Here is a 56,123-nt window from a genome sequence, read left to right on the forward strand (position 1 = left end):
GCCCTCGGCACACGCCTGAAGCAGGCCGTCAACTCCGGCCAGATCGAACTGATCCGCTCGTTCACCATCACCCGCCTCACCACCCCCACCACCGGCAGAGTGCAGATCACCGGCACCACCCCCCAAGGCGAACAGACCATCACCGCCGACACCATCGTCGCCGCCACCGGATTCCGACCCGACCTGAACATGCTCCGCGAAGTCCGCACCGATCTCGACCCCGCCACCGAAGCCCCGATCAAGCTCGCCCCACTCATCGACCCGAACTTCCACTCCTGCGGCACCGTGCCCCCACACGGCGAACGCGACCTCGCCCACCCCGAAACCGGCCTCTACATCACCGGAATGAAAAGCTACGGCCGCGCCCCCACCTTCCTCATGGCCACCGGCTACGAGCAGGTCCGCTCCATCACCGCCGCCCTCGCCGGCGACCGCACCGCCGCCGACACCGTCCAACTCGACCTGCCCGAAACCGGCGTCTGCTCCACCGACCTCGCCGCCGAAGGCGCGGCGGCAGCAGAGGAAGGCGGCTCGGCCTGCTGCGGGTCCGGGGCGCCGCAACCGGTCAGGAGGGGCTGACGGAGAGGGCGTGGTGGAACACGCCGCGCGGGTCCCAGCGGCGTTTGACCTGCTGCAACCGGGCGTAGCCGTCCTTGTAGTAGAGGGTGTGCCATGGGACGCCCGAGGCGTTCCACGCCGGGTCGGCCAGGTCGCGGTCGGGGTAGTTGATGAACGCGCCGCCGGCCGGGACGCCGCCGCTGTCGGCGTAGACGTCGCGGTAGAGCTCGCGGAGCCACGCCAGGTGCCGGGCCTCCTCGGCCGGGTCCTCCCAGCCGGCGGTGAAGCCGACCTTGAAGATCGAGTCGCGGTGGGCGGTGGCGGTCGCGCCGGGCCGTACGGCGTTGACCTGGCCGCCGTAGGTGTTCACGAACACGGTCCCGCCGGGATGGGTGTAGTCGGTCCTGGTCAGATGCCGGTGGATGGCGGCGGCCTGCCGATCGGTGAAGCGCCGCCGCAGGTAGCCCGATTTGATCTTGACGCTGTAGAAGGGGCCCGGCGCGTCGTCGAGGCCGTGGACCGCCGCGGTCAGCCAGGGAAGTGTGGAGGTCCGGCGCGCCGGGCGTACCTCGACGCCGCCGCCGAGCGCGGTGGTCAGGTCGTCCAGCAGCCGCGCGGCGCCGCTGCCGGCGGCGACCTGGCCGATCAGCGTGAGGTTCCCGGCGGTTCTGGTGTTCAGCAGGAACTCGCCGTACAGCGCGCACGCGGGCGACCCGGGGGCCGAGTTGCGCTCGCCCCACTCCCCGTAATTGCGCATGAGCCGGACGAACGCCTCCCGGTCGAGCCGCTCCCACGGCCATGACAGGGTGAAGTCCAGGACCGTGGCCGGAGGAGCCGGCAGCGGCCGGCCGCCCGGCGACCGGAACCAGTAGCGGGTGACGATCCCGAAGTTCCCGCCGCCGCCTCCGGTGTGGGCCCACCACAGGTCCCGGTTGGGGTCCGACGGCTCCCGGGTGGCCACCACGATCCTGGCCTTGCCCGACCGTCCGACGACGACGGCCTCCACCGCGTACAGGTGATCGACCGACAGGCCGTGCAGGCGGCACAGGGCGCCGTAGCCGCCGCCGGCGACATGGCCGCCGACCCCCACTGCGCCGGCGGTTCCGGCCGGGACGGTCACGCCCCACCCGACGTACAGCCTCCGGTACATCTCGCCCAGCGTGGCGCCCGCCTCCACCTCGAAGGCGCCGCGGCGCCAGTCGTAGCGGACGGCCGCCATCTCGGAGAGGTCGATGACCACCCGGACGTCCTGGTCGTCCACGAAGTTCTCGAAGCAGTGGCCTCCGCTGCGCACGGCGAGCCTCCGGCCGGTACGCACCGCATCGTCCACCGCGCGCACGACGTCTTCGGCGGAGCGCGCCACATGGATCTCCTCCGGGCGCCCCTCGAACCGCCGGTTGTAGCCCCGGCGCACCATCGAGGCATAGCGCGGATCCCCCGGCCTCACGCCGATAGGCCCCTGGACGGACGCCTTCCCGGGAGGCGCGGCCACCTGCGCCAGGGGCACCGATGCGGCGGCCACCGCGCCGCCCCGCAGGATCGTCCTTCTCGTGTGTCCGGCCACAGGGGCCTCCTTGATGGGGGGAGTGTTCAATCGCACGCTAGGAACGGGCGAGCCGAACGGTCGCCACGCTGCGGAGCCAATCGGGATCTACCCCGCGGGTCTCACGAGCCGCCGGTGCGCGCCGCGTCACCGGTGGCGCGGGTCGCCGGACTCGCGGGCGTTCCGCTCGGCGGCCTTGCGGAGCTGGTACCTGGCCTGCTGGACGACCCGGATCGGCAGCTCGGGCAGGTGCCGCGACGCGCCGCGGTGCCGCCGCCAGCGCTGCCGGGCCCGGGTGCGGTGCTCGACGCGCAGGTGCTCGATGAGCCGGTCGATGTCCATGGAGACCTCGCCGTACAGCGGCCACAGGTCGCCGGCGGCGGCCCGCTCGTGCAGGCTCTGGGCGAGGCGGGCGCGGCGGGCGCGGGCCACGTCGACGTGCACCTCCAGGTCCTGCTCGGCGAGGAACGGGGTGGCGTCGCGGGCCAGGTCGGAGCGGGCCAGCCGGCCGTACGCGGCGATGCTCGCGGCGATCTCGGCGAGCGCGTCGCCGAGGTTGCGCCGCAGCGCGGGGTCGGTGAGCAGCCGGCCGCGCGGCCCCAGCCGCTCGTCGTCGGCGAGGGACCGGGTCAGGCCGCGCAGCGACAGCGTGAAGTGCTCCATCGTCTCCATCGCGTTGCGCAGCGCGACCCCGGCGTCGATGAGCCGCCGCGCCCGGGTCCGGGGGTTGAGGCGCACGCTCTCCTCGGCGGCGCCGAGGTCCCGGTCGGTGCGGCCGATCTCGCGGGCGAGGTGCTCGGCCTTGTCCTGCCAGCCGGCCGCCTCGTGCTGGGCGGGCTCGCCGCGCAGCCCGTCGGCGATCTCCGCGATCAGGGCCCGCAGCCGCTCGGCGATGTCCTGGACGGCCTCCTCCGCCGGCCGTACCCGCACGGACGGCGCCAGCAGCGTCGCCGCCAGCCCGGTCGCGGCGCCGATCAGCGTCTCCAGCACGCGGTCGATCGCGCCGCTCTCGCTGGCCGCGCCCAGCGCGAAGATCAGCATCGCGGAGATCGGCGCCTCCAGCACGTGCTCGCCCAGCCGCAGCACGTGCCCGATGACCAGGGCGGTGAGGATGGTCAGGCCGAGCGTCCACCAGGAGAACCCGATCGTGCTCGCGGCCAGCACCGCGACCAGCACGCCCGAGGTGACGGAGGCGACCCGCAGGATGCCCGCCCTGATCGTCCCGTAGACGGAGAACTGCACGACGAGCAGCGCGGTCAGCGGCGCCAGCAGCGGCTGCGGCCCGCCCTCCGGCAGCACCGCCAGGGCGAGCACGAACGACAGCGTGGCGGTGATCGTCAGGCGGGCGATGCGGAAGACCGTGGACCGCGCCTCCGTCGTCACGCGGAGCGGCGATCGGCCGGCGCGGCCCTCCGGGTCGGAACGGCGGCGAAGGAACACGTGTGGCATGTGAGCGGCATGGGTCGTGAGCGGCGGGCGCTCTCGGGCGGCGTACGGATCTCGTGTGCCCGCGTCGTCCCACTCCATTCACGGCCGGCCCGGGCGCACCACGGACCGGCCGTGTCCTCGTTCATGACTTTGCGTCCGCTTTGCGGTGCCGGTCACATGTCCCGGCGGCGCAGCAGGACGCCCGCCGCGAGCCCGAACGCGAGCAGGTAGCCCGCGATGACCAGGCCCGCGTGGACGGGCCCGGTGAGTTCGGCGACGGCCGGGGTGTCCTCCCGCGCGCCGAGGGAGGCGACGAGGGAGCCGGCGGCGCCGCCGGGAAGCCACGCCTGGAGCGCGTCCACCCAGCCCAGCAGCGGCGCGGCCAGCCCGCTGATCAGGTTCTGCACGGCGAGCATCCACACCAGCCCGATCCCGACGGGCAGCGCGACGGCGCGCAGGGCGACGGCCAGGAACATGCCGAGCGCGGCCCACATGGACGCGATGAGCCACGCGCCCCCCAGGCCCGCGGCGGCGCCCGGCGTGTCCGGCCAGGTGACGGCGGCGCCCTCGGCGAGGGTGACGGCCAGCCCGGCCGCCGCGCTCACCGCGAGCAGCGCGACCACCAGCAGCAGGCAGCCCAGCACCACCGTGGCGCCCTTCGCGAGCAGGACGCGGGTCCGCGACGGCTGCACGACGAGGATCGTCTTCCACACGTCCCACGCGTAGTCGCTCCCCGCGACGAGGACGCCGAAGATGAGCGCCAGCGCCCCGGTGAACGCCGGCAGCCCGCCGATGGCCGAGCCCGCGAACTCCGCCGTCAGCAGCGGCGCGAGCCGCTCGCCCTCATCGGCGCTCCGGTATCCGGCGTACGGGATGAGGTAGGCGAAGGTCAGCGTCAGCGCCATGGCGGTGGCGAGGAGCAGCCAGTTGGCCGTACGGCGGCTCTGGACCCCGATCTCCGCCCGGGTGTCAGACCACATCACGGCTCCCCTCGGTGAGCTCGAAGAAGACCTCTTCGAGGTCGGGCACGTGCCAGCGCAGCTCGCTGACCTCGACGCCGCCGGTGACGAGCGCGCGGTTGACGGCCGCGGCCATGCCGGCGTCCACAGCCAGGTGCAGGTCCTCGCCCGCCCGCAGCACGGCGTCCGGGCCGAGCATGCGGCGCAGCACGGCGGCGGCCTCGTCCGGCCGATCGGCGCGCACGCTCAGCCGGCCGGCGCCGCCGAGCTCGCCGATGGGCCGCTGCGACACCAGCCGGCCGCGGTGGATGATCCCCACCCGGTCGCAGATCTGCCGGACCTCGCCCAGCAGGTGGCTGCTCAGCAGGACCGTGCAACCGCCCTCGGCGAGCCCGCGGATCGTGCGGCGCATGTCGGCCATGCCGACCGGGTCGAGCCCGTTCGTCGGCTCGTCGAGGACGAGCAGATCGGGGTCCTTGAGCAGGGCGGCGGCCAGGCCGAGCCGCTGCTTCATCCCCAGCGAGTACGCGGCGTACCGGTCCCCGGCCCGCCCGGCGAGCCCGACGAGGTCCAGGACCTCGGCCACCCGGCCGTCCGGGACCCGGGCCCGCCGCGCCAGCGCCCGCAGGTTCTCCCGGCCGGACAGGAACGGGTAGAACGCCGGGCCCTCGATGAGCGCCCCGACCCGGCCGAGCGCCGGGGAGGGCCAGCTCCCGCCGGTGTCGCCGAGGACGCTGACCGAGCCCGCGGTCGGGCGCACCAGCCCGAGCAGCATCCGCAGCGTCGTCGTCTTGCCGGCGCCGTTGGGGCCGAGGAACCCGTAGACCTCCCCGGCCCGCACGTCCAGGTCCAGGCCGTCCACCGCGAGGACGGGGCCGTACCGCTTGGTCAGCCCGGTCGTCCGCACCGCCGCCGTCATCGGGAGGCACCTCCCCGGCGGCCGCCGCGGATCCGGCCCCACGGCTTGGCCACGGCGAGCACGGTCGCGAACGTCAGCGTCGTCAGCGACACGGCGGGCGGGTAGAAGAGGCTCGAGACGTCCTCCGGCTCCGGGACGCCGGCGCCGAGCGTCCGGCCGTACTCGCCGACCTCGGCCATCCCCGGCTGGAGCGCGACGATGATCAGGACGCACAGGAGCACGTTCAGGACGAGCTTGACGGCGACCCACCAGTACCGCAGCAGGCCCCACCGGGTGCCCAGGCCCAGGATGACCCCGGTGACCAGGCAGACCAGGGCCGACACCAGCATCGGCCACACCACGAACGCGGCCAGCGCCTGGTAGGCCAGCCCGCGCATCTCGTCCGTCGAGCCGAACCGCCCGGTGAGGACCAGGACCGCCACGATCACGTCGATGCCGATCCAGGCGCCGGCGGAGACCACGTGCGCGGCGAGGATCGCCTTGCGCCACCTCCTGCCGATGCGGACCATCGGCTCGGCCCGCCGGGCCGCCGGGGCGGCGCGGGAGCCGGTGCTCCGCGCGAGGCCCTTGTCGTAGATCGCCATCTCGTCACGTCCTCTCAGGTCAGGCCGGTAGCCCCTCACGTGACGACGGTCCCAATTCGCTCCCCGGATTCCGTCCCCTGCCGGACGGCTTCTCCAATACGCCGTCCGGGGCGAACTCCCGCCCGTCCGGTACGCCCCACGGCGTACCGCCCGAGCACCCACCGCCGCACGGCCCCCGGCGCAGGGCGGCCGCCTACACCACCGGGAGTAGGCGGGGCCCCGTCACGGCAGCGGCCGGGCGCACAGGTAGGCCCGCGACAGCCCCAAGGCGAGAACGGTCAGGCCCGCGCGCCGCCGAAACCGGCGCGGTCATGGGCGATGAACGGCAGCAGCCGGGCGCTCGCGGCGTGCGGGTGCGGCGCTCAAGGTAGTGGGGCGGGTCCGCGGCCCGCCGCGTCCGCGTCTCGGGAGTCAGGGCTTGCGGGCCACGCCCGCGATGCCGATGCTGGGCACGGAGTCGTGCTCGGCCTGGACCGGGGAGTCGGGCCGCCAGCGGTGCGGCGGGACGAGCCCGGGCGCGACCGGCTCCAGCCCGTCGAAGAACGCCTTGAGCTGCTCGACGCTGCGCAGGTGATGCGCCACGGCGCCGGTCTCGGCGTACTGCCGCAGCGCCTCCACCGCCCGCTCGTCGCCGTCGTCGCCGTCGGCGTGCACCAGGTAGCTGCCGGACGGCAGGGCGTCCAGGACGGTGGCCACGATCTCGCGGGCCCGCTCGTACGGGTCGAGGTGCCCGGTGATCCCCATCAGCATGAGCGCGATCGGCCGGTCGAAGTCCATCAGTTCCCTGGCGCGGTCGATGATGGGGCCGGGGTCGTTGAGGTCGGCGTCCAGGTAGTGGCACTCCCCCTCGTCGCTGCTGCTCAGCAGGGCCCGCGCGTGGGCCAGCACCATCGGGTCGTTGTCGACGTAGACGATGCGGCTCTCGGGCGCGACGGCCTGGGCCGCCATGTGCGTGTTCTCGACGGTGGGCAGGCCGCTGCCGATGTCCAGGAACTGCCGGACGCCCGCCTCGCCCGCCAGGAACGCACGGCCCGCCGCTGGAAGTCCCGCGAGACGCGCGCCACCATCGGCTGGAACGGGAAGATCTCGGCGACCCGCGCGCCGACCATCCGGTCGATCTCGTAGTTGTCCTTGCCGCCGAGCCAGTAGTTCCAGATCCGCGCCGAGTGCGGCACGCTGATGTCGATCTCCTGTGACAGGCCGCCGCCCTGCGGGCCCATGCTCATTCGCCGTCCACCTCACCGACCGGGGAGTCCAACGCCGGTCCTCAGTGTGCGGTCCGGTCCCGTACCACGGGCCACTGTGGCCACACCCGGCCGTGCGGCCGGCCGCGGGAGATCGGCCCGCGCCGGCGGGACGGGGCGGGCGGCGTACTCCTCGGGCGCCGGCGGCATGTCGCCGCCCGGGCCGGGCCCGCCCAGACGGCGGCCGGCGGCGCCCGCCAGCAGGCCCGCCGCGACGAGGAGCGCGGCGCGCGCGGCGTCCGCGCCGCCGGTCAGGACGAGGTCGCCGGACCCGGCGACGTCGAAGCCGGTCACGAAGGCCCAGGCGATGCCGCCGAGCGCGGCGCCCATGAGGGGCGTCCCGAGCAGGGACCAGAGGACGGCGCACGCCGTCACCGCCGTGAACCCGGCCTGCCACGGCGCCTCTTTCAGGACCACGGCCAGCAGGAAGGAGCAGGCCGTGCCGGCGGCCAGGGGGAAGGCGACGGTTTCCAGGTGCCGCATCGCTGAGCCTCCTTCGCGCGCCTCACCGCGCGCCGCGCCCCGGCATCCGCTACCGGGGGGACGCATGCCAGTGAACCCACCGTCGCGGGGCGCGGAGCAGGCGTTATCGCGGTCTTGACGCCTTCCATGCGAAACCCTGATGCCGCCGGGCGGGAAAGTTCCGGGATCCACCCGCAGATCTTGGCCGGGTGCGGCCAAGATCGCGGGTTGACGCGGCACTGGATCGATCCATTTCGAAGCCGACGTGGAACGCGCGCAGGCTTGCCAAAGGTGGTCCGGCGATTGGTCACTTTTGTCCCCTTGTTGGGGTACCGGCCCTTCTTCACGATGCACGTGACTCAGGGCGCGTCATCCGGACCGGCCCTGACTCACTGGAGGCACAGTGAGGATGAGACCCATCCGCCCCGCCACTGTCGTGTGCATGGCGGCCGCCACCACGGCGGCCATGCTGACCGCAGTACCCGCCGCGCAGGCCGCGGCGGCCCCCGCCACCACGCCCGACCCGGGCCGGCTGGCCACCGAACTGGCCCAGCGGCTCGGAACCCGCACCGCCGGCTCCTACCTGGACGGCGGCCGGCTGGTCGTGACCGTGGCGGACGCGAGCGCGGCCCGCGAGGTCCGCGAGGCGGGCGCCGTACCCAGGAACGTCGCCCGCAGCGGCGCGGTGCTCGGGAAGGTCACCGAGGCCATCGGCCGTTCGGTCACCGCGACCGGCACCGCCTGGGCCGTGGACGCCGCCACCAACCAGGTCGTGCTCTCCTACGACGACACCGTGACCGGCGCGAAGCTCGCCCGTACCCGGGCGGCCGCGGCGGCCCACGGCTCGGCCGTACGGCTGGAGCACATCCCCGGCAAGTTCACCACCACCATCTCCGGCGGCCAGGCCATCTACACCGGAGGCTCCCGCTGCTCCCTCGGCTTCAACGTCCGCAACAGCGCCGGCCAGCAGTTCTTCCTGACCGCCGGGCACTGCACCAACATCGGCGCGACCTGGTACGCCAACTCCAGCGGCAGCACCGTGCTCGGCACCCGGGCGGGCTCCAGCTTCCCGGGCAACGACTACGGCATCGTGCGCTACACCAACACGACGATCTCCAAGCCGGGGGACGTGTACCTCTACTCCGGCTCCCAGGACATCGCGAGCGCCCGCAACGCGGTCGTCGGTGAGACCGCCCGCCGCAGCGGCAGCACCACCGGGGTGCGCAGCGGCCAAGTCACCGCGCTCAACCAGACCGTCCGCTACCCGCAGGGCACCGTGTCGGGCCTGATCCGCACGACGATCTGCGCGCAGGGCGGCGACAGCGGCGGCTCGCTGTTCGCCGGCTCCGCGGCCCTCGGGCTCACGTCCGGAGGCAGCGGCAACTGCACCACCGGCGGGACCACGTTCTTCCAGCCGGTCACCGAAGCGCTCAGCGCGTACGGCGTGAGCGTCTACTAAAAGGAGCCGGGGATCCCCGGGGCGCCGCGAACGGCCCCGGGGATCCCCCGTGAACAGGACGCGAGCACGGCTCCACCGGGGTTAGCGCCGCCGCGATCCGGGCAGCATGATCACGCTCTGCCGATCACGAGGGGCGAGGGAGCGCATGGTCTGGGTGATCCTCATCGTGGCCGGGCTGCTGGAGACGGTGTGGGCGGCGGCGCTGGAGGCGTCCGCCCGGTTCACCAGGCTCTGGCCGACGGTCCTGTTCGTCGTGGCGCTGGCGCTGAGCATGTGGGGGCTCGGGCACGCGCTGCACTCGCTGCCGCTCGGCACCGCCTACGCCGTGTGGACGGGGATCGGCGCGGTCGGCGCCGCCGTCTACGGGATGGTCTTCCTGGACGACCCGGTGACGGCCGCCCGCCTCCTCTGCCTGCTGCTGATCGTCGCGGGCGTCGTCGGGCTGCGCGTCATCACCACCTGACCGGCGGCCGGGTGTGATACTTCCCGGCCCGGTTCGGGCCGAAGAAGTTGGTCAGCATCCCCGGCCGCGCGGTGAAGTTCAGAAGGTCATCGGCGTCGGCTGCGCGTCGGGGCGCATGGCCGCGTCGGTGCCGCCGTCCACGTAGAGGACCGCGCCGGTGGTGAAGCGGGCCTCGGGGCGGAGGAACTGGTGCACCCAGTACGCGATGTCCTCGGGCCGGCCGAACTCGCCCAGCGGCATCGGGGTCGGGAACTCGTCCACGTCCTGCTCGGCGGCGTCGCCCGTCGAGCCGAGCATGAGCGGGGTGAGCACGGCGCCGGGGGCGATCGCGTTCAGCAGGATGCCGCGCCGCGCCCACTCGGGCAGGACGGCGGTCCGGCGCAGCCAGCGGGCCAGGGCGAACTTGGACGAGGCGTACGCCGAGATGCTCGGCGGCGCGAGCTCGGCGAACTCGGCCGGCATCTCCGCCTGGGCCGCGTTCGCGCGCTTCCGCGCGGCCTCCTCGTCGCCCGCCAGGGCCAGGTTCACGGTGTCCTCGTCGATCAGCGGGACGGTCGTCGCGGAGTTGGACCCGATCACTACGGCGCGGCCCGCGTCAGCGCGTTCGAGGGCGGGCCGCAGCCCCTCCAGAAGGGCGACGGGGCCGAAGTAGTTGATCGACAGCACGGCGGCCGCGTCCGGCATGTTCGGGCCGACGCCGGCGATGGCGGCGACTCCGTCGAGGCGCCCGCCGCTGATCGCGAGGATCTCCTCGACCGCCGCGCGGCGGCCGTCCGCGGTGCCGAGGTCGGCGACCACGTCGGCGTCCCGCAGGTCGACCCCGATCACGGTGTGGCCCTCGCCCTTCAGGACGGCGGCGCTGGCGGCGCCCATTCCCGACGCGGACCCGGTGACGGCGTAGGTTCCCATGTTCGACTCCTCCTCGATGCGGGTGGCGACTTCAGTCAATCACTGATTGAAAGGTATCTCCGGTACCTGTGATGCAATGGCCGGATGGCCGACGACGACTCGCTCACGACCCGGGCACGGCTCCTGGCCGCCGCGGAGCGCCTCTTCATGGAGAAGGGCGCCGACCAGGTGTCGGTCCGGGCCGTCAACGCCGCGGCCGGGCTGAACCCGGGCGCGGTGCACTACCACTTCGGCTCCCGGGAGGGGCTGGTCGCGGCCCTCCTCGAACAGGAGCTCCTGCCGCTGTGGGCGGACCGCCTGGAGAGCCTGGCGCGGCGCTCGGAGGCGGCCGGGGCGGCGCTGGACGTCACCGAGCTGGTGACCGCGCTCGTCGAGCCGTTCGAGGAGCTGGCGCGCACCGCCAAGGGGCGCATGCTGTGCCACCTGCTCGCCCGGTCGGAGCTGCCCGCCCGGCGGCCGCCGCACGCCTCGGCCTGGTTCGGCCCGGCCCCGTTCGAGGTCATGCTCGCGCGCGCCCGCCCGGAGCTGCCGGTACGGGAGGTCGCCGAGCGCTGGCGGCTGGCGTTCACCCTCCTGCTGGAGATCTACGGGCGCCCGCTGGCGGGCTCCCCGGAGGCCGCCGCCGCGCTGCCGGAGACCGGCACCGTCATCGCCTTCCTGGCCGCGGGCCTGGCGGCCCCGCCGGCGGGTCAGGCGAGCACGCAGTGAGTGCCGCTGAAGATCGTCGGCATGCACTTGTTGCAGTGGACGCACAGCGACCGCGTCCGCGGTTCGGCCTGGATCCGGTCGATCAGGTCTGGCTCGCGTAGCAGGGCGCGGGCCATGGCGACGAACTGGAACCCCTCGGCCATCGCCCGGTCCATCGTGGCGCGCTCGGTGATGCCGCCCAGCAGCACCAGCGGCAGGTCCAGCGCGGCCCGGAACTGCCGCGCGCCGTCCAGCAGGTACGCCTCCTCGTACGGGTAGGCGCGGATGAACCGGTCGCCGACCAGCTGGATGCCCAGCCGCTGCGGCTGCGGGAACGTCGCCGCGAACTCCCGGACCGGCGCCTCGCCCCGGAACAGGTACATCGGGTTCAGCAGCGAGCTTCCGGCGGTCAGCTCCAGGGCGTCCACGCCGCCGGCGCGCTCCAGCCACCGGGCGACCTGGAGGCTCTCGTCGAGCCAGAACCCGCCGGGGACGCCGTCGTCCATGTTGAACTTGGCCAGGATCGCGATGCGGTCGCCGACGGCGTCCCGCACGGCGCGGACCACACCGAGGGCAACCTTGGCGCGGTTGGCCAGCGAGCCGCCGTACCCGTCGTCCCGCTTGTTGATCTTCGGGCTGAGGAACGAGCTGGCGAAGTAGTTGTGCCCCAGGTGGATCTCGACCGCGTCGAAGCCCGCCTCGACCGCCAGCAGCGCCGCGTCGGCGTGCGCCCTGGTGATGCGCTCGATGTCCGCGCGGGTCGCCCTGCGCGTCATCCGCAGGCTCTGCGCGTTGAACGAGGCGGACGGGCCCAGCGACGGCAGCCCGTTGGACTTCCCGTTGGCGACCGGCCCGGCGTGCCCGATCTGCGCGGACGCGGCCGCGCCCTCGGCGTGCACCGCGTCGGTCAGGCGGCGCAGCCCGGGCAGCGCCTCGGGCCGCATCCAGATCTGGTCGCGCTCGGTGCGCCCCTCCGGCTGGACGGCGCAGTAGGCGACGGTGGTCATCCCCACTCCGCCCGCGGCGTGCCGCCGGTGGAACTCGATCAGCTCGTCGGTGACCAGCGCGCCCTTGGTCATGCCCTCGAAGGTGGCGGCCTTGATCGTCCGGTTGCGCAGCGTCAGCGGGCCGAGCCGGGCGGGTTCGAACACGTCGGGAGTGGTCGGTCGATCATCCATGCGGGCCTCCTCGGATCATGTTTCAATCACTGATTGAAACACGATTCATTCTAGGTCCGCTCCCGCGTGCCCGAACCCGCCGCCCGGTCAGCCGACCTGGACGTCGATACAGGCGTAGAAGGCGTTGGCGGTGTCGGCGACGTTCCACACCGCCAGTACCTTCTGGCGGCCGGTGACGCCGCCGAGGTCGATCGTGTGGGTCACGGTCGGCGGCGGCTGCCGGTCCCCGCCGTCGATGAGGGCGACCCGCCGGCCGCCGACGTGGTACTCGTAGTCCCGGGTGCGGTGCTGGGCGGTGAACGTCCAGGTGAACGTCACCGTGCGGCCGACCGAGGCGGCGTGCCAGCCCTTGCCGTCGTCGTCGAGCTCGGCGAAGCGGGCGTTCCCGCCGCTGCAGCTCAGCAGGCCCTTGGGGCCCTCGACGCTCTGCGGCTCCCACTGGATCGGGCCGCACGGGACGGTCCGCTGCGCGCACTGGGCCTGCCGGCTGGGCGGCGCGGAGACGTACCCGTGGGCGTTCGCCGCGGCGGCCGGGAGGACGACGGTGACGAGGGGAGCGGCGGCCGCGCCCGCCGCGACGGCGGCGAGCCGGCGTCTGGATCTCTTCATGCGGGGGTCCTTGCGTAGGGGCGGCCGGACTCGCGCCGCGGCCGCCGGGGCGGGGGACGGAGATCTCCTATAGACAGGAAACTTTCCTATCTTTAAAGGACGCTAAACGCCGCTCCCCCGACCGGCAAGCCCTTCCCTGAATGATCATCCGGGCTCCGATATGACCAGCCCAGGTCACCCGCCGAACCGGCATTTCCGCAAAACCGGATTCGGCAAGAACCGCCCGCCGCACGGGCGGTCCATCGGCGAAATCGGCCGACGGACCCCGGGCGCCGCCCGGTTCGTCTCAGGCGGTCAGCCGCCGTACCCGAGCCCGTGGCCGAACGGGTACAGCGTCCCCGACTGGTCGCGTGCCGGGATCGCCACCGGCAGCCGCCCGGCCGGCTCGATCTCGCCGAACAGCGCCCGGGCCGCCGAGCGCAGCGCCTCGGCGGTGTAGGAGTACGTCGCCAGGTACGTGCGCGCCTCGGGGAAGTAGGCGATGTCGTACGGGTCGCGGGCGGCGATGACCACTACCGGCTTCCCGGTGGCGACGAGCGCCCGGACGAGGTTCATCTGCCCGGGGCCGTTGTGGCCGCTCTCCTCCTTGACGTCCCAGGCCCGGTTGGTGACGGCGACGACCAGGTCGGCGTCCCGCGCCGCCGCGACCGCCCCGTCGATCCGGTCCCGCCCCGGGCTCAGCCCGGTCTCCCGCACGGTCGCCGCGGCCCCGCGGGCGCCGAACTCGCCCGCCAGCGCCGCCGTCGTCGCGGCGCCCCATCCGGTGACCAGCACGTTCCGCGGCCCCGGCGCCAGCGGCAGCAGCCCGGCGTCGTTCCTGACCAGCGTCGTCGTCCGGTCCGCCGCCCGCTGGGCCGCCGCCAGGTGCGCCGGCGCGCCCACGATCCGGTCGATGCGGCCCTCGTCCGCGTACGGGTCGCGGAACAGCCCGCGCCGCTGCTTCAGCTCCAGGATCCGGTAGACCGACGCGTCGATGCGCCGCTCGGTCAGCTCTCCCGTCCTGACCGCGTTCACCACCGCGGCGAGCTGCCGGGGGAACACCCCCGCGCCGGACGCGTCCGCCGGCGGCTTGAGCAGCACGTCCACGCCCGCCTTGAGCGCCAGTACGGGGATGCGCTCGTCGCCGTACTTGGTCCGCACGCCCTGCATGTCGAGCGCGTCGGTGACGACGACGCCCCGGTAGCCGAGCCGCTCGCGCAGGATGCCGGTGAGGATCGGCCGGGACAGGGTCGCCGGGTCCTCCGAGGCGTCCAGCGCGGGCACGATGATGTGCGCGGTCATGATGCTGTCGGCGCCGCGGGCGATGGCCGCGCGGAACGGCGGCAGGTCGAGCCGCTCCCACTCCTCCCGCGTGTGCCCGATCCGCGGGACGCCGATGTGGCTGTCGGTGGTGGTGTCGCCGTGGCCGGGGAAGTGTTTGACGGTCGGCGTCACCCCCGCGCTCCGGTAGCCGGCCACTTGCGCGACCACCATGTCCGACACCAGTCCCGGGTCGGAGCCGAACGACCGCACGCCGATCACCGGGTTGGCCGGGTTCACGTTGACGTCGGCGTCGGGCGCGTAGTCCTGGTTGATCCCGATGGCCCGCAGCTCCCGCCCGGTGATCCGGGCGAGCGCGCGGGCGTCGCCGGTCCGGCGCCCGGCGGCGAGCGCCATGGCGCCGGGCGACTGGGTGGCGGGCGGCGGCACCCGCGCGACGATGCCGCCCTCCTGGTCGGTCGCGATCGTCGCCGGGACCGGGACGCGCTGCGCCATGGCGGCCCGCTGGATTCCGTTGGAGAACGCGGCGAGCTGCCGCGGGCTCGTCACGTTCGCCGGGCTGGCGGCGTAGTAGATGAACCCGCCGGGGCGGTAGCGGGCCACGACCTGGGCGGCGTTGTCGACCCCGTACAGCCGCCGGTTGGCGGCGACGTCCGCGGGGTCGGCCGTGTCCGCGCTCTTGCCGTACACCTGGAGGACGAACAGCTGCGCGGCCTTCTCCTCCAGCGTCATCGACCGCAGCAGCCGGAGCAGCCGCGGATCCTTGCCGCCGGCGTGCGCGCCGGGGACCGCGAGACCGGAGAGGACCAGCGTGGCGGCGGTGAGCCAGGCCAGGAAGCGGCGTGCGCGGGAACGGGTCATGACGGCTCCCTTTCGCCCCCGAAGGCGATCAAACCTCGGCGTCCTGATCGGCACGCTAGACCCGCGCGGCACCCCCGTCCACGGCAAGATTCGACGAGCGCCGCCGCGGCCCGGGGGTCAGGCCGGCCGGACGCGGACGGGCATCGACGCCCAGGCGCGCAGCGTGTTGTTGAGGTGCCGTTCGGGCGGCCCGTCGAGTTCGATGCGCTCGACGCGCGCCGCCAGCGCCGTGAGCACGGCCTCCGCCTCCAGCCGCGCCACGTGCTGGCCGACGCACTGGTGCAGCCCCATGCCGAAGCCGACGTGGGCGGACGGGTCGCGGCCCAGGTCGAACGCGTCGGGCTCCGCCCAGCGGCGCGGGTCCCGGTTGGCGGCGCCGAGGAACATCAGGATCTTCCGGCCGTCGGGGATCACCGTCCCGGCGATCTCGGTGTCGCCGGTGGCGGTGCGGAAGAACGTCTGCACCGGCGACTCCCAGCGCACGGCCTCGTCGAACGCGACGCGGGCCAGCCCCGGGTCGGCGCGGAGCCGGTCCCACTGGTCCGGGTGGGTGGCGAACGCGTACAGCACGGCGCCCAGGCCGTGAACGGTCGTGTCGACACCGGCGGTCAGCAGGGAGCGGACGACGAGCGGCGCCTGCTCGGGCGTGATGTCGCCCTTGTCGGCCGCCTCCCAGATCCGGGCGCCGAACCCGCCCGGGGACAGCCGCTCGCGGGCGCACTGCGCGTTCACCCACCCCGACAGCTCGCCGACGCGGGGCGCGCCCTTGGCGACCAGGTCGTTGTGCGGGCCGAAGGCGTTGAAGGCGTGGTCGCCGTACGGCAGGAGGTTCTCCCGCCCTTCCCGGGGCAGCCCGACCGCGTCCGGGAACACGCGTAGCGGGAACGCCTGCGCAAGCGCGGGAACGGCGTCGAACGAGCGGTCGGCCAGCACCCGGTCCACCAGTTCCTCCGCCTCGGCGAACCAGGCGTCCCGCAGCCGCCGCAGCGCCCGCGGCCCGAGGATCCCCGCCAGCACGGCGCGGGGCGCGTCGTGCCGGGGCGGATCGGCCTCCAGCAGCAGGCTCGGCGGGCGCCACGGCTCCTCGTACCGGAAGTTGGCGAGCCCGACCCCCGCGCCGGACTGGAACGACTGCCAGTCGGTCAGCGCGGCGTGCACGTGCTCGTAGCGCGCCAGGGCGTACACGCCGTAGCGGCTCAGGTGGACGACGGGCCCGGCGTCGCGCAGCGCGGCCTGCAGGGGCAGCGGGTCGCGGAGGACCTCGGCGGCGAACGGGTCGGCGTCCAGGGACGGCGTGGTCACAGCGGTCATCGCGGGTTCCTCCGGGGTCACAGGTCCAGGACGAGGCGGTCGCCGGCGGCCCGGGACACGCACACGAACATGCAGTCGCCGGCCGCGCGCTCGGCGTCGTCCAGCAGGGAGTCGCGGTGGTCGGGGACGCCGTCCAGGACGGTCGTCTCGCAGGTGCCGCACAGGCCCTGGCGGCAGGACGACAGCACGGGGACGCCGGCCTCGCCCAGCGCCTGGAGCAGCGACTGCCGCGGGCCGACGGTCAGCGTCCGGCCCGAGCGGCGCAGCTCCACCTCGAAGGCGCCGTCGACGGCGGACCGCCGGGCGGCGGCGACGAAGCGTTCGGTACGGAGCAGCCCGGGCGGCCAGCCGGCGCAGCGGCGCTCGACCGCGTCCAGCAGCGCGCCGGGGCCGCAGCAGTACACCTTGGTGCCGGCGGGGTCCGGCAGCCAGGCCGCCAGGTCCAGCAGGCCGTGCTCGTCCTGCGGCACGACGGCGACCTTGTCCCCGTACGGCGCCAGCTCGTCCAGGAACGCCATCGACGCGCGGGTGCGGCCGCCGTACAGCAGCCGCCACCCGATCCCCAGCAGCTCCGCCTGCACGATCATCGGCAGCAGCGGGGTGATCCCGATGCCGCCGGCGATGAACAGGTAGCGCTCGGCGGGGACCAGCCGGAAGTTGTTGCGCGGGCCGCCGATGCCGACCAGGTCGCCCTCGCGCAGCTCGTCGTGGACGAACGCGGACCCGCCCCGGCCGGCGGGCTCGCGCAGCACGCCGACGCGGTAGGAGCGGGCGTCCCAGCGGTCGCCGCACAGCGAGTACTGGCGGGTCAGGCCGCCGGGCAGCACCAGGTCGACGTGCGCGCCGGGCGTCCAGTCCGGTAGCCGGCCCCCGTCGGGGCGCGCCAGGGTGAGCGCCACGACGCCGTCCGCGACGGGCGTCTTCGCCGTCACGCGCACTTCGGCCGGCGGGTCTGCGGCGGATGCCTCGGCCATGGGAACTCCTCGGACTCGGGGTGTGGTCCGAGGATCGGACGGCCGCCGCCCGCCGGGCCACGCCCTTCCCATTCAATGAGCGGGCGGCGTGGCGCCGGTCACATCCGGCGGGCGGTCAGTCCGAGAGCGCGCGGCTGAGGGCCATGCCGGTGAGCTGCAGCGGGCGGTTCAGCGCCCACGCGGCGCCGTCGTTCGGGACGACCAGCCCGAGCGCCGCGACCACCTGCCCGTTCCGCCGCACCGGCACGGCGATCCCGGTGGCGTCGGGGTGGATGTGGCCGGGGCAGAACGCGAACCCCCGGCGGCGCACCTCCGCGAGCTCGGCGCGCAGCGCCCGCCCGTCCCGCAGCGTGTGCGGGGTGAACGTCTCCAGCGGCCCGCGGATGATCTCCTCCTGGAACGCTGGCGGCGCGTGGGTCAGCAGGATCAGCCCGGCGGACGAGGCGTGCAGCGGGAGCCGCCCGCCGACCCGGGTGACGTTGACGACCGCCTCCGGCGCCGAGAGCCGCTCGACGAACAGCGCCTCGCGGCCGTCCAGCACCCCGAGCTGGACGGAGTGGCCGACGACCGACCGCAGGTCGCCCATGTACCGCATGGCCGCCTCCCGCAGGCTCTGCATCGGGGAGGCGCGCTCGGCCAGCTCCCACATGCGGGTGCCGATCCGCACCCGGCGCCGCTCGTCGCGGGCCAGCAGGCCGTGCGCGACCATCTCCTTCACCAGCCGCGCCGTCGTCGCCGGCGGCAGCGCCGCCCGGCGGCCGATCTCCCCGACCGTCAGCACCCGGGAGTCGGGCCCGAACGCGTCGAGGATCCGCACCACCCGGGTGAGGACCGATTCCCCGCTGGACGACCTGGCCATGCGCCCCATCCTCACGGCCCCGCCATCCGAACCGGGGCGAACCCATCCATTGAATGGAAAGCCGATGGCCGCGGGATGTGAGCCAGATCATGCTCGGGCGACCGTTTCCCACCCCTGAAGGAGGCGAGCTCGACGTGAGTTCCCCGGGTACCGATCCGCGCGGCCGCCTTGACGGCGCGCCGATGTCGCCGCTCCAGTGGACCGCGATCGCGGTGTGCGTGCTGCTGAACGTGCTGGACGGCTTCGACGTGCTGGTCATGGCGTTCACCTCCGACGCCGTCTCGGACGAGTGGGGGCTGTCCGGGTCCGAGCTCGGCCTGCTCCTCAGCGCCGGCCTGGCCGGCATGGCGCTCGGCTCGATCTTCCTGGCGCCGCTCGCCGACCGGCTCGGCCGCCGGGCGATGATCCTCACCGGACTGGTCCTGGCCTCGGCGGGCATGGGCCTGTCCGCGGTCAGCCAGAGCGCCGTCCAGCTGGGCGCGCTGCGCGTGCTCACGGGCATCGGCATCGGCGGGATCCTGGCGAGCAGCAACGTCATCGCCGCCGAGTACGCCAACCGGCGCTGGCGGGGGCTGGCCGTCAGCCTCAACTCCACCGGCTACGCCATCGGCGCGACCGCGGGCGGCGTCATCGCGGCCGCGCTGCAGAGCGGCGGCGGCTGGCGCCCGGTCTTCGCCTTCGGCGCCGTCGCCACCGCCCTCCTGATCCCGGTCGTGCTCTGGCGGCTGCCCGAGTCGCTGGACTTCCTCCTCACGCGGCGGTCGCCCGGCGCCCTCGACCGGCTCAACAGGCTGCTGGCGGCGATGAGGCAGCCACCACTCGACGCGATGCCGCGGCCGGCCCTGCCCGGCGGCGACGACGCCGCCGGGCGGCCCGCCTCCTCGCTGCGCCGGATCCTCGCGCCGGAGCTGCGCCGCAACACCCTGCTCACCTGGACGGGCTTCTTCCTGGTGATGTTCGCGTTCTACTTCGTCACCAGCTGGACGCCCAAGCTGCTGGTCGAGGCCGGGATGTCGGCCGACCAGGGGATCACCGGCGGCGTGCTGCTCAACCTGGGCGGCATCTTCGGCGCCACCCTGCTGGGCGTGCTCGCCGCCCGCTTCGCCCTCAAGCACGTGCTGGTCGGCTACCTGGCCGCCACCGCCGTCCTGCTCGCGCTGTTCGTCCCGGCCGCCTCGGTGTACGGGCTGCTGCTGGCCCTGGGCGCGCTGATCGGGGTGTTCGTGAACGGCTGCGTCGCCGGCCTGTACGCCCTCACCCCGTCGGTGTACGAGCCCGCGGTCCGCGCGACCGGCGTCGGCTGGGGCATCGGCATCGGCCGGATCGGCGCCATCCTGTCGCCCGTCGTGGCCGGGCGGCTGCTCGACGCGGACTGGACGCCCGGGCAGCTGTTCCTGCTGGTCACCGCCGTGCTGGTGCTCGGCGCGGCGACCGTGAACGCCTTCCGCCTCGCGCCCGGCGGGCGGGCGGCGGAGGTGCCGGTGCGGTCGGGCGCCTGACCCGCGGACGGGCGGCGCTCCCGGATTCCTTTCCGGCATCCGGGAACGCCGTTCCGGGCGCCGCGTGACCGGGGTCACCATCGTTGCCACCGGCGCCCCTCCCCCGGGCGCCGGTCCCGCCCCACCCACGAAGGAGCCGCCTGTGTCGACCATCCCGCGCGACCAGTGGTACGTCGCCGCGTACGGGCGCGAGATCGGCCGTGAGCTGTTCGGCCGCACCATCTGCGGCGAGCCGGTGCTGTTCTGGCGGACGGCGGCGGGCGCCGTCACCGCCATGGCCGACCGCTGCGTCCACCGCCGCTTCCCGCTGTCGCAGGCGCCGAGCCGGCTGGTGGACGACCAGGTGGTGTGCGGCTACCACGGGTTCACGTACGGCGCCGACGGCGTCTGCGCGGCCGTCCCCGGGCAGGCGCGGGTGCCGCGCACGGCCCGGCTGAAGACCTATCCCGTCGTGGAGCGGGACTCGTTCGTCTGGATCTGGATCGGCGACCCGGCCAAGGCGGACGCGGCCCGCATCCCGCGCGCGCCGTGGCTCGACTCACCCGACTACACGACGGTGTCGGGGATGGAGCCGCTCCAGGCGCGGTTCGGGCTGCTGGTGGACAACCTGCTCGACCTCAGCCACGAGACGTACCTGCACGGCGGCTACATCGGGACGCCCGAGGTCGCCGCCACCCCGATCACCACCGAGGTGGACGAGGAGGCCGGGATCGTCTACGTGTCCCGGCACATGGACGACGCCGAGTGCCCGCCGTTCTACGCCAAGTCCACCGGGCTGAGCGGGCGGATCATGCGGTGGCAGGACATCGAGTACGCCCCGCCCTGCCTGTACAAGCTGCACTCGCGCATCGCGCCGCCCGGCGTGCTGCCGAACCCCGACGGCACCGACCCGGACGCCTTCCACGTCGAGGTGGTGTACGCGATCACGCCGGAGACCGAGCACTCCACCCACGACTTCTGGGCCGTGGCCCGCGACTTCGCCCTCGACGACCAGGGCGTGACCGACTTCCTCGCCGAGAACAACCGCACCGTCGTCCTGCAGGACGTGGTGGCGCTCGACGTCCTGGAACGGGTGATCGCGGCCGAGCCGGACGGCTACCAGGAGCTGTCGATCAACATCGACACCGGCGGCCTGGCGGCCCGGCGCATGCTGGCGCGGATGGCGGCCGGGCAGGCGGCCGGGCAGGTGGCCGGGCGGGAATGAGCGACGTGGAACCCACCCGCATGCTGGACGGGCGGGCCGTGATGCGCGTGGTGTGGCTGCCGGGCGGCGACCTGCTCCAGGGCACCTGCCACTGCGGCGCCGCGCGCGCCGCCGAGGGCCCGATCGAGATCTGGGAGTGGCTGCTCGCCCACCCCGACGGGCACGAGGGGGCGGGCCGATGAACGCGGAGGCCGAGCGGAAGCTGGTCGTCCACGCCCGCGAGCGGGTGGCCGAGGGCGTCGTGGCGCTCGACCTGCGGGACCCGGACGGGGCCGCGCTCCCGGAGTGGGAGCCCGGCGCGCACATCGACCTGGTCGTCGGGGACGGCCTCGTCCGCCAGTACTCCCTGTGCGGGGACCCGGCCGACCGCGCGGCCTGGCGGATCGCCGTGCTGCGCGAGCCGGCCGGCCGCGGCGGCTCGGCGGCCGTCCACGACGGGCTCCCCGCCGGTACGGCGGTCCTGGCGCGCGGGCCCCGCAACCACTTCCCGCTCCGCCCGGCGGACCGCTACCTGTTCATCGCCGGCGGCATCGGCATCACCCCGATCTCGCCCATGGTGCGGGCCGCGGCGGCGGCCGGCGCGGAGTGGCGGCTCGCCTACGGGGGCCGCACGGCCGCGTCCATGGCCTTCGGCGCGGAGCTGGAAGCGGTCTACGGCGACCGGGTGGAGCTGCGGCCCCAGGACCGGCACGGGCAGCTCGACCTCGCCGGCCTCCTCCGCCGGACGGCCCCCGGCACCCTCGTCTACTGCTGCGGCCCGGCGCCGCTGCTGGAGGCCGTCGAGCGGCTCTGCGCGGACCTGCCGCCCGGCATCCTGCACGTGGAACGCTTCGTCGCCAGGGACGCGGGCGATCCCGTACGGGCGGAGTCGTTCGAGGTCGAGCTCGCGCTCAGCGGCCGCACCCTCACCGTGCCCCCGGAACGGTCGATCCTGGAGGTCGCCGAGGAGGCGGGCGTCCAGATCCTGTCATCCTGCAGGGAGGGGACCTGCGGCACCTGCGAGACGGCCGTGCTGGACGGCACGGTCGACCACCGCGACTCGCTGCTGACCCCCGAGGAGCGGGCCGCGAACGACACGATGTTCGTCTGCGTGTCCCGCGCCTCCTGCCCGAAGCTGCTCCTCGACCTCTGACCGCCTGGGGGACCTCATGCCGGTGTCCGCCGCCGACCGGACCGGGCCCGTCGTGGCCCGCGCGCTGCGGATCGTGGGCGCGTTCACGCCCGACCGGCGCGCGCTCACGCTCAGCGAGCTGGCCCGGCACTCCGGGCTGCCGGTCTCGACCGTGCACCGGCTGGCCGCGGAACTGGTCGCGTGGGGCGCCCTGGAGCGCGACGCGGACGGCCGCTACACCATCGGCCTGCGGCTGTGGGAGATCGGGTCGCTCGCCCCGCGCGGGCTGGGCCTGCGCGAGCGCGCGCTGCCGTACCTGGAGGACCTCTCTCAGGTCACCCGGGAGAACGTGCAGCTGGCCGTACGGGAGGGCACCGAGCTGGTGTTCGTGGAGCGGATCGCCGGGAGCCGGGCGGTACCGGTGCTGACGCGGGTCGGCGGCCGCTTCGCGCTCACCGCAACCGGTGTGGGGCTCGTGCTGCTCGCGTACGCGCCCGCCGAGGTCCAGGAGGAGGTCCTGGCGCGTCCCATCAAGCGCTACACCGAGCTCACCATGACGGATCCGGGCGCGGTCCGCGCCGCGCTCGCCGACACCCGCGCCCGCGGCTACGCGATCAGCGACCGGCAGGTGACCATGGACGCGCTGTCCGTCGCCGCCCCGATCACCGGCGCGCACGGCGAGGTCGTCGCGGCGGTGTCCCTGGTCGTGCGGCACGGCAGCGCCCTGCCCCACGCGCTCGCCCCGCTGCTGCGCACCAGCGCCCGCGCCATCTCCCGTGCCATCTCGCGCGCCTAGCCGGCATCCGGGCCGCGGTCAGGGCGCCGGCCCGTCCAGTGCGGGCAGGGACGCCGCCACGCGGGCCGCCGTCTCCCGCAGCCAGATGTGCGCCGCGTCGTGGGTGTGGACGGGGTGCCACCACATCGCCTCCTGCAGCGGCACCGCGCTGAACGGCAGCGGCAGGGCGCGCGTGCGGGTGCCGCCGTCCAGCAGCCGGGCCAGCCGCCGCTGGATCAGCGCGACGCGCCGGGTGCCCGCCACGACGTGGGGCAGCAGGTGGAAGTCCTGCACCGAGATCTCCACCCGGGGCTCCAGCCCCATCGTGCCGAGCTGGCGGGTGATCGGGGCGTCGAACGGGCGCAGGTAGACGGCCCACGGCAGCCGGGCCAGATCGTCCAGGGAGATCCGGTCGGCCACCTCGGGATGGTCGTCGGCCACCAGGCACGCCCACTCGTCGCGGAACAGCTCCACGGTGGGGAAGCCGCTGATCACGCCGTGCGGGGTGAGCACGCCGTCCACGCCGCTGAGCAGCGCGCCGGTGTCCTCCACCAGCGTCGGCCCGATGTGCTGGAAGCTCAGGTGGACGGCCGGCGCCTCGGCGTGCAGCACGCGGGCCAGGGCGGCGCCGAACACCGCGACGGCGTAGTCCGAGGCCAGCAGCGTGAAGTGGCGCTCCTCGGTGGCCGGGTCGAAGTCGGCGCGGCTGGTGAACAGCCGTTCCAGCACGGCGTACGCGTGGGCGGCCGGCTCGCGCAGCGCGGTGCCGAGGGGCGTCAGCTCGTACGCGTTCCCGGACCTGACCAGCAGCTCGTCGGAGAAGTGGCGGCGGAGGCGGGCCAGCGCGGCGCTGGTCGCGGGCTGGCTCAGGCCGATCTTGAGGCCGGCGCGGGTGACGTTGCGCTCCTCCAGCAGCGCGCGCAGGGCCACCAGGAGGTTCAGATCGAGGCCGGACAGGTTCACGACCTCAGACTATCTGCCTGATGGATGACTTCCATACTGACAATCGATTTCCCTGATTGTGATCCATGCCGCAGGGTGGTGGCCGTGGAAAGCACAGTGGTGACCCAGACGCCTCTCGCCGGACCGTTCGCGGTCGGCACGTTCGCCGCGGAGGACGGGCAGGCCTACCCCGGCCTGGTGATCGGCGACCAGGTCCTCGACCTGCGCACCGCGGGCCCGCTCGCCCCGTACCTGGCCGCCGGGCCGTCCGTCCGCGCCCTGCTGGAGCGGTGGGACGAGGCGTTCCCGCTGCTGCGCGAGGCCGCGGACGGCGGCGCCGGCGAGCGGCGCCCGCTGGCGGGCCTGCGGGTGCTCCCGCCGGTCCGGCCGCGGCAGGTCCTCCAGTCGGGGGCGAACTACCGCACCCACGTCATCGACCTGGCCGTGGCGCACGAGCCGGAGGGCGGGCGGCCCGCCGAGCAGGTGCGCGAGGAGACGGCGGCGATGATGGACCGCCGCGCCGCCGAGGACCGGCCGTACCTGTTCATCGGGCTGCCGTCCGCCATCACCGGGCCGTACGACGACGTGGTCCTCCCCGACTGGTGCGCCAAGCCCGACTGGGAGCTGGAGCTGGCCGCGGTGATCGGCCGCCCGGCGTACCGGGTCTCCCCCGAGCGGGCGGCCGAGCACATCGCCGGCTACACGATCGCCAACGACCTGACGGCGCGCGAGGCGGTGTTCCGCCGGGACATGCCGGAGATCGGCACCGACTGGCTGCGCGCCAAGAACGCCCCCACGTTCACCCCGCTCGGCCCGTACCTGGTGCCCGCCGCGTTCGCCGGCGACCCCGGCGGCCTGCGCGTCACGCTCAAGCTGAACGGCCGGGTCATGCAGGACGAGTCCACCAAGGACATGGTCTTCGACGTGGCGCGGCTGGTCTCCTACGCCTCGCAGGCGGTGGAGCTGCTGCCCGGCGACCTGGTGCTGACCGGCAGCCCCGCCGGGAACGGGATGCACTGGGGCCGCCTGCTCCGGCCGGGCGACGTCATGGAGGGGACCATCACCGGTCTCGGCACGCAGCGCAACCGCTGCGTCGCGGAGTCCGCGGGCGGTGCGGAGTGACGCTCGACCGCACCGATCCGGAGGCCGCCATCGCCGAGGCCGCGGCGGCGTGCTCCAACTGGGGCCGCTGGGGCGAGGACGACGTCCTCGGCACCCTCAACTTCCTCGACGAGGCCAAGCGCCGCGAGGCCGCCGCGCTGATCAGGCACGGCGTCTCGTTCTCCCTGGCGCAGAGCTTCGACACCGACGGGCCGCAGAAGGGCTGGCGGCGCCGTACCAACCCGGTCCACACGATGACCGACACCGGCGCGGACGCGGCCCTCGGCACGCAGGGCTTCCCGCACGGGTTCGGCGGCGCCGACGACGTGATCGCGATGCCGCTCCAGTGCTCCACCCAGTGGGACGGCCTCGGCCACATCTTCGACCACGGCCGGGCGTGGAACGGCCGGCCCGCCGAACGGGTCGTGACGTCCGAGGGCGACCTGGTCACCGGGATCGAGCACATGGCGCCGCACGTCGCCGGGCGCGGCGTCCTGCTCGACGTCGGCCGCGTCGCCGGCACCGGCGGCGAGCTGCCGGACGGCTTCGCGATCACCGAGGAGCATCTGGTGGCGGCCGCCGCCGCGCACGGCGTCGCGGTGGGCCGCGGCGACATCGTGCTGGTGCGCACCGGGCAGCTGGCGCGGGCGCGCCGCAACGGCTGGGGCGACTACGCGGGCGGCCCGGCCCCCGGCCTGTCGTTCACCACCGCCCGCTGGCTGCACCGCACCGAGATCGCCGCGATCGCCACCGACACGTGGGGCTTCGAGGTGCGGCCGAACGAGTTCGACCACGCCTTCCAGCCGCTGCACCAGGTCGCCATCCCGCACATCGGCCTGCTGGTCGGCGAGATGTGGGACCTGGACGCCCTCGCCGCGCACTGCGCCGCCGACGGCGCGTACGACTTCTTCCTCACCGCCGCGCCGCTGCCGGTCACCGGCGCGGTCGGCTCCCCCGTCAACCCCATCGCCGTCAAGTGAGGCCGCCGTGCCAGCTGTAGAGAGAGTCCTCGTCGTCGGAGGCGGCACGGCCGGGTCGGCCCTGGCCGCCCTGCTGGCCCGCGGCGGCGTCACGGTCGACATCGCCGAGATCAAGCCCGATCTGACCGCGCTCGGCTCCGGGATCACCCTCCAGGGCAACGCCCTGCGCGTGCTGCGCGACCTCGGCGTGTGGGACGAGATCGCCGCGTCCGGCTTCGCGTTCGACTCGCTGGGCATCCGGGCGCCGGACGGGAGCCTGGTCGCCGAGATCCCCGACGCCCGTACCGGCGGGCCCGACCTGCCCGCGACGCTCGGCATGGAGCGGCCGCGGCTGGCCGCGGCCCTGGCCGGCGCGGTACGGGACGCGGGCGCGCGGACCCGGTTCGGCCTGACCGTGACCGCGCTCGACGACCGCGGCGACTCGGTCACCGCGCACCTGTCCGACGGGACGAGCGAGGCGTACGACCTGGTGGTGGGCGCCGACGGCATCCGCTCCGCGGTGCGCGGGCTGATCGGCGTCGGCGCCGCGCCGCGCCCGGCCGGAATGGGCATCTGGCGCATCCACACGCGCCGTCCCGAGGGCGTCGAGCGCACGGACCTCGTCTACGGCGGCCCGTGCTTCATCGCCGGGTACTGCCCGACCGGCCCCGGCACCATGTACGCGTACCTGGTGGAGGAGGCGCGGCCCCGCGAGTCGGTCGCCGACGCCGACAAACCCGCCCACATGCGGGCGCTCGCCGAGGGGTACGGCGGGGCCTGGGACGAGATCCGCGCCGACATCACCGACCCGGACCGCATCAACTACACCTGGTTCGAGTCGCTGCTGGTGGACCGGCCCTGGAACCGCGGCCGGACGGTCCTGATCGGCGACGCCGCGCACGCCTGCCCGCCCACCCTCGCCCAGGGCGCCGCGCAGTGCCTGGAGGACGCCTGGGTCCTGGCCGAGCTGCTGCTGAACGCCGGCGCCGTCGACCAGGGGCTGTTCGACGCGTTCATGGACCGCCGGTACGAGCGGGCGCGGGCCGTCGTGGAGGCGTCGGTCCGGCTCGCCGAATGGCAGCTGGACCCGTCCCCGGACGCCGACGTCCCCGGGCTGATGGGCCGCATCGCCGCGATGGTGACGGAGCGCCCATGACCGTCCCCACCATCGACGCGCACGCGCACGTGCTGCTGCCCGCGGTCGAGGAGGCCGTCGCCGGAGCGCCCGGCCACGCCGCGCACCGCGAGCTGGAGGCCCGCCGCAACGGCCCGGCCGCCCTGGCGGAGAACGGCCGGATGATCGGCGCGCGCATCGGGCGGCTGACCGGCGTGGAGGCGCGGCTGGCCGACATGGACGCCGCCGGGGTGGACGTCCAGATCGTCGGCCCGTCCCCCTCGCACTACCACTACTGGGCGGACCGCGGCCTGGCTCGCACCGTGTACCGGCTGGCGAACGAGGGCACGGCCGCCCACTGCGCGCGGGCCCCCGGGCGCCTGCACGGGCTGGGCCTCGTCCCGCTCCAGCATCCGGACCTGGCGGCCGGGGCGCTCGACCATGCCCTGGACCTCGGCCTGAAGGGCGTCGAGATCTCCTCGCACGCGCCCGGCCGGGAGCTGTCGGACCCGGAGCTGGAGCCGTTCTGGAGCCGGGCCGAGGAGCGCGGCGCGGTGGTGTTCCTGCACCCGTTCGGCTGCACGCTGGACGAGCGCCTCGACCGGTTCTACCTGTCCAACACCGTCGGGCAGCCGGTCGAGAACGCCGTCGCGCTCTCGCACCTGATCTTCGGCGGCGTCCTGGACCGGCATCCGGCGCTGAAGGTGCTGGCCGCGCACGGCGGCGGCTACCTGCCGACCTACCTGGGCCGGGCCGACCACGGGTGGCGGGTGCGCCCCGACGCCCGGACGTGCGCCGAGCCGCCGAGCGCCTACCTGCGGCGGATCTGGTTCGACTCCCTCGTGTACGAACCGGCGGCGCTGCGCGCCCTCATCGACGCGGCGGGGGCGTCCCGGATCGTCCTCGGGTCCGACCACCCGTTCGACATGGGCGTGCCCGACCCGCTCGACCGGCTGCGCGCCGCGCGGCTCCCCGAATCCGAGTACGACGCGATCCGCGGCGGCAACGCCGCGGCCCTCTTCGACCTCAAGGAACACTGAGCATGACCGACCGACTCATCACCCATCTGCGCCACGTCGACCTGGCGGTGCCCGACTACGACCGGCAGCGCGAGTTCTACTCCGGCGTCTGGGGCCTCACCGAGGTCGCCACCGACTCCGGGATCTCCTTCCTGGCGGCGGAGGGCTCGCCCGAGCAGTACGTCGTCCGGCTCCGCCGCGACGAGCGGAAGCGGCTGGACCTGGTCGCGTTCGGCGCCGAGACCCCCGCCGACGTGGACGCACTGGCGGAACGGATGCGCGCCGCCGGCGTCACCCTCGTCACCGAACCCGGCGCGCTCGACACCCCCGGCGGCGGGTACGGCTTCCGCCTCTTCGACATCGACGGCCGCACCGTCGAGATCTCCGCCGGCGTCGCCGTGCGGACGCACCGCAGGCTGGAGCCGCGCGAGGCGATCCCGGTCCGGCTGTCGCACGTCGTCCTCAACAGCCCCGACCTGGACGCCACCCGCCGCTGGTACGAGACGCACCTCGGGTTCGCGCTGTCGGACACGCTCTCGTCCCCGCACATGGGCGAGGTCATGCACTTCATGCGCTGCAACCCCCAGCACCACAGCCTCGCGCTCGCCAAGGGCCCGCACACCTCGCTGCACCACATCTCGTTCGAGATGCGCGGGATCGACGAGTACATGTACGGCACCGGCCGCCTCATGCGCGCGGGCGTCCGGCACATCTGGGGGCCCGGCCGCCACATGGCGGGCGACAACACGTTCTCGTACTTCCTGGACCCGCACGGCAACACCGTCGAGTACACCACCGAGCTGGAGAACCTCGACGAGGACACCTGGCACCCGCACGTGTACGACTTCTCCCGGCCCGAGGTCACCGACCAGTGGGGCACCGCCAACCCGATGAACGAGCTCGTCGCCAAGGAGTCGTTCAACGACCCCGACGGCGGCGTCTTCGTCGCCCCGCCCGTCTGATCCGAAAGCAGCGCACCATGCGACTCGCCACCTATCTCCACCAGGGCCGGCGCCGCTGCGGCAGCGTCGAGGACGGCCGGATCCTGCCGTTCCCCGAGGGCACCGAACTCCTCGGCATCGTCGCCGGCGGCCCCGTCCCGGCGACCGGGCCGGCCGTGCCGCTCGGCGAGGTCCGGCTGCTGCCGCCGGTCGAGCCGCCGTCCGTCCGCGACTTCGTCGCCTTCGAGGAGCACGTCGAGGGCGTGCGCCGCAGCGTCGACGGGCGGAGCGGCGTCCCGGACGCCTGGTACGACGCGCCGACCTTCTACTTCTCCAACCCGTACGCCATGGTCGGCGCCCACGACGACGTGCCCGTACCGCCGGGCTCGGCCGTGCTGGACTTCGAGCTGGAGGTCGCCGCCGTCATCGGCCGCGAGGGCGCCGACCTGTCCCCCGAGCGGGCCCGCGACCACATCTTCGGCTACACGATCTTCAACGACTGGTCGGCGCGCGACCTCCAGTCCCGCGAGATGCGGGTCGGCCTCGGCCCCTGCAAGGGCAAGGACTCGGCCACCACCCTCGGCCCCTGGCTGGTCACCGCCGACGAGCTGGAGCCGTACCGCGACGCCGGCGGCTTCCTGCGGCTCGCCCTGACGGCCGAGGTCAACGGGGAGGTCGTCGGGCGCGACCTGCTGTCCAACATGGGCTGGCCGTTCGAGGAGCTGGTGGCGTACGCCTCCCGGGGCACCCGCGTCCGCCCCGGCGACGTGCTCGGCTCGGGCACCTGCGGCAACGGCGGCTGCCTCGCCGAGCTGTGGGGCCGCAATGGATCCCAGGACCCGCCTCCGCTCAAGCCCGGGGACACCGTCACCCTCACCGTCGAGGGCATCGGCACGGTCTCCAACACGATCGTCCCCGGCACCGGTCCGGTCCCCGTCCCGCGCGCCCGCCGGCGCTCGCGGGAACGCCCCTGAACCGGCCCCGGAAGCCCCGCGCCGGCGTCAGCGGGCCGTGACACGCCGGACGAGGTCGAGCGCGCGGGTGAATATCCGTTCCGGGTCGGCAGCCCCCATCCAGAGGTGGTCCGCCCCCTGGACGAGGTCGAGCTCGGCGCGGACCCCGCGCGCCCTGAGCGCCCCGGCGAGCCGCGCGCTCTGCCCGGCGGGGACGAACCCGCCGTGGGCGATGGGGAACGGCCGTACGTGCCGCCGCGCGCGCGGCGTCGCCCGCGGCCTGCGCTCCTGAAGGGCCGCCGGGCGCCGGGCCGGGACCGGACGTCAGGGGCGTGCCAGGCACCCCCCTCCGAAGCGGAAACATTCTCCCGAGCCGACATGTTTCCGCAGGTCATCGGGTACTGCGCGCACTGTGAACGATTCGCAACGCATTGAAGTGGCCTGGCCTGGTTTGGGGGTCGCCGTCACGGCCGACCTCGATGACCGCAATCCGGCGCTGGCCGAGGCGCTCTGGAAGGCCCTGCCGTACCGGAGCCTGCAGGGCCACGCCCTGGTCGCGGGCCACCACCTGTTCCATGTGGCGCCCGTCCACGACCTGCTCCATCTGCCCGCCGCCCACCGGGTGGACCGGCGGACGGTGCCCGACGGCACCGTGTTCTGCTCGAAGCTGCAGCATCTCGGGATCAAGTACGGGGAGCTGACCGAGCCGATGCCGGCCACCCCGGTCGGGCGGGTCGTGCCGGACGACCTGGACGCGCTCGCCGAGGCCGGGCGCGCGGTGTGGGAGTCGGTGTACGCGTCCAAGAAGCCGGTCGTCGCCGAGGTGCGGCGCGCCGGCGAGCCGGGCGGGCACCGGGTGCCCCGGCTGCGCGCGGCCGGCCCGGAGGCCGACGCGCTGATCGGCGAGCTGCACGCCGAGACCGAGCGGATCTGGCTGGAGCCGCCCGCCGAGCTGGTCGACGTCCACGACGGGCGCATCGCCTCGGGCGCGGGGAGCTACGGCACCGTCCTGACGACGATGCTGTTCGTCAACGGGGAGACGCGGCCGCTCGGGTACTGCACGTACAGCGGCCTGGTGCGGGCCGCCCGCGAGGGGATGCCGCTGGAGTCGCTGCGGCACATGGCCCGGACGCTGATCGCCGTGCCGGCGGAGTTCCTGGCGTACTGCGGGCTGGAGAAGCTCGGCGCGTTCACCGAGCGGGTGATGGACTCCCTGGAGCTGATCCGCACCCGCGACGACTTCGCCGCCGTGATGGCGCACATGGCGCTGTACGTCAACTGCCTCGGCGGCTGGAACCTGCACCTGTTCCCGTGGCAGGTCGGCGACCATCTGGCCCGCGCCGGGGCGGCGCGGTGACCGGCGGGCGGGTCGCGGTCGTCGGCGGCGGCGTGATCGGCCTGTCGGTCGCCCGCCACCTGGCCGAGGCCGGGGTGGACACGGTGCTGCTGGAGCGGCACGGGCTCGGGTCGGGGGCGTCGCGCGCCACCGCCGACGTCCTGCGCGCCTACTTCGCCGGGAACCCGGCCAGCTCCGCGATGGCGGTGCGGAGCCTGGCCGCCTACCGGGAGGCCGCGCCGGCGGTGCCGCTGCGGCGGACCGGCTACCTGGTGCTGTTCACCGACGCCGAGCAGATCGCCGCGTTCGAGGCCGACCTGCCCGCGCAGCGCGCCGCCGGCGTGGACGTCCGGCTGGTCGGCGCCGATGAGGCCAGGCGGCTCAACCCGCTGGTGGGCGACATCGGGCTGCTGGCGGCGGCCTGGTCGCCGCAGGCGTACGTGTCCGACACGGCCGCCATCGTCGGCGCGTTCGCCGCCGCGGCCCGCCGGGCGGGCGCCGAGCTGCGCACCGGCTGCCCGGTCACCGGGATCGACGTCGCGGCGGGACGTGTGGACACCGCGGACGGGAGCCTGGCCGCCGCCGGGATCGTGTGCGCCGCGGGCGCCTGGTCGGCGCCGCTGGCGCGGGCGGCGGGGGTGGAGCTGCCGCTGCCCGAGCCGGTCGAGCAGGAGCTGCTGGCCGCCGGGCCGCCGCCGTCCGGGGAACCGCTGCCCGACATCCCGATCACCCTGGACGCCGGCAGCGGCCTGCTGGTGCGCCGGCGCGGCGGCGGGCTGCTGATCGGCATGGGGTACGCGGACGCGGACCGGGAGCGCTGGCGCGCGCGGGTGCGCGACCGGCTGGCGGTGACCTATCCGGCCCTGGCGGGGGCGGAGCTGCGCACGGCGTTCACCGGCGTGCGGGACGCCAGCCCCGACCGGACGGCCTTCATCGGCGGCGTGCCCGGCGCGACGCCGTTCCTGTACGCGGCCGGGTTCTCCGGCCACGGCCTGTGCGTCGCGCCCGCGGCCGGGCGCCTCGTCCGGGACCTGTACCTGGAGCGCGAGCCGGACGTCGACGCGGGACGGTTCGCGGTCGGCGCCCAGAGATCGTGAACGGACGTGAGGGGGCGCGGGGAGGCGCGGAGGACGTGAAGGACATGAAGACCGGGAGGACCGCGGCGGACCGGGAGCCCCCGTGCGTCGCGCTTGACGCGCGGACCGAGGACGTGCACGCGGTCAACGACCTGCTGCGGCGGGCGGGCCCGCTGGTGCGCGTGGAGATCGAGGGTGTGCGGGCGTGGGCCGCCGCCCGCTACTCCACCCTGGAGACCGTCCTGACCCACCCCGACCTGTCCAAGGACATCCGGCACTGGTCGGCGGAGGCCCGCCGGGGCCTGCGGCCTGGCGGGTCGATCGCGCAGGTCGTCGGGGACGCCTCGATGGTCAACTCCGAGGGCGAGGCGCACCGGCGGCTGCGGGCGCCGCTGGCGAAGGTGTTCTCGCCGCGCCGCGTCCGGGAGCTGCGGCCGCGGATCGAGGCGGTGGCCGGCCGGATGCTGGACCGGCTGGAGGAGCTGCCGCCCGGCCCGGCCGACCTGCGGCGGGAGTACGCCTACCCGCTGCCCTGCGAGGTCATCGCCGACATCCTGGACATCCCTCGGGAGCGGCGCGCCGAGCTGTACGGGCACGCGCACGTGACGACGCAGATGAAGGCGGACCGCCGGCGGATCGAGGACGCCCGCGCCGGGCGCCGCGCGGTGCTCGCCGACGTCATCGCCGAACGCCGGCGCGCGCCCGGCGACGACCTGGTCAGCGAGCTGATCGCGCTGGGCGAGGACCGGCTCACCGCCGAGGAGCTGCACGACACCTTCGAGACGCTGTTCGTCGCCGGGCACGTCACGACCGTCAACCTCATCACCAACGCCGTGCGGGCGCTGCTGTCGGCGCCGGACCAGCTCGCCCGGCTGCGCTCCGGCGAGCTGCCGTGGGACGCGGCGGTCGAGGAGGCGCTGCGGCTGCACTCCCCCATCGGCCTGTTCCCGATGCGCTACGCCGTCCGCGACGTGCGGATCGACGGGGTGCTCGTGCGCGCGGGCGAGGCGGTCCTGGCCTGCTACGCCGCCGCCGGGCGGGATCCGGACGAGTACGGGGAGCGCGCCGCGCGGTTCGAGGTGACCGAGCCGGCGCCGTCCCACCTGTCGTTCGGGCAGGGCCCGCACTACTGCCTGGGCGCGCCGCTCGCCCGGCTCCAGACGGAGATCGCCCTGGCCGGGCTGTTCGCGGCGTACCCGGACCTGGCGCCCGCCGGGCCGCTGGACGGGCTCGGCTCGCTGGACACGGTGATCGGGGTCAGCACCCCGACGCTGCCGGTGCTGCTCGGCCGGCGGGCCCGGTGACCGGCACGCTCGGCCGGGCGGTGCTCGCCGGGCTGCGCGCCGCGGGCGGCCGCGACGTGCTGGTGGCCGGCGGGCGCCGGCTGGGCGGGGACGAGGTGCTGGCCATGGCGGCGGCCGGCGCCGCCCGCCTCACCGCGCGCGGCGTCCGGCCGGGGGCCGCCGTCGCCTGCCTGTACGGCGCGTCCCCCGAGTCGGCCGTCGCCCGGCTGGTCACGCTGGTGATGGGCTGCCGGTACGTCCATCTCGCGGCGGGGATGCCCGTCGCGCCCGCCGCCGCGGTGATGCGCGCGATGGGGGCGGCGGCGCTGCTGTGGGACCCGTCCCGGGAGGAGGACGCCGGCCCGCTGCTCGCCGCCTGCCCGGTGCCCGTCCGCGCGCCGCTGGACGCCGCGCTGCTCGCGCCGTCGGCGGTGGCCGGGCCGGTGTGCGCGGCGGGCGCCGGCGCGGTCGCCGGGCCGGGCGCGATCTCCGCGGTGATGTTCAGCAGCGGCACGAGCGGGGCGCGCAAGGCCGTGGCGTACGGGCACCGCACCGAGGCCGCCCATCTGGCCGCCGCCCGGAAGATCTTCGGTCCGGGCCCGTGGCGGCTGCTGGCGGCGCCGGGGGTCCAGTACCTCCCGGCCCTCTTCACGCTGTGGACGCTCGCGGGCGGCGGCACGGTCGTGCTGGAGCCCGCCGTGGACGACGCCGCCCGGCTGGCCGGGCTGATCGAGCGCGAGCGCCTCACCCATGTCATGGCCGGCCGCCCGGTCCGGCTGTACGGCGTCGCGCCCGACCTGGGCGCGCCCCCGAACGGCCTGCGGCAGCTGATCTACGGCGGCGAGCCGGCGGTGCCCGCCCGTACCGCCGCGCTCACCGGGCGGCTCGGCGGGGTGCTGACGCAGACGTACGGCACCACCGAGGGCGGCTTCCTGACCGCGCTCGCCCCCGGCGACCACCGCCGGGCCGACCTGCTGGCGTCGGCCGGGCGGGCGGTGCCGGGGGTCGAGCTGCGCGTCCGCGATCCGGCGGGGACGGACCTGCCGCCCGGCGAGGCCGGGGAGGTCTGGGCGCGTACGGAGCAGGTCATGCTCGGCTACCTCGGCGACCCGGAGCGCACGGCCGGGGCCGTGCGCGGCGGCTGGCTGCGCACCGGCGACCTCGGCCGGCTGGACGAGGACGGGTACCTGTTCCTGCTCGACCGCGCGCCCGCCTGACCGGCCCCGGGCCTGCCGCGGGGGCCGTCCCGCTCAGACCCTCCCCGCTCTCAGGGGCGACCCTCCTCCACCAGGCCGAACTCCGGCTGAGTGACGATGCGGATCCCGCCCATCGCGGTGTCCGGGCCGAGCGGGTCGCGCCAGATGTTCCACACGGGCGACATGTCGAGCCCGCCCATGTACCGGACGTTGGACTTGGCCGCCTCGTCCTCGACGTCCTCCGCCTCGGCCTCCAGCGCGCCGGTCATCGTGCGCCGCCCGGTCTCGCGCGCCTCGCGCACGTCGGTGAGCCCGGCGGTGATCCGGGTGAACGACTGGATCGCCTCGTCGCCGTCGCGGCTGTCCTCGTGCACCAGCTCGTGGGCGTGCGAGAAGTACTCGTCCATGCCGATGTACTGCTTGTAGAGCCGCGACACCAGGATGAGGAACCGGGAGTAGGCGCGGCGGTAGACGTAGTCGAAGAACGCCAGCGCCTTCGCCTCCTCCATGTCCTTGCGGAGCGTGGTGGCCACGGCCGCCGCGCCGACCAGCGCGCCGTACTGGGCCAGGTGGACGCCGGTGGACAGCAGCGGGTCGAGGAAGCAGACCGCGTCGCCGACCATGATGTGGCCGGGGCCGCAGAACCGCTCGGACACGTAGGAGTAGTCCTGCTCGGCGCGCACCTCGCTGGTGAGGGTCGCGTTCTCCAGGAGCCACCGCATGTCGTCCGACCGCCCCAGGGCGTCCCGGTAGTAGGCCTCCAGGGACGGGAATCCGGGGCGCTCCTCGGTGAAGCACCGCTTGTACGTGACGTACCCGACGCTGTACCGCGTCGGGGTGAGCGGGATGTGCCAGTACCAGCCGTCCGGCGCGGAGACGACGTTGATCGCGCCTTCGGGGCCGTCGGGCAGCGCGCGGGCGCCCTCCCAGTAGCCCCAGATCGCGGTGTTCTGGAAGACCTCGTGCGGGCGGCGCATGTCGAAGTGCTGCCGGGACAGCACTCCGGCGCGGCCGGACGCGTCGATGAGGAAGTCGAACCCCGTGTGCTGGATCGTGCCCGAGGCGTCCACCCAGCTGGCCGAAACCGGCCGGTCGCCGTGGAACGCGACGTCCTTGACGGTGGCGTTCTCGATCACCTCCGCGCCCTGCTCGGCGGCGTTGCGCAGCAGGATGTCGTCGTACGCGGCCCGGTCGACCTGCCAGGACCAGGCGTCCGGATCGACCAGCCTGCTCCAGTCCAGCAGCCACTTGTCGTCCTTCCAGTGGAAGACGCCGCCGCGCTTGGTCTGGAAGCCGTGGGCCTGGACCGCGTCGAACGCCCCGGACAGGCGCAGCGTCGGCAGGCAGGAGGCGAGCAGGGACTCGCCGATGTGGTAGCGGGGGAAGGTCTCGCGCTCCAGTAACCGGACGTCGACGCCCGATTTCGCGAGCAGGGCGGCGGCGGTCGAGCCGGCCGGCCCACCGCCGATCACCAGTACCTGGACGTGGTCGGTGTAGCTCATGTGGTGCCTCCCGCGACAAGGAAGGGGCTCATTTGGCAAGAAAAGCACTGATAACCCTGGGCGCTAAGTCATGAGCCTGTAGCTCGACGTCACGGATTGTGTGGCGGTCGCGCAACTCGCCGCATCCGTCGTGAGAGTTTCAGGATGGGGTCTTCCGGACTGACCCCGGGTCCCGTTCCGGCCGGTCGAGGGCCGTGCCCGCCGAGAGAGCCGCGTTCCCGCCGCGCGCCGGCCGGGGCCGGGGCCGGGGACCCCGTACGGGCTCCTTGGGCCCTGTGGAGGTGGACCGTGACCCTGCTCCGCCGCGCGCCGTCGGAAGCGCCCGCACCGCCGGGACCCCCCGGGGCGGCCGGCGCGTTCACCGATCCGCTGACCAGGATGCTCCTCGCGGGCGAGGGGCTGACGACCCCGCTGCTGGAGGCGATGCTCAACACGCGGCTGCGGGTCCGCGTGCTCCGCCAGGAGGTCACCGGCGCCGGCACGGTCCCCGCGGAGATCGCCGGGCTGCTCGGCATCGGCCCCGGCGAGGAGGTCCTCGTCCGCCGGTCCTCGCTGCTGGACCCGCGGTCGTCCCCGGTGTCGCTCAACCACGTCGTCGGCCGCCACCGGCCGGGCGACCCGGCCCTGGACCTGCACACCCCACTCGGCTACAGCGTCCTCGGCAGGGGCGGCTCCCAGCGCCGCCGGATCGTCCACATCGGGCGGGACGTCTGGCGCCGCGGCACCAAGGCCGTGCCGTGCGCGGTGAAGGCGTACCTGATGCTGATCGAGGGCGAGCCCGCCTTCTACGTGCGCGAGTGCTTCAACCCCGCCCACGTCTCCGCCGCGGTCACCGGGAACGCCGGCGGCGGCCTCGCCCCGGAGCCCGAGCCCGGCCCGGCCGCGGAACGGCCGAACGGCTCCGCCTCCCGGCCCGGTGGCGGGACCGGCCCGTCCCTGCCGCCGCTGCCGCCGCAGGCGCGGCACCAGCCCGCGTGGCCCGACGAGGCGGAGCTGCGACGGTGCCGGGCCCGCCTCCGCGCCCTGCCGCCGCTCACCACCCGGGACGAGTGCGCGGCGCTCACGGCCGAGCTCGCCGCCACGGTGAGCGGCGACGCGTTCCTGTTACAGATGGGCGACTGCGCCGAATCGTTCGCCGGCTGCACCGCGGCGGCGATCCGCGACCGGCAGGCGCTCATCGCGCTGGCGGCGGGCCTGCTGGGCGCCGGCACCGGGCGGCCCGTCGTCACCGTCGGGCGGATCGCCGGGCAGTACGGCAAGCCGCGCTCCCGCCCCACCGAGACCGTGCGCGGGCCCGGCGGCACGGCCGCCGAGGTCCCCTCCTACCTCGGCGACATGGTCAACTCCATCGACCCGGCCGGGCGCACCGCCGACCCGCGCCGCATGGTCGAGGCGTACTTCCACGCCGCCGCCACCCTCAACCTCCTGCGGGCCGACCCCGTCCCGCGGTTCGAGGCGGTCAGCGCGCTCGCCGAGCGGGCCGCCGCCCCGCCGGGCCACCCGGCGGCCGGGGACCTCCTCGGCGACATCGGCCAGCTCATCGCCGCCGCCACCGCCCGCACCGAGGGCGCCCGCTGCCTGCACAGCATGCTGCCCGCCCTCTACACCAGCCACGAGGCGCTCATCCTGCCGTACCAGGAGGAACTCGTCCGCCGGGACGCCGACGGCACCTGGTGGGACTCCTCGGCGCACCTGCTGTGGGCCGGCGACCGCACCCGGCATCCGGACGAGGCGCACGTCCGGCACCTCGCCCGGATCGCCAACCCGGTCGCGGTGAAGCTCGGGCCGTCCGCGCGGCCGGAGGACGTGACGGCGCTGTGCCGCCGCCTCAACCCCGGCCGCGTGCCCGGGCGGCTGACGCTCGTCACGCGGCTCGGCGCCGGCCGGGCGGCGCGGCTGCTGCCGCCGCTGCTGCGCGCGGGCCGCGACTCCGGCGTCCCGGTCGGCTGGGTGTGCGACCCGATGCACGCCAACATCCGGACCACCGCCGCCGGGCGCAAGTTCTGCCGCGTCGGCGACGCCGTCGCCGAGATCCGCGCGTTCTTCGCCGCCCACCGCCGGGAGGGCACCCGGCCCGGCGGGCTCCATCTGGAGACCGCCCCCGAGGACGTCACCGAATGCGCGGGCGGCCGGCAGCGGCTGGAGGAGCGGGACCTGGACCGCGCGTACCGGACGCTGTGCGACCCGCGGCTCAACCCGGCCCAGACCGTCGACTGCGTCCTCGCCGCGCTGGCCGAGCTCCGCGCCGGCGAGCGGGACCGCGCCGCGGGCTGAGCCGCCGTGCCCGCCCCGTCCTCGGCGCCGGCCGGCGTCGTCCCGCCGCTGGCCTCGCACGAGCTCCTCGTCTTCCTGCTCCAGATCGGCGTCCTGCTGGCGCTGGCGCTCCTGCTGGGACGCCTCGCCGCCAGGTTCGGCCTGCCCGCCGTGGTCGGCGAGCTGTGCGCGGGCGTGCTCGCCGGCCCGTCCCTGCTCGGCTGGGCGGCGCCGGACCTGGCCGCGTGGCTGCTGCCGCAGGACGCCGGGCAGATGCACCTGCTGGACGCCGCCGCCCAGATCGGCGTGCTGCTCCTGGTCGCGCTCACCGCGATCGAGATCGACCTCGGCCTGCTGCGGCGCAACCGCGTGACCGCGCTGCGGGTGAGCGCGGCCGGGCTGGTGGTCCCGCTCGCCCTGGGCGTCGCCGTCGGGTACGTCCTGCCCGCAGCGCTGCTGCCCGGCGAGGGCGCCGCGGAACGTACGGTCCCGGCGCTGTTCCTGGGCGTGGCGATGTGCGTGAGCGCCCTGCCGGTCATCGCCAAGACGCTGATGGACATGAACCTGGTGCACCGCGACATCGGCCAGCTCATCCTGACCGCGGGCGTGCTCGACGACATCGCCGGCTGGTTCCTGCTCTCCCTGGTGTCGGCCCTGGCGATCGGCGGGTTCACCGCCGCCGGCGCCGCCGCGTCGCTGCTCTCGCTGGCCGCGGTCGCGGTGGCGGCGCTGCTCGCCCGCCCGCTCGTCCGGGCGGTGCTGCGGGCCGCCGGGCGGTCCACTCCGGCGGTCACGCTCGCCGCGGTCGTCGCGCTGACGTTCCTGGCCGCCGCCGCCACGCAGGCCCTCGAACTGGAGGCGATCCTGGGGGCGTTCGTCTGCGGGCTGCTGATCAAGGCGGCCGGAAATGTCGAGCTCGCCCGGATCGCCCCATTGCGGACGCTTGTTCTCGCTGTTTTCGCGCCGCTCTTCTTCGCCACCGCCGGGCTGCGCATGGACCTCACCGCGCTCGCGCGCCCGGACGTGCTCGCCCTGGCCCCGCTGATCCTGCTGATCGCCATCGCGGGCAAATTCCTGGGCGCCTATCTCGGCGCGACGCTCAGCCGGCTGGACCGCTGGGAGGCGCTCGCCCTGGCCGGCGGGATGAACGCGCGCGGCGTGATCGAAGTGATCGTCGCGATGGTCGGGCTGCGGCTCGGCGTGATCACTCCGGCGATGTACACGATCATCGTGCTGGTCGCGATCGTGACGTCGCTCATGGCCCCGCCGGTCCTGCGCATGGCGGTGCCGAGAATCGAACTGAAGAGCGAGGAGGAATTGCGCCTAATGTCGGATACGCGCATTCCAAGCTAGATCATTCACCGCATTTATGATCGATTTCCATGAACGCTTGCACGCCTCGCGGAACCGGCTATAACCTAGCCGCCCTGTCACGGAACTCATATGTCATCGAAATTGACATCCGTCAGTAATCGCTGGGGCGTCCCTCCCTTTCGGTACCGCCCGGAAGGCGGAATTTCGGCTCCATGGAAATTGAGGATGTATCAATGGCTCGATCCGGTACGACGCGCGGAAGACGAACGTCCGGCGTCCCGATATGGCTGCCTCCCCTCCTCGTCCTCCTGGCGGGCGCGGCCGTGGCCTGGCTGGTGGCCGGGCTGGTGTCCCGCGACGCCCAGGTGGCCGTCGCGGGCTGCTGCGCGGTGGCCGCCGCGATCGTCGTCTGGGAGGAGACGCGCAGGGAGCGCGCGCTCACCGCCATGGAGCAGCGGCAGGCCGCCGAGGCGGAGGCCCTGCGGCGCCGGTGGGCCGACCAGGAGACCGAGACCATCCGGCTCGCCACCGAGCTGCTGCCCGCCGCGGTCGAGCGCCTCCAGCGGGGCGCGGTCGCGGAGGAGGCGCTGAGCGGGCTGTCCCCCGACCCCCGGCTCGGCCCGCGGCTGGGCGCCGCCCACGGAGCGGTGCTGCGCTCGGTGATCGACGCGGTGGAGGCCCAGGTGGGCCTGCACGACTCCGCCCAGCGGGCGTTCGTGAACATCGCCCGCCGGGTGCAGGCCATCGTCCACCAGCAGGCCCAGGACCTGCGGGCGATGGAGGACAAGCACGGCGAGAACCCCGACATCTTCGGCGACCTGCTGCACCTCGACCACGGCACCGCGCTGATCGGCCGGCTCGCCGACAGCATCGCCGTGCTCGGCGGCGCGCGGCCGGGCCGCCAGTGGCGCCAGGACGTGCCGCTGTTCAACGTCCTGCGCGGCGCCATGTCGCGGATCGCCGACTACAAGCGGGTCGACCTGCACTCGGTCGCCGAGTTCGCCGTCGTCGGGCCGGCGGTGGAGCCGCTGATCCACGCGCTCGCCGAACTGCTCGACAACGCCACCCGCTACTCGCCCCCGCAGGCGCGCGTGCACCTGACCGCGATCGAGGTCCAGTCCGGCGTGGCGGTCGAGATCGAGGACGCCGGGGTGGGCCTGACCGAGGAGGCGCGGGCGCGCGCGGAATGGGCGCTCGCCCAGGGGACGACCGGGATCGACCTGGACGACCTCGGCGAGTCCCCGCGGCTGGGCCTGGCCGTCGTCGGCCGCCTGGCCAAGGCCAACGACTTCACCGTGGCGCTGCGCCCGTCCGTGTACGGGGGCGTGCGCGCGGTGCTGACCGTGCCCAAGGAACTGATCACGCTGACGCCGGTGCCCGGCGGCAAGATCGCCCGCGCGGCCACGCTGCCGCCGCCCCGGCCCCGGCCGCGGCCCGGCGGCGGGCCCGTCCGGGTCGAGCCGGAGGGCCCGGCGGGCGAGTTCCCGCGCGACGCCAACGGCCTGCCGCAGCGGCGGCGCCGCCGCGGCGCGCCGGTCACCGCGGCCCCCCGGACCGGCGGCACGGTCCCCGCGCCCGCCGGGCACGGGCTTCCGGCGGAGCCGGCGAAGGCGGCCGCGGAACCCGGCATCTGGCTGGCCGACTTCCACAACGGGATCTCCGGTAACCACTCCACGCCCGAGGCCGAACGGCCGGACGGCGACGACGACGCTTCCTGGGGCGAGGGTGAGTAGTCGAATGACACAGCGGCGGCTGAACATGGACTGGATGCTCAAGGACCTCGCGGCCGGCGTCCCTCAGACGCGCCACGTCGTGGTCCTCTCCTCGGACGGGCTGAGCATCGCCGAACTGAGCACGTCCGAACCACCGGACGGCGACACCGACACCACCGACCGGCTGGCCGCGGCCTGCGCGGGGCTGCAGAGCCTCGCGAGCGCGATCGCCGCGGAGTTCCCGCACGGCGACGGCCGGATGCGGCTGGTGGTGATCGAGATCGACGGCGGCTTCTTCTACCTGATGGCCGCCGGCCAGGGGGCGTACCTGGCGGTGCTGGCCGACGAGGGCGTGGACGCCGGGCTGATGGGCCAGCGCATGCGGGACCTGGTCGCGCGCATCGGGGAGCACCTGAGCAGCGCGCCGCGTTCGAGCGAGCCGGCCCTGTGAGCCCACCCGCCGGGGACGGCCGGCCGGACTGGGAGGAGGGCGCGCCGGAGCGGCTGTACGTCGTCACCGCCGGCCGCGACCGCCCGTCCCGGCGCGTCCCCCTGGACCTGGTGACGCTGGTGGTGTCGCAGGGCGTGCCCGAGCCGGGCATGAACCCCGAGCACCTGGCCATCCTGCGCATGTGCGCGGGCCCGTTGTCGATCGCCGAGATCTCGGCGTACCTGTCCCTGCCGTGCAGCACGGTCACCGTGCTGGTCGCGGACCTGGTGGACGGCGGTCATGTGGAGGTGCGGGCGCCCGTGTCGGCGACGGCGCGCCCGGACGTCACGCTTTTGGAGGCGGTGATGGATGGGCTTGCCAGGATCTGACGTGCGGGTCGGGCCCGCGGAGCGGGACACCCTGCCCGCGTCGACCGCGGCGGCGGTCAAGATCGTGGTCGTCGGCGGTTTCGGGGTCGGGAAGACCACCCTGGTCAGGGCGGTCAGCGAGATCCGGCCGCTGACGACCGAGGAGACCATGACGGAGGCCAGCGTCGGCGTCGACGACGTCGCCGGCGTGGAGACCAAGACGCAGACGACCGTGGCGATGGACTTCGGCCGGATCAGCCTGAACGAGGAGCTGGTGCTCTACCTGTTCGGCACACCCGGGCAGGAGCGCTTCTGGTTCCTGTGGAAGGGGCTGTTCGAGGGCGCGCTGGGCGCGGTGGTCCTGATCGACACCCGGCGGCTGGAGGTCAGCTTCGACGTGCTGGGCCGGCTGGAGGACGAGGGCGTCCCGTTCATCGTGGCCGTCAACTGCTTCCCGGACGCGCCGCGGCACCCGCTGGCCGACATCCGGTCCGCCCTGGACCTGCCCGACCCCGTGCCCATCGTCGAGTGCGACGCCCGCGACCGCGCGTCCAGCCGCGACACGCTGATGGCGCTGATGCGCTACCTCTACACCCTCACCGCGGCGACCACCGCCGCGACCCAGGAGCGATGACCGTGTCCCCCACTCCCCCCGACCGGTTCCCCGACCCGGAGGCCGGCGTCCCCGTGCCGCCGCCGGAGTGCCCGGCGCACGCAGGGCATTCCGCGGCCGGCCTGGTGAACCTGTTCTCCCCCGAGTCCGTCTCCGACCCCATGACCGTGTACGAGCGGCTGCGGGCCGAGCACGGCCCGGTGGCGCCGGTCCTGGTGGCCGACGACCTCCCGGCCTGGCTGGTGCTCGGCTACCGGGAGAACCTGGAGGTCGCCCGCACCTCCACCCACTTCACCCGCGACTCCCGGGTCTGGAACCTGGCCCGGGAGGGGAAGGTCCCGGCCGACTCGCCGCTGCGGCCGCTCACCGACTGGAAGCCGATGATCCGGTTCGCCGACGGCGACGCGCACCGGCGGCTGCGGTCGGCGATCAACGACAGCCTCGGCCGGCTGAACCGGCGCGGCATCCGCCGGCACGTCACCCGGTTCGCCGGGGAGCTGATCGACGGCTTCTGCGCGGCGGGCGAGGCCGATCTCGTCGGCCGGTTCGTCCAGCACCTGCCCATGCTCGTGCTGGGCCGGCTCATCGGCATCCCCGACCAGGCCGGCCCGGCCATGGTCGCGGCGACGCGCGACCTGGGATCGGGGGCGAAGACGGCCGTCGCCAGCAACGAGCACCTCGTCGCGCAGCTGCGCCAGGTCGTGGCGGCGAAGCGGGCCTCCCCCGGCAACGACATCGCCTCCTGGCTGCTCCAGCATCCCGCCGGGCTCACCGACGTCGAGGTCGTCCAGAACCTGCGGGTGCTGGTGGTGATCGGGAACGAGACCACCGTCAGCCTCATCGCCAGCACGCTGCGGATGGTGCTCTCCGACCCCCGGTTCCGCGCCTCGCTCGCCGGCGGCCACATGACGCTGCCGGACGCCGTCGAGCAGATCCTGTGGGACGAGCCGCCGTTCCGCACCCTGGTCGGGCGGTGGGCCACCGCCGACACCGAGCTGGGCGGGCAGCGGATCAAGGCGGGCGACCTGATGCTGCTCGGCCTGGCCGCCGGGAACGTCGATCCGGCCATCCGGCCGGATCCGGCCGCGCCGCTCTACGGCAACCGCTCCCACCTCTCGTTCGGCGCCGGCGCGCACGAGTGCCCCGGACAGGAGATCAGCCGGGCCATCACGGAGACGGGCGTCGACACGCTGCTCGCCCGGCTGCCCGACGTGGCCATGGCGGTGACCGAGGAGGACCTGCACTGGCGTTCTGCCTGGGTGACCCGCCATCTGGACGCGCTTCCCGTCACGTTCACGCCCCGGCGCCCGCAGGCGCGGCCCGCGCCGGAGCCGGCGGACCCCGCCACCGCGGCGCGTCCCGCGCCCGCGCCTCCGGCCGGCCCTCCGGACCCGGCTCCGTGGCCGCCCGCGCCCGCAGCGACGGGATGGGCGTCGCTGCGGAGGCATCTGACGCACCTGTCCGGAAGCGACGGCCGGTGGCACTCTTGAGGTACGTCGAGGGCCGGAGCGTCACGGTTCCCGTTCCCCGGAGGTGCACACATGTCGAAGCGAGAGGTCCACTTAGTCGGCAGCTATCCGGCCGCCGACGCGGGCGAGGCGATGACGGCGGCGGTGCGGGCCGCGGGCGGGCGCCTGCGGACGCTGTCGGACGGCGAGGTCGGCGAGCGCCGCAACTGGGTCCAGCACATCATCGAGGGCCTCCGGCGGCATCCGGACGTGGAGCTGCGCAAGAACGGCGGCTGGTCGGGCTACGACGACCGGCCGGTGTTCCGGGTGCGGCGGGGGCACCGGCTCACCGCCGAGGGCCTCGACCTGGGGCACGCGCGGAACGCGGCGGCCGGGTACGCCGCGTTCCGGAAGATCCGCGCCGAGCACGGGCTGGACGGGCTGTCCTTCCAGGTCGGCATCCCGGGTGACCTCGACCTCGCGCTCTTCTCGTTCGGCCCGGCCGGCGCGTTCCGGTACCGGCGGCCGTTCCGCGAGGCGCTGGTCCGGGAGATCGGGGAGGTCGCCCGGTGGGGCCGCGGCGACGTGCTCTTCCAACTGGAGTTCCCGGTGGAGCTGGTCATGGCGGCGACGGCCCCGCCGCCGCTGCGCCCGGCGGCGGCGCGTCTCCTGGCGTCCGGCATGACCCGGCTGGCCGCCGAGGCCCCGCCGCGCTCCCGGTTCGGCGTCCACCTGTGCGTCGGCGACCTCAACAACCGGGCGCTGAAGCGCATGCGCACCACCGCGCCGCTGGTCGCCCTGGCCCGCGCCGTGCTGCGCGCCTGGCCGGCGGGCCGCGACCTGGAGTACGTCCACGTCCCGCTCGCCGCCGGCGAGCACCCGCCGGTGCTGGACCCGCGCTTCTACCGGGACCTCGGACGGCTGCGGGACATGCCGCCCGGCGTCCGGTTCGTCGCAGGCCTGGCCCACGAGGAGCAGGACCTGGCCGAGCAGCGCCGGATACTGCGCGGCGTGGAGGCGCTCCTGGCCCGCGACGTCGCCGTCTCCACCGCCTGCGGCCTGGGCCGCCGCTCCCCCGAGAACGCCGCCCGGGCCCTGGAACGCGTCGTCGCCCTCGCCGACGCCTGACCCCTGTCCCCTGACCCCTGTCCCGCCGCGACGGGACCGGCTCCATGCGCTAGTCCCGGGGAGTTCGGCGGCCGTTGCCGGTGAGGTAGGCGACGACGGCCTCGCCGGTCATCTCGCGGTGGCGGGCGCGGTGCTCGGGCGCGGTGAGGTCGCGTCCGAACAGGGCACCGAAGGTGTACTGGTTGGCGATCCGGAAGACGCACAGCGCGCTGATCATCATGTGCACGTCCACGGCGTCGGCATCGGTGACGAAATCACCGGACGCGCGGCCCGCCTCCAGGATCCGGGAGATGAGGCCGGCGGCCGGGGCGCCGAGGTTGGTCAGCACCTCCGACTTGCGCAGGTGCTCGGCCTGGTGGATGTTCTCGATGCCGACGAGCTTGATGAAGTCGGGGTGCGCGTCGTGGTGGTCGAAGGTCAGCTCGGCCAGCGTGCGGATCGCCTCGACCGGCGCCAGGTGCTCCACGTCGATGGCCGACTCGGCCGCCCTGACCTCCGAGTAGACCTTCTCCAGGACGGCGATGTACAGCTTCTCCTTCGCGCCGAAGTAGTAGTAGATCATCCGCTTGGTGGTGCGCATGAGCGCGGCCATCTCGTCCACCCGGGCGCCGGCGTACCCGTGCCGCGCGAACTCCCGCTGCGCCACCTCCAGGATCTCGGCCCGGGTGCGTTCGGCGTCGCGGCGGCGCCCGGCCGGGGCGGGCGGGTGGGGCTGCGTCGACATCTGACTCCACGGAAGCGGGCCTACCGGCGGACACCTCATCCTAGAACGGGCGCGCGCCGCCGCCGGTGATCAGGTCGTTCGCGAACGCCTCCACGCCGTCGCACCCGCGACTCTTGCTGAAGAACGTACTAGTTCGTACATTACGCCTGTGAGCCATGCCACAGCGAGGAGTGAATCGCCGAACATGCGACCCTTCCGGTACGGCCTGATCGGCTCGGGCATAGCGACGTCGCTGTCGCCGCCCCTGCACGAGGCGGAGGGGCCGCACCACGGCCTCGACGTCTCGTACGCCCTCATCGACACCGCGCGCCCGGGCGTCCCGGACGACCTCGGCCGGCTGCTGGACGAGGCCGAGGCGGCGGGCTTCGCCGGCGTCAACATCACCCATCCGTTCAAGCAGCGGGTGATCGCGGAGCTCGACCGGCTCTCCCCGCAGGCGGCCGACATCGGCGCCGTGAACACGGTCGTGTTCACCGGCGGGCGCCGGATCGGGCACAACACCGACGCGGCCGGGTTCGCCGAGTCGTTCCGGCACGGGCTGCCCGGCGCCGCGTCCGGCCATGTCGTCCAGCTCGGCGCGGGCGGCGCCGGGGCGGCCTGCGCCTACGCCCAGCTGTCGGGCGGCACGCGGCGGCTGACCGTCGCCGATCCCGACCCGGTACGGCGCGCGGGCCTGGTCGAGACGTTCGCGGCGCGCTTCGGCGCCGGCCGGATCGCGGGCGCCGCCCCCGAGGATCTGGACGGGGCGCTCGCGTCCGCCGACGGCGTGGTGAACGCCAGCCCGGTCGGCATGGACGCGCACCCCGGCACGCCGCTGCCGCCCGAGCTGCTGCGGCCCGGGCAGTGGCTCGTCGACATCGTCTACATGCCGCTGGAGACGCCGCTGCTCGCGGCGGCGCGCGCCCGCGGCCTGCGCGCCATCGGCGGCGCGGGCATGTGCGTGTTCCAGGCCGCCGAGAGCTTCGCCCTGATCACCGGCCGGACCCCGGACACGGGCCGGATGCTCGGCCGGCTGGAACGCCTGCTCGCCCGGCGCGGCCGGGACGGCCGGGCCGGCCCACCCCCCACCGAGACCCGGAGAGTCACATGAGCCAGCACACCAGGCCGCCGGACCCCGCGACGCGGCCCGAACCCGTACGGGACCTTCCCGAGCCCATGCCGCTGCGCCGGATGGTCGGCCCCGGCATCGTGGCCATCGGCATCGGCCTCGCCGCCGGCGAGATCATCCTCTGGCCGTACCTCACCGCGATCGGCGGGCTCGGGCTGCTGTGGCTGGCCCTGACCACGCTGGCCGTCCAGTACGTGATCAACATGGAGATCGAGCGCTACACGCTGGCCACCGGCCAGACGGTCGTGGCGGGCTTCTCCCGCTGGTGGCGCGGCTGGGGCGTGCTGATCTGCCTGGCCGGCGCGTTCCAGTACGTGTGGCCCGGCTGGGCGACCAGCGGCTCGACGGTGCTCACCTACCTCGTCGGCGGCGGCGACCCGGTCTGGATCTCGGTCGGCGCCCTGGTCGTCATCGGGGTCCTGCTGACGTTCTCCAAGGTGATCTACACGACGGTGGAGCGGGTGGAGTTCGTCAAGGTGGCGCTCACCCTGTTCTTCCTGGCCGTCGCGGCCGTGTTCGTCATCTCGCTGGCGACGTGGGGCGAGGGCGCGGAGAAGACGGTGACGGGCTTCGGGCGGATCCCCGAGGGCATCACGTTCACGATGATCCTCAGCGCGCTCGGCGCGGCCGGCGCCGGCGGCGTGCACAACCTGGTCCTGAGCAACTGGATCCGCGACAAGGGGTACGGCATGGGCGCGCACGTCCCGCGCCTGGTCTCCCCCATCACCGGCCGCGAGGAGGCCGCCGGCGGCGACCGCTACGCCTTCCCCCAGGACGAGGCCAACCTCGCCCGCTGGCGGGTCTGGTGGAAGCGCGCCAACGTCGAGCACCTCACCACGTTCGTCCTGGTCTGCATCGTCACGATCGGCGTCATGAGCCTGCTGGCGTACGAGACGCTGTTCGGCCGCGACGACCTGGAGTCCGACCCCTCGTTCCTGCGCATCGAGGGCGACGTCCTCGCCGCCGAGGTCGGCACCTGGCTCAAGCTGCTGTTCTTCGCGATCGCCGCGGTGTCGCTGTGGGCGGCGGCGATGGGCCTGCTGGACGTCATCGGCCGCGTCGCGAGCGACTTCCTCAGGCGCAACTACCTGATGGACTCCGCCCGCTGGACCGAGGCGCGCATCTACCTCGCGGTGGTGTGGGCCGAGATCGTCCTGGGGTCGGCCATCCTGCTGGCCGGCTTCGACCAGCCGATCGCGCTGCTGCTGGTCTCCACCTGCGCCGCGTCGGTCGTCACGCTGCTCTACACGATCCTGCTGGTCCGCCTGAACGTCCGGGACCTTCCCGCCGCCGTCAGGATGCGCGGCGTGCGGCTGACGGCCATGGTCATCGCGATCGCCTTCTACGGCTTCTTCGCCCTGGCCATGCTCATCACCCAGATCCAGGACCTCTAGCCCTCCCGGGACAGGGCGCGCCAGGAGGTGCCGAGCGCCGCGCGGAACTGCTCGGCCTGCCGCGCGGTCAGCTCGGCGGTCATCCGCTCCTCGACGCGGCGGACCGGCTCGGCGTACTCGGCCAGCAGCTCGCGGCCCGCGTCGTTCAGCAGGATCAGCAGCTCGCGGCGGCTGGCCGGGTTGGGCTCGCGGCGGATGAGGCCGCGCTTCTCCAGGGCGCGGACCATGTCGGCCATCGTCTGGGCGGTGACGAACGAGGAGCGCGCGAGCTGCGCGGCGGACACCCCGTCGTGCCGTTCCAGGACGGTGAGCGCCGTGTACTGCAGGGCGGTGACGCCGGCGGGCCGGACGACCTCCTCCAGATGCGACCGGACGGCCAGCTCCAGGCGCTTGACCAGGTACAGCAGCGACGGCGGCGCCTTGGCGCCGCCGTCGCCGTCGCGCTCGCGGCCGATCGGCGTGGTGGTCATCGGCCCAGGTTAGAGCACCGGTGCATTGACAGGAAACCTGTCACTCCAGCACACTGCGGTTTGCCAGGATTCCTGTTGATCAGCCGGATGGGTGGGTTCATGGAGCTGACGGGCAAGGTCGCGATCGTCACCGGGAGCGGGCGGGGGCTGGGCCTGGCCTACGCCGAGGCGCTCGCCGCCGCGGGCGCGGCCGTGGTGGTCAACGACGTCGACCGGGCGGCCGTGGACGCGGCGGTGGAGAGGATCACCGGCGCCGGCGGCCGGGCGGCGGGCGTGGTCGCCGCGGTCGGCACCACCGAGGCTGCCGACGAGCTGGTGAGCGCGGCCGTCGAGGAGTTCGGCCGGCTGGACGTCATGGTCACCAACGCGGGCATCCTGCGCGACCGGGTGCTGTGGAAGATGACCGACGAGGACTTCGACGACGTCGTCCGGGTGCACCTGCGCGGGACGTTCACCTGCGCGCGGGCGGCGGCGGTGCGGATGCGCGAGCAGGGCACCGGCGGGCGGATCGTACTGATCTCCTCCCCGGCCGGGCAGCGCGGCAACTTCGGGCAGACCAACTACGCCGCCGCCAAGGCCGGGATCGTGGCGATGGCGCGGACCTGGGCGATGGAGCTGGCGCGCGCCGAGATCACCGTGAACGCGGTCGTGCCGGTCGCCGCCACCGAGATGACCAAGACGATCCCGGCGTTCGGCCCAGTGATCGAGGAGTCCGAGCGCACCGGCGAGCCGTTCCCGAACTGGCTGCGCAAGGACGAGGGCCTGGGCACCGTGCGGGACGTGGCGGGCCTGATCACGTTCCTGGCCTCGGACGCGTCCAAGGGCGTCACCGGCCAGGCGATCGGCATCGGGGGCGACCGGCTGGCGCTGTGGTCGCACCCGGCCGAGAAGGCGGTGGCGTTCAGCGAGGGCGGCTGGAGCGCGGACGAGATCGCCGAGCAGTGGGCCACGGGCGTGGGCGCCGAGCCCGAGACGTACGGCATCCCCGCCCCGAAGGTCCCGGAGGCCTGACATGCCCGAGCCGACCATGGACGTGGCCGAGCTGACCGCGATCGACGTGCACACCCACTCGGAGATCAGCAAGGACGGCCACCTGTCGCTGAGCCCGGAGCTGTTCGGGGCCTCGGAGGAGTACTTCAAGGCGCACGGGCACCGGCAGCCGTCGATCGACGAGATGGCCGCCTACTACCGGGAGCGGAAGATGGCGGCGGTGGTGTTCACCGTGGACGCCGAGCACGCCACCGGCTGGCCGCGGATCGCCAACGAGGAGGTCGCCGAGGGCTGCGCCGCACACCCCGACGTGCTGATCCCGTTCGCCAGCATCGACCCGTACAAGGGGAAGGCGGGCGTGCGGGAGGCGCGGCGGCTGGTCGAGGAGCACGGGGTGCGGGGCTTCAAGTTCCACCCCAGCATCCAGGGCTTCGCGCCGAACGATCCGCTGGCGTACCCGCTGTACGAGGCGATCGAGGAGCTGGGCGTCCCGGCGCTGTTCCACACCGGCCAGACCGGGATCGGGGCGGGCGTGCCGGGCGGCGGCGGCATCCGGCTGAAGTACTCCAACCCGATGCTCGTCGACGACGTGGCCGTGGACTTCCCCGAGCTGCGGATCATCCTGGCGCACCCGTCGTTCCCGTGGCAGGACGAGGCCCTCGCCGTGGCCAACCACAAGCCGTACGTCTACATCGACCTGTCGGGCTGGTCGCCCAAGTACTTCCCGCCGCAGCTGGTCCGGTACGCCAACAGCCTGCTCAAGGACAAGGTGCTGTTCGGCTCCGACTACCCCGTCATCACCCCCGACCGGTGGCTGGCCGACTTCGAGAAGCTGGAGATCAAGCCGGAGGTCCGGCCGAAGATCCTCAAGGACAACGCCGCCCGCCTGCTCGGCCTCACCACGAACAAGGAGAACTCATGATCACCGTGACCGGGCTGGACGAGATCAGGGCGCTGGCCGGCAAGGACCTCGGCCACAGCGAGTGGCTGGAGATCACCCAGGACCGGGTGGACACGTTCGCCGACGCCACCGACGACCACCAGTGGATCCACACCGACGCGGAGAAGGCGAAGGACGGCCCGTTCGGCGGCACGATCGCCCACGGCTACCTCACGCTGTCGCTGGTCATCCCGCTCTTCAACGACCTGCTCGCCATCCGCGGCATGAAGATGAGCATCAACTACGGGCTGGAGAAGGTCCGCTTCCCCAGCCCCGTGAAGGTCGGCGCGAGGATCCGGCTCGCCGCGGCGGTCGCCGAGGTCACCGACGTGGCCGGCGACGGCGTCCAGATGGTCTGCGACTTCACCGTCGAGATCGAGGGCGCCGCCAAGCCGGCCTGCGTCGCCCGCCCCATCTACCGCCACTACGCCTGAACGGGGGCGCCGTGAGCCACCCGCCGCTCGTCCTCGAACCGCTCGCCGAGCTCCGCGTCGAGATCGGCGAACCCATCGACGCCGGGCCCGTCCCCGGGGGCCGGCGCAGCATCATCCCCATCACCGGCGGCACCGTCGGCGGGCGGTTGGAGGGCGAGGTCGTCCCCGGCGGCGCCGACTGGAGCCTGCAGCGCGGCGACGGCACCGGGACGGTCAGCGCCACCTACGCCGTCCGCCTTGCCGACGGGACCGTCCTGACCATCACCAACCAGGGGACGGTGTCCGCCCGCGGCGACGGTCCCCTCGGGCTGACCGCGATCCGCATCGAGGCGCCCGAGGGGCCGTGGGCGTTCCTCAACGACACCCCGGTGGTCGGCTCCCTCGCGCTCGACCCCGGCGAGGGGCGGCCCGCGGTGTGGCTGAAGTTCTACACGGTGCGGGCCGGGACCTCCTGAGGCGCGGCCCGGCGTTCCCGCCGGGCGCGCCACAGGGCGCGGGCCGCGATCGGCGTGAGGCGCAGCGGATCGGCCAGCGCCCGGTCCGCGGTCCGCATCGCCCGCGAGAACAGCCGGAAGCCGTGCTCGTCGGCGGCCGTCCACGGCAGCCCGAACCGCTCCCGCAGCACGGGCGGCAGGAAGCCGATCCCGGCCCGGCGCAGCACGGCCGCGGGCGGCGCCATGGCGCCCGTCCAGGCGAGCCGGGGCAGCGGCCAGCGCGGCGGGGGCGGCAGCGGCTCCCGGTCCAGGGCGATGAGCAGCCGCACCGTGGCGTTGTCCTCCAGCCGCTCGTTCACCATCGTGTCGAAGTAGTCCCGGAACGCGGCGGGGTCCTCGGGGATGTGGCGCTCGGTGATGCCCAGCGCCAGCGCCAGCTCCGCCCACTCGTCGTAGAGGGCGCGTTCCCGGGCCGGCGGGATGGGCGTGCCGAAGAGCCGCTGCGTGTGGACCATGCCGTGCAGCAGGGTGGCGTGCACCCAGAGGTACGCCTCGGGGTTGAGCGCGTGGTAGCGGCGGCCCTGCGCGTCCACGCCCTTGATGTCCTTGTGGACCTCGCGCAGCCGGGCGGCCTCGCGGCGGCCGCGCTCCTCGCCCCGGTAGCCGAGGAAGTCGAACGTGGACTCCATCGTGCGCAGGAGGCGTCCCCAGCGGTCCTCCAGGAAGTCGGAGTGGTCGGCCACGCCGGCGCCGACGACGGGATGGGCCACCTGGAGGAGCAGGATCGCGCGGCTGCCGAGGCCGCCCCGCCAGTCGCCCGCGTACCGCCAGATGAGCGAGCCCGCCCCCGGGGCCGCGCCGGGGATGCCGCCGGGCGCGTCCACCCCGGTGCCGGTCATGCCGGGTCCCCCGCCGTGAGCAGGTCCGCGTCCTCCACCTCGCGGCGGGTCAGGACCGGGTCGGGGGCGGCCGGCGCGGTCGAGGCGACCGGAGCGCTCCGGGTGCCCGCGGCCACGCGCGCCTGGGCCTGCCGGAACTCGGGCAGCGGGCCCGCGCTGTCGTGCAGCGCGTTGAGCGCGACCCACAGGGAGGTGCGGCGCAGGCGCAGCGTCACCGGGTTGGGCGGCTGGTAAAGGGCGAGGCGCTGCGCCCACTTCGGGAGCATGTCGCGGGCCGCCCAGTCCATGAACGCGCTGCCCGGCTCCCACGGGCGGCTCTTGCTGTCGCGCAGGTTCGGGCCGGTGGCGAACGCCTTGATGGGCGTCAGCGCCAGCCGCGGCAGGTACGACTCCAGGCAGTCGGCGACCTCCGCCTTGGTGGCGGGCAGGTCCGTCCCGCCCAGGGCCTCGCCGACCCGGACGAACTCGCCGTAGTAGCGGTCCAGGTCGGCGCCGCGCAGCGGGCGGCGGTGGTAGCGCTCGTGCGCGGTCGCGAGCCCCCAGACGACGGTGGCGTAGTTCCACCGCAGCCACTCGGGGTCGTCGGCGTCGTACGGCAGCCCGTCCGGCCGGGTGCCCTTGACCGTGTGGTGCATGGCGCGGACGGTGCGGGCCAGGCGCTCGGCGGTCTCGGTGGAGCCGTAGGCGGTGCCGATGAAGAAGGAGATCGAGTGCCCGAGCCGGACCGCGCCGCCCTCGGGGTCGATGTTGCCGGTGGGGACGCCGTCGACCCGTTCGGCCAGCCGGGAGTGGTCGTAGCCCATCCAGCTGATGCTCGGGTCGAGCCCTTCGATGTAGGCGGCGCCGACGAGGCCGAGGACGAGGGTGGGCAGGTGCGAGTGCACGTACCAGACCGCGCTGCCGGGGCCGAACCAGCCGGGGTCGCCCTCCGGGCCCGCGAAGTCCAGGCCCTTGAAGAACCTGGAGCGGATCTCGGCGTCGAAGGCCCGCTCGAAGCGTGACGCGAGGATGTTGGCTCTCGATGGCATCCGGCACTCCCGTTCTGGCTACATCTGTATCCAGAGTAGGCATCTGGGTACGACCGTGTCCAGACTCGGCGGGGAACGATGGGTAGGGTGGCGCCATGGTGAGCGCGCGTCCTGCCGCAGCGACCCGGTGGGCGGGGGTCCCCGCGTCCCGGCGCCGGGACGAGCGGCGCGACATGCTCGTCCGCGCCGCGTACCGGCTGTTCGGGGACGAGGGCGAGTCCGCGCTGACGGTCCGCGCGGTGTGCCGCGAGGCCGCGCTGCACACCCGCTACTTCTACGAGAACTTCGCCGACACCGGCGAGCTGCTCGCGGCCGTCTACGACCAGGCGGCGACCACGCTGGGCGAGGTCCTGGCCCGCGCGCTGGACGAGGCCGGGCCGCGGCCGGCCGCCCGTACCCGCGCGGGCGTCCGGGCCGTGCTGAGGTTCATCAGCGACGACCCCCGCCGGGGCCGCGTCCTGTTCGCCGAGGCGCGCGGCAACGAGGTGCTCGCCGAGCGCCGCCGCGCCGCGCAGACCGCCCTGCTGGACGGGGTCCTCGCGATGAGCCGGGTGGAGAGCCCGCGGCTGCCGCTGGTCATCGCCGCCACCATGTTCACCGGCGCGATGACCGAGCTGGCGCAGCGGTGGGCCGACGGCCGGCTGGGCGACGACCTCGACGCGGTCGTCGACAGCGCGGTCGAGCTGGCGCTCGCCATGCACGACCGGGCCGCCGACCACCTTCCCTGAGCCGCCGGGCGGCGCGTCCCGGGGCGCCAGGGGACATGCGGGATGTCAGTCCCGCCAGGTCACCAGGGCGTCCAGGGCCTCGACCCGGGAGCCCCGGACGAGCAGCGGGTTGATCTCCAGGGACTCCAGCCGCTCCCCCAGCCCGGCCGCCAGCCGGCCCACCCGCGCGACCACCTCCGCCACCGCGTCCAGGTCGGCCGGCTCGCCGCCGCGCGCGCCGCGCAGCACGGCCGCGCCGCGCAGCTCCTCCAGCGCCCGCCGGATCTCCGGGGCGTCCGCGGGCAGCGGCCGCAGCGCGGAGTCGTCGAGCACCTCCACCCACACGCCGCCCAGCGCGACCGCGAGCACCGGGCCCCAGGCCGGGTCGCGGACGACCCCGACGAGCAGTTCGGTCCCGGCCTCGCGCTGCGGCTGGACGAGCGTCGCGGCCGCGCCGAGCCCCGCCTCCGCCGCGGCGGCGAGCAGCTCCGCGTGCGCCGCGCGCACCTCGGTGGCCGTGCGCAGGCCGAGCCGGACGCCGCCGATGTCGCTCTTGTGCGCGAGGCCGTCGGCCGCGAGCTTGAGGACGGCCGGGTAGCCGTGCCGTTCCGCGGCCGCGGCGGCGGCTCCGGCGTCGGCCGCGAGCGTGCCCGGCACGACGGGGACGCCGTTGTCCGCCAGCAGCCGCGCGGCGCGGTGCTCGGCCCAGACGCCGCCGGGCTCGCCGGGCCCGCCGCGCACGACGGGCTCGGGCGGCGCGGCCGGCGGCGGTTCCGCGAGCGCGCGGGACCGGTGCCGCGACCATGCCACGGCCGCCCCGAGCGCCCGCATCCCGTGCTCGATCCCGCCCACCACGTGCGGGTACCCGGTGGTCTCCTGGACGGTCCGGCCGAACGCGGTGACGTCCAGCGGCACGTTGCTCATCAGCACGGTCGGCAGCGGGAACGCGGCGATGCGGCGGGCGTTCTCCTCGTACAGGCGCAGCACCGGCGCCGGGTCCGGGGGCGCGGAACGCGGCAGGTCGGAGAGGCCGACGACGGCGTCGATGCCCGGGTCCGTCGCGACGATCTCCATGGCGCGGCCGAGGAGCGTGCGGTCGACGACGACGTACCCGGTCACGTCCAGCGGGTTCTGCGGGGTCGCGAAGGCGGGCAGGATCTCCTCCAGCCGCGCCACGGTGGCGGGCGCCAGCGGCGGGAGCAGCAGCCCCTCCTCCTCGGCCCGGTCGGCGATGATCTCGCAGGCGCCGCCGGACGGGGTGACCACCCCGAGCCGCGGGCCGGGGAGCGGGCCGGTCGCGGCGAGCAGCCCGGCGGTGACGATCAGGTCCTCCAGCGAGCCGACCCGCAGCACCCCGAGCCGCCGGAACGCCGCGTCCACCACGGCGTCGTCGCCGACCAGCGCGCCGGTGTGCGCCCGCGCGGCGCGCGAGGCGACCGCGCTGCGCCCGA

Annotated in this window: 53 protein-coding genes and 2 pseudogenes (1 of these 55 running past the window's edge); 34 read left to right on the plus strand and 21 right to left on the minus strand. The window is 74.6% G+C overall.

All coding sequences use genetic code 11. The annotated features are described in order from the left end of the window. A pseudogene (locus tag AB0881_RS25105) lies at positions 1 to 579 on the plus strand (flavoprotein); the annotation flags it as partial. Here AB0881_RS25105 and AB0881_RS25110 read toward each other — a convergent pair. The 7 genes and pseudogenes from AB0881_RS25110 to AB0881_RS25140 form a co-directional block, all read right to left on the minus strand. Continuing rightward, entirely contained in the window at positions 566 to 2,122 is a 1,557-nt protein-coding gene (locus AB0881_RS25110) for an FAD-binding protein (RefSeq protein ID WP_366620455.1), read from the minus strand. The pseudogene AB0881_RS25105 and the gene AB0881_RS25110 overlap by 14 nt on opposite strands. Positions 2,123 to 2,248: 126 nt before the next feature. Beyond that, on the minus strand, positions 2,249 to 3,484 hold the full coding sequence (locus AB0881_RS25115; protein WP_366620457.1) for an aromatic acid exporter family protein: 1,236 nt from the start codon (positions 3,482 to 3,484) through the stop codon (positions 2,249 to 2,251). A 218-nt stretch (positions 3,485 to 3,702) separates the two neighbouring features. Next, complete coding sequence (locus AB0881_RS25120; RefSeq protein WP_366620459.1) at positions 3,703 to 4,509, minus strand: hypothetical protein; 807 nt, start codon at positions 4,507 to 4,509, stop codon at positions 3,703 to 3,705. Next, on the minus strand, positions 4,499 to 5,407 hold the full coding sequence (locus AB0881_RS25125; RefSeq protein ID WP_366620461.1) for an ABC transporter ATP-binding protein: 909 nt from the start codon (positions 5,405 to 5,407) through the stop codon (positions 4,499 to 4,501). Before AB0881_RS25125 ends, AB0881_RS25120 begins: the two co-directional genes overlap by 11 nt. Continuing rightward, the gene (locus AB0881_RS25130; protein WP_366620463.1) at positions 5,404 to 5,991 is read right to left on the minus strand and encodes a hypothetical protein; all 588 of its coding nucleotides are present in this window, start codon (positions 5,989 to 5,991) and stop codon (positions 5,404 to 5,406) included. The genes AB0881_RS25125 and AB0881_RS25130 overlap by 4 nt, the downstream gene beginning before the upstream one ends. A gap of 411 nt (positions 5,992 to 6,402) precedes the next feature. After that, positions 6,403 to 7,217, minus strand: a pseudogene (locus AB0881_RS25135) (SAM-dependent methyltransferase). A gap of 12 nt (positions 7,218 to 7,229) precedes the next feature. Beyond that, positions 7,230 to 7,718: a hypothetical protein gene (locus AB0881_RS25140; protein WP_366620465.1), complete on the minus strand. Its 489-nt coding sequence runs from the start codon at positions 7,716 to 7,718 to the stop codon at positions 7,230 to 7,232. A gap of 421 nt (positions 7,719 to 8,139) precedes the next feature. Between AB0881_RS25140 and AB0881_RS25145 the strand changes: the two genes are divergently transcribed. Continuing rightward, positions 8,140 to 9,156 (plus strand): S1 family peptidase, encoded by a 1,017-nt coding sequence (locus tag AB0881_RS25145; protein WP_366620467.1) that lies wholly within the window; start codon positions 8,140 to 8,142, stop codon positions 9,154 to 9,156. Positions 9,157 to 9,301: 145 nt separating this feature from the next. Further along, positions 9,302 to 9,619, plus strand: a complete 318-nt coding sequence (locus AB0881_RS25150) for a multidrug efflux SMR transporter (RefSeq protein WP_366620469.1) — start codon at positions 9,302 to 9,304, stop codon at positions 9,617 to 9,619. Between the two features lie 78 nt (positions 9,620 to 9,697). Here AB0881_RS25150 and AB0881_RS25155 read toward each other — a convergent pair whose 3' ends face one another. Further along, a complete protein-coding gene (locus tag AB0881_RS25155) occupies positions 9,698 to 10,567 on the minus strand; it encodes an SDR family oxidoreductase (RefSeq protein ID WP_366620471.1) in 870 nt (289 codons plus the stop codon). 45 nt (positions 10,568 to 10,612) lie between these two features. Here AB0881_RS25155 and AB0881_RS25160 point away from each other — a divergent pair, with 45 nt between their 5' ends. Then, positions 10,613 to 11,236, plus strand: a complete 624-nt coding sequence (locus AB0881_RS25160) for a helix-turn-helix domain-containing protein (RefSeq protein WP_366620473.1) — start codon at positions 10,613 to 10,615, stop codon at positions 11,234 to 11,236. Here AB0881_RS25160 and AB0881_RS25165 read toward each other — a convergent pair. From AB0881_RS25165 to AB0881_RS25190, 6 genes are all read right to left on the minus strand, one after another. Next, positions 11,218 to 12,393, minus strand: a complete 1,176-nt coding sequence (locus AB0881_RS25165) for an NADH:flavin oxidoreductase (RefSeq protein ID WP_366620474.1) — start codon at positions 12,391 to 12,393, stop codon at positions 11,218 to 11,220. The two genes, AB0881_RS25160 and AB0881_RS25165, sit on opposite strands and share 19 nt — an antisense overlap. 87 nt (positions 12,394 to 12,480) lie before the next feature. Beyond that, complete coding sequence (locus AB0881_RS25170; RefSeq protein WP_366620476.1) at positions 12,481 to 13,002, minus strand: lytic polysaccharide monooxygenase auxiliary activity family 9 protein; 522 nt, start codon at positions 13,000 to 13,002, stop codon at positions 12,481 to 12,483. A gap of 294 nt (positions 13,003 to 13,296) precedes the next feature. Beyond that, on the minus strand, positions 13,297 to 15,123 hold the full coding sequence (locus AB0881_RS25175) for a glycoside hydrolase family 3 protein (RefSeq protein WP_366620478.1): 1,827 nt from the start codon (positions 15,121 to 15,123) through the stop codon (positions 13,297 to 13,299). 117 nt (positions 15,124 to 15,240) lie between these two features. Continuing rightward, positions 15,241 to 16,434: a cytochrome P450 gene (locus tag AB0881_RS25180; RefSeq protein WP_366620480.1), complete on the minus strand. Its 1,194-nt coding sequence runs from the start codon at positions 16,432 to 16,434 to the stop codon at positions 15,241 to 15,243. Positions 16,435 to 16,451: 17 nt separating this feature from the next. Next, entirely contained in the window at positions 16,452 to 17,408 is a 957-nt protein-coding gene (locus AB0881_RS25185) for a PDR/VanB family oxidoreductase (protein WP_366620482.1), read from the minus strand. 115 nt (positions 17,409 to 17,523) lie between these two features. After that, positions 17,524 to 18,267 carry an IclR family transcriptional regulator gene (locus AB0881_RS25190; RefSeq protein WP_366620484.1) on the minus strand — a complete coding sequence of 248 codons (744 nt, stop codon included), beginning with the start codon at positions 18,265 to 18,267 and terminating at the stop codon, positions 17,524 to 17,526. 134 nt (positions 18,268 to 18,401) lie between these two features. Between AB0881_RS25190 and AB0881_RS25195 the strand changes: the two genes are divergently transcribed. The 5 genes from AB0881_RS25195 (at position 18,402) to AB0881_RS25215 (ending at position 22,877) form a co-directional block, all read left to right on the plus strand. Continuing rightward, the gene (locus tag AB0881_RS25195) at positions 18,402 to 19,766 is read left to right on the plus strand and encodes an MFS transporter (RefSeq protein ID WP_366620486.1); all 1,365 of its coding nucleotides are present in this window, start codon (positions 18,402 to 18,404) and stop codon (positions 19,764 to 19,766) included. 142 nt (positions 19,767 to 19,908) lie between these two features. Then, a complete protein-coding gene (locus AB0881_RS25200; RefSeq protein WP_366620488.1) occupies positions 19,909 to 20,970 on the plus strand; it encodes an aromatic ring-hydroxylating dioxygenase subunit alpha in 1,062 nt (353 codons plus the stop codon). After that, a complete protein-coding gene (locus AB0881_RS25205) occupies positions 20,967 to 21,152 on the plus strand; it encodes a hypothetical protein (RefSeq protein WP_366620490.1) in 186 nt (61 codons plus the stop codon). The genes AB0881_RS25200 and AB0881_RS25205 overlap by 4 nt, the downstream gene beginning before the upstream one ends. Continuing rightward, the gene (locus AB0881_RS25210; RefSeq protein ID WP_366620492.1) at positions 21,149 to 22,102 is read left to right on the plus strand and encodes a PDR/VanB family oxidoreductase; all 954 of its coding nucleotides are present in this window, start codon (positions 21,149 to 21,151) and stop codon (positions 22,100 to 22,102) included. Before AB0881_RS25205 ends, AB0881_RS25210 begins: the two co-directional genes overlap by 4 nt. A 16-nt stretch (positions 22,103 to 22,118) precedes the next feature. Further along, entirely contained in the window at positions 22,119 to 22,877 is a 759-nt protein-coding gene (locus AB0881_RS25215; protein ID WP_366620494.1) for an IclR family transcriptional regulator, read from the plus strand. Between the two features lie 18 nt (positions 22,878 to 22,895). On the opposite strand, the gene AB0881_RS25220 is transcribed toward AB0881_RS25215, so the two are convergent. Continuing rightward, positions 22,896 to 23,819 carry a LysR family transcriptional regulator gene (locus AB0881_RS25220; RefSeq protein WP_366620496.1) on the minus strand — a complete coding sequence of 308 codons (924 nt, stop codon included), beginning with the start codon at positions 23,817 to 23,819 and terminating at the stop codon, positions 22,896 to 22,898. 84 nt (positions 23,820 to 23,903) lie between these two features. Here AB0881_RS25220 and AB0881_RS25225 point away from each other — a divergent pair, with 84 nt between their 5' ends. The 10 genes from AB0881_RS25225 to AB0881_RS25270 all read left to right on the plus strand — a co-directional run bounded on the left by AB0881_RS25225 (position 23,904) and on the right by AB0881_RS25270 (position 34,797). Continuing rightward, complete coding sequence (locus tag AB0881_RS25225) at positions 23,904 to 24,920, plus strand: fumarylacetoacetate hydrolase family protein (RefSeq protein ID WP_366620498.1); 1,017 nt, start codon at positions 23,904 to 23,906, stop codon at positions 24,918 to 24,920. Continuing rightward, entirely contained in the window at positions 24,917 to 25,879 is a 963-nt protein-coding gene (locus AB0881_RS25230; RefSeq protein WP_366620500.1) for a cyclase family protein, read from the plus strand. The genes AB0881_RS25225 and AB0881_RS25230 overlap by 4 nt, the downstream gene beginning before the upstream one ends. Positions 25,880 to 25,886: 7 nt before the next feature. Continuing rightward, positions 25,887 to 27,014 carry an FAD-dependent monooxygenase gene (locus tag AB0881_RS25235; protein ID WP_366620502.1) on the plus strand — a complete coding sequence of 376 codons (1,128 nt, stop codon included), beginning with the start codon at positions 25,887 to 25,889 and terminating at the stop codon, positions 27,012 to 27,014. Next, positions 27,011 to 28,012 carry an amidohydrolase family protein gene (locus AB0881_RS25240; RefSeq protein ID WP_366620504.1) on the plus strand — a complete coding sequence of 334 codons (1,002 nt, stop codon included), beginning with the start codon at positions 27,011 to 27,013 and terminating at the stop codon, positions 28,010 to 28,012. The genes AB0881_RS25235 and AB0881_RS25240 overlap by 4 nt, the downstream gene beginning before the upstream one ends. A gap of 2 nt (positions 28,013 to 28,014) precedes the next feature. Further along, positions 28,015 to 28,953, plus strand: a complete 939-nt coding sequence (locus AB0881_RS25245) for a VOC family protein (RefSeq protein WP_366620506.1) — start codon at positions 28,015 to 28,017, stop codon at positions 28,951 to 28,953. A 17-nt stretch (positions 28,954 to 28,970) separates the two neighbouring features. Further along, entirely contained in the window at positions 28,971 to 29,906 is a 936-nt protein-coding gene (locus AB0881_RS25250) for a fumarylacetoacetate hydrolase family protein (protein WP_366620508.1), read from the plus strand. A 430-nt stretch (positions 29,907 to 30,336) separates the two neighbouring features. Beyond that, positions 30,337 to 31,242, plus strand: a complete 906-nt coding sequence (locus AB0881_RS25255; protein WP_366620510.1) for a hypothetical protein — start codon at positions 30,337 to 30,339, stop codon at positions 31,240 to 31,242. Next, complete coding sequence (locus AB0881_RS25260) at positions 31,239 to 32,318, plus strand: FAD-dependent oxidoreductase (protein WP_366620512.1); 1,080 nt, start codon at positions 31,239 to 31,241, stop codon at positions 32,316 to 32,318. The genes AB0881_RS25255 and AB0881_RS25260 overlap by 4 nt, the downstream gene beginning before the upstream one ends. 44 nt (positions 32,319 to 32,362) lie before the next feature. After that, positions 32,363 to 33,601, plus strand: a complete 1,239-nt coding sequence (locus tag AB0881_RS25265) for a cytochrome P450 (RefSeq protein WP_366620514.1) — start codon at positions 32,363 to 32,365, stop codon at positions 33,599 to 33,601. Further along, the gene (locus AB0881_RS25270) at positions 33,598 to 34,797 is read left to right on the plus strand and encodes an AMP-binding protein (RefSeq protein ID WP_366620516.1); all 1,200 of its coding nucleotides are present in this window, start codon (positions 33,598 to 33,600) and stop codon (positions 34,795 to 34,797) included. The genes AB0881_RS25265 and AB0881_RS25270 overlap by 4 nt, the downstream gene beginning before the upstream one ends. A 50-nt stretch (positions 34,798 to 34,847) precedes the next feature. Here AB0881_RS25270 and AB0881_RS25275 read toward each other — a convergent pair whose 3' ends face one another. Further along, entirely contained in the window at positions 34,848 to 36,278 is a 1,431-nt protein-coding gene (locus AB0881_RS25275; RefSeq protein WP_366620518.1) for an NAD(P)/FAD-dependent oxidoreductase, read from the minus strand. Between the two features lie 288 nt (positions 36,279 to 36,566). On the opposite strand from AB0881_RS25275, the gene AB0881_RS25280 reads away from it, so the two are divergent. The 8 genes from AB0881_RS25280 to AB0881_RS25315 all read left to right on the plus strand — a co-directional run bounded on the left by AB0881_RS25280 (position 36,567) and on the right by AB0881_RS25315 (position 45,544). Further along, a complete protein-coding gene (locus AB0881_RS25280) occupies positions 36,567 to 38,552 on the plus strand; it encodes a 3-deoxy-7-phosphoheptulonate synthase (protein ID WP_366620520.1) in 1,986 nt (661 codons plus the stop codon). A 6-nt stretch (positions 38,553 to 38,558) separates the two neighbouring features. Beyond that, the gene (locus AB0881_RS25285; protein WP_366620522.1) at positions 38,559 to 39,884 is read left to right on the plus strand and encodes a cation:proton antiporter; all 1,326 of its coding nucleotides are present in this window, start codon (positions 38,559 to 38,561) and stop codon (positions 39,882 to 39,884) included. A 194-nt stretch (positions 39,885 to 40,078) separates the two neighbouring features. After that, positions 40,079 to 41,578, plus strand: coding sequence for an ATP-binding protein (locus tag AB0881_RS25290; RefSeq protein WP_366620524.1), 1,500 nt, complete (start codon positions 40,079 to 40,081; stop codon positions 41,576 to 41,578). Positions 41,579 to 41,582: 4 nt separating this feature from the next. Then, positions 41,583 to 42,008 carry a roadblock/LC7 domain-containing protein gene (locus AB0881_RS25295; protein ID WP_366620526.1) on the plus strand — a complete coding sequence of 142 codons (426 nt, stop codon included), beginning with the start codon at positions 41,583 to 41,585 and terminating at the stop codon, positions 42,006 to 42,008. Then, complete coding sequence (locus AB0881_RS25300) at positions 42,005 to 42,376, plus strand: DUF742 domain-containing protein (protein ID WP_366620528.1); 372 nt, start codon at positions 42,005 to 42,007, stop codon at positions 42,374 to 42,376. The genes AB0881_RS25295 and AB0881_RS25300 overlap by 4 nt, the downstream gene beginning before the upstream one ends. Before the next feature lies 1 nt (position 42,377). Next, positions 42,378 to 42,989 carry an ATP/GTP-binding protein gene (locus AB0881_RS25305; RefSeq protein ID WP_366620530.1) on the plus strand — a complete coding sequence of 204 codons (612 nt, stop codon included), beginning with the start codon at positions 42,378 to 42,380 and terminating at the stop codon, positions 42,987 to 42,989. Positions 42,990 to 42,991: 2 nt separating this feature from the next. Continuing rightward, the gene (locus AB0881_RS25310) at positions 42,992 to 44,458 is read left to right on the plus strand and encodes a cytochrome P450 (protein ID WP_366620532.1); all 1,467 of its coding nucleotides are present in this window, start codon (positions 42,992 to 42,994) and stop codon (positions 44,456 to 44,458) included. 51 nt (positions 44,459 to 44,509) lie between these two features. Continuing rightward, a complete protein-coding gene (locus AB0881_RS25315) occupies positions 44,510 to 45,544 on the plus strand; it encodes a hypothetical protein (RefSeq protein ID WP_366620534.1) in 1,035 nt (344 codons plus the stop codon). Positions 45,545 to 45,593: 49 nt separating this feature from the next. On the opposite strand, the gene AB0881_RS25320 is transcribed toward AB0881_RS25315, so the two are convergent. Continuing rightward, a complete protein-coding gene (locus tag AB0881_RS25320) occupies positions 45,594 to 46,268 on the minus strand; it encodes a TetR/AcrR family transcriptional regulator (RefSeq protein WP_366620536.1) in 675 nt (224 codons plus the stop codon). A gap of 184 nt (positions 46,269 to 46,452) precedes the next feature. Here AB0881_RS25320 and AB0881_RS25325 point away from each other — a divergent pair, with 184 nt between their 5' ends. Together AB0881_RS25325 and AB0881_RS25330 are read left to right on the plus strand one after the other, a co-directional pair. Then, a complete protein-coding gene (locus AB0881_RS25325) occupies positions 46,453 to 47,358 on the plus strand; it encodes a shikimate dehydrogenase (protein WP_366620538.1) in 906 nt (301 codons plus the stop codon). Continuing rightward, positions 47,355 to 48,770: an Nramp family divalent metal transporter gene (locus AB0881_RS25330; protein WP_366620540.1), complete on the plus strand. Its 1,416-nt coding sequence runs from the start codon at positions 47,355 to 47,357 to the stop codon at positions 48,768 to 48,770. Before AB0881_RS25325 ends, AB0881_RS25330 begins: the two co-directional genes overlap by 4 nt. Here AB0881_RS25330 and AB0881_RS25335 read toward each other — a convergent pair. Further along, positions 48,767 to 49,240: a MarR family transcriptional regulator gene (locus AB0881_RS25335; RefSeq protein ID WP_366620542.1), complete on the minus strand. Its 474-nt coding sequence runs from the start codon at positions 49,238 to 49,240 to the stop codon at positions 48,767 to 48,769. The two genes, AB0881_RS25330 and AB0881_RS25335, sit on opposite strands and share 4 nt — an antisense overlap. 99 nt (positions 49,241 to 49,339) lie before the next feature. On the opposite strand from AB0881_RS25335, the gene AB0881_RS25340 reads away from it, so the two are divergent. The 4 genes from AB0881_RS25340 to AB0881_RS25355 are packed head-to-tail and all read left to right on the plus strand — an operon-like array spanning position 49,340 to position 52,059. Then, positions 49,340 to 50,251, plus strand: coding sequence for an SDR family NAD(P)-dependent oxidoreductase (locus tag AB0881_RS25340; RefSeq protein ID WP_366620544.1), 912 nt, complete (start codon positions 49,340 to 49,342; stop codon positions 50,249 to 50,251). A 1-nt stretch (position 50,252) separates the two neighbouring features. Then, complete coding sequence (locus AB0881_RS25345) at positions 50,253 to 51,152, plus strand: amidohydrolase family protein (protein WP_366620546.1); 900 nt, start codon at positions 50,253 to 50,255, stop codon at positions 51,150 to 51,152. Continuing rightward, a complete protein-coding gene (locus tag AB0881_RS25350; RefSeq protein WP_366620548.1) occupies positions 51,149 to 51,604 on the plus strand; it encodes a MaoC family dehydratase in 456 nt (151 codons plus the stop codon). The genes AB0881_RS25345 and AB0881_RS25350 overlap by 4 nt, the downstream gene beginning before the upstream one ends. An 11-nt stretch (positions 51,605 to 51,615) precedes the next feature. Beyond that, on the plus strand, positions 51,616 to 52,059 hold the full coding sequence (locus tag AB0881_RS25355) for a DUF3237 domain-containing protein (protein WP_366620550.1): 444 nt from the start codon (positions 51,616 to 51,618) through the stop codon (positions 52,057 to 52,059). On the opposite strand, the gene AB0881_RS25360 is transcribed toward AB0881_RS25355, so the two are convergent. Continuing rightward, the gene (locus AB0881_RS25360) at positions 52,032 to 52,937 is read right to left on the minus strand and encodes an oxygenase MpaB family protein (protein ID WP_366620552.1); all 906 of its coding nucleotides are present in this window, start codon (positions 52,935 to 52,937) and stop codon (positions 52,032 to 52,034) included. The genes AB0881_RS25355 and AB0881_RS25360 overlap by 28 nt on opposite strands. Further along, the gene (locus AB0881_RS25365) at positions 52,934 to 53,965 is read right to left on the minus strand and encodes an oxygenase MpaB family protein (RefSeq protein ID WP_366620554.1); all 1,032 of its coding nucleotides are present in this window, start codon (positions 53,963 to 53,965) and stop codon (positions 52,934 to 52,936) included. Before AB0881_RS25365 ends, AB0881_RS25360 begins: the two co-directional genes overlap by 4 nt. A gap of 98 nt (positions 53,966 to 54,063) precedes the next feature. On the opposite strand from AB0881_RS25365, the gene AB0881_RS25370 reads away from it, so the two are divergent. Further along, positions 54,064 to 54,693, plus strand: a complete 630-nt coding sequence (locus tag AB0881_RS25370) for a TetR family transcriptional regulator (RefSeq protein WP_366620556.1) — start codon at positions 54,064 to 54,066, stop codon at positions 54,691 to 54,693. Positions 54,694 to 54,738: 45 nt separating this feature from the next. Here the strand turns inward: AB0881_RS25370 and AB0881_RS25375 are convergent, their stop codons facing one another. Then, a protein-coding gene (locus AB0881_RS25375) for an acetate--CoA ligase family protein (protein WP_366620557.1) crosses the window boundary here: on the minus strand, positions 54,739 to 56,123 show its 3' portion. The gene runs 736 nt beyond the window's last position; only the last 1,385 of its 2,121 coding nucleotides appear in the window; its start codon lies off the right edge, out of view; its stop codon occupies positions 54,739 to 54,741.

It is taken from the genome of Spirillospora sp. NPDC029432 (genome assembly GCF_040703975.1).
Lineage (GTDB): Bacteria > Actinomycetota > Actinomycetes > Streptosporangiales > Streptosporangiaceae > Spirillospora.

Coding starts and splice junctions, on each gene's coding strand:
- AB0881_RS25265 (WP_366620514.1), top strand. CDS start 32,363: ATGAAGACCGGGAGGACCGCGGCGGACCGGGAGCCCCCGTGCGTCGCG.
- AB0881_RS25345 (WP_366620546.1), top strand. CDS start 50,253: ATGCCCGAGCCGACCATGGACGTGGCCGAGCTGACCGCGATCGACGTG.
- AB0881_RS25340 (WP_366620544.1), top strand. CDS start 49,340: ATGGAGCTGACGGGCAAGGTCGCGATCGTCACCGGGAGCGGGCGGGGG.
- AB0881_RS25325 (WP_366620538.1), top strand. CDS start 46,453: ATGCGACCCTTCCGGTACGGCCTGATCGGCTCGGGCATAGCGACGTCG.
- AB0881_RS25245 (WP_366620506.1), top strand. CDS start 28,015: ATGACCGACCGACTCATCACCCATCTGCGCCACGTCGACCTGGCGGTG.
- AB0881_RS25350 (WP_366620548.1), top strand. CDS start 51,149: ATGATCACCGTGACCGGGCTGGACGAGATCAGGGCGCTGGCCGGCAAG.
- AB0881_RS25215 (WP_366620494.1), top strand. CDS start 22,119: ATGCCGGTGTCCGCCGCCGACCGGACCGGGCCCGTCGTGGCCCGCGCG.
- AB0881_RS25330 (WP_366620540.1), top strand. CDS start 47,355: ATGAGCCAGCACACCAGGCCGCCGGACCCCGCGACGCGGCCCGAACCC.
- AB0881_RS25150 (WP_366620469.1), top strand. CDS start 9,302: ATGGTCTGGGTGATCCTCATCGTGGCCGGGCTGCTGGAGACGGTGTGG.
- AB0881_RS25120 (WP_366620459.1), bottom strand. CDS start 4,509: ATGTGGTCTGACACCCGGGCGGAGATCGGGGTCCAGAGCCGCCGTACG.
- AB0881_RS25360 (WP_366620552.1), bottom strand. CDS start 52,937: ATGACCGGCACCGGGGTGGACGCGCCCGGCGGCATCCCCGGCGCGGCC.
- AB0881_RS25190 (WP_366620484.1), bottom strand. CDS start 18,267: ATGGCCAGGTCGTCCAGCGGGGAATCGGTCCTCACCCGGGTGGTGCGG.
- AB0881_RS25335 (WP_366620542.1), bottom strand. CDS start 49,240: ATGACCACCACGCCGATCGGCCGCGAGCGCGACGGCGACGGCGGCGCC.
- AB0881_RS25140 (WP_366620465.1), bottom strand. CDS start 7,718: ATGCGGCACCTGGAAACCGTCGCCTTCCCCCTGGCCGCCGGCACGGCC.
- AB0881_RS25250 (WP_366620508.1), top strand. CDS start 28,971: ATGCGACTCGCCACCTATCTCCACCAGGGCCGGCGCCGCTGCGGCAGC.
- AB0881_RS25130 (WP_366620463.1), bottom strand. CDS start 5,991: ATGGCGATCTACGACAAGGGCCTCGCGCGGAGCACCGGCTCCCGCGCC.
- AB0881_RS25170 (WP_366620476.1), bottom strand. CDS start 13,002: ATGAAGAGATCCAGACGCCGGCTCGCCGCCGTCGCGGCGGGCGCGGCC.
- AB0881_RS25290 (WP_366620524.1), top strand. CDS start 40,079: ATGGCTCGATCCGGTACGACGCGCGGAAGACGAACGTCCGGCGTCCCG.
- AB0881_RS25145 (WP_366620467.1), top strand. CDS start 8,140: ATGGCGGCCGCCACCACGGCGGCCATGCTGACCGCAGTACCCGCCGCG.
- AB0881_RS25180 (WP_366620480.1), bottom strand. CDS start 16,434: ATGACCGCTGTGACCACGCCGTCCCTGGACGCCGACCCGTTCGCCGCC.
- AB0881_RS25125 (WP_366620461.1), bottom strand. CDS start 5,407: ATGACGGCGGCGGTGCGGACGACCGGGCTGACCAAGCGGTACGGCCCC.
- AB0881_RS25175 (WP_366620478.1), bottom strand. CDS start 15,123: ATGACCCGTTCCCGCGCACGCCGCTTCCTGGCCTGGCTCACCGCCGCC.
- AB0881_RS25160 (WP_366620473.1), top strand. CDS start 10,613: ATGGCCGACGACGACTCGCTCACGACCCGGGCACGGCTCCTGGCCGCC.
- AB0881_RS25295 (WP_366620526.1), top strand. CDS start 41,583: ATGACACAGCGGCGGCTGAACATGGACTGGATGCTCAAGGACCTCGCG.
- AB0881_RS25205 (WP_366620490.1), top strand. CDS start 20,967: ATGAGCGACGTGGAACCCACCCGCATGCTGGACGGGCGGGCCGTGATG.
- AB0881_RS25365 (WP_366620554.1), bottom strand. CDS start 53,965: ATGCCATCGAGAGCCAACATCCTCGCGTCACGCTTCGAGCGGGCCTTC.
- AB0881_RS25210 (WP_366620492.1), top strand. CDS start 21,149: ATGAACGCGGAGGCCGAGCGGAAGCTGGTCGTCCACGCCCGCGAGCGG.
- AB0881_RS25275 (WP_366620518.1), bottom strand. CDS start 36,278: ATGAGCTACACCGACCACGTCCAGGTACTGGTGATCGGCGGTGGGCCG.
- AB0881_RS25240 (WP_366620504.1), top strand. CDS start 27,011: ATGACCGTCCCCACCATCGACGCGCACGCGCACGTGCTGCTGCCCGCG.
- AB0881_RS25165 (WP_366620474.1), bottom strand. CDS start 12,393: ATGGATGATCGACCGACCACTCCCGACGTGTTCGAACCCGCCCGGCTC.
- AB0881_RS25185 (WP_366620482.1), bottom strand. CDS start 17,408: ATGGCCGAGGCATCCGCCGCAGACCCGCCGGCCGAAGTGCGCGTGACG.
- AB0881_RS25315 (WP_366620534.1), top strand. CDS start 44,510: ATGTCGAAGCGAGAGGTCCACTTAGTCGGCAGCTATCCGGCCGCCGAC.
- AB0881_RS25320 (WP_366620536.1), bottom strand. CDS start 46,268: ATGTCGACGCAGCCCCACCCGCCCGCCCCGGCCGGGCGCCGCCGCGAC.